Below are 41,747 nucleotides of genomic sequence, written 5' to 3' on the forward strand. Positions count from 1 at the left end.
ATCAGATCGATAAGGCTCCGGAAGAGAAGGAAAGAGGTATCACCATTTCCTCCGCTCACGTAGAGTATGAAACACCGAACAGACACTACGCACACGTAGACTGCCCGGGGCACGCTGACTACGTTAAGAACATGATCACCGGTGCTGCGCAGATGGACGGTGCAATCCTGGTTGTTGCTGCAACAGACGGACCGATGCCGCAGACGAGAGAGCACATCCTGCTGGCGAGACAGGTAGGCGTACCTTACATCATCGTTTTCCTGAACAAGTGCGACATGGTAGACGACGAAGAGCTGCTGGACCTGGTAGAGATGGAAGTCAGAGAGCTGCTGACAGAGTATGACTTCCCGGGTGATGACACACCGATTATCAGAGGTTCTGCACTGAAGGCGCTGGAAGATCCGGCATCTAAGTGGGGAGATGCAGTTGTTGAGCTGATGGAAGCAGTAGACAGCTACATTCCGGAACCGGAAAGAGACAACGACAAGCCGTTCCTGATGCCGATCGAGGACATCTTCTCCATCACAGGCCGTGGTACAGTAGCGACAGGCCGTGTAGAGAGAGGTATGCTGAAGGTTGGCGACGAGGTTGAGCTGGTCGGACTGACAGACGAGAAGAGAAAGGTAGTTGTAACCGGTCTGGAAATGTTCAGAAAGACACTGGACTTCGCAGAGACAGGAGACAACGTCGGTGCGCTGCTGAGAGGTGTGCAGAGAGATGAGATCGAGAGAGGTCAGGTACTGGCAGCTCCGGGAACAATTCACCCGCACACACATTTCAAGGGCCAGGTATACGTACTGAAGAAGGAAGAAGGCGGCCGTCACACACCGTTCTTCAACGGATACAGACCGCAGTTCTACTTCAGAACAACAGACGTAACAGGAGATCTGAAGCTGCCGGAAGGCACAGAGATGTGCATGCCGGGAGACAACGTCATCATGGAAGTATCTCTGATCACACCGATCGCGATCGAAGAAGGTCTGAGATTCGCTATTCGTGAAGGCGGCAGAACAGTAGGTTCCGGCGTTGTAACAGAGATCATCGAGTAATCGAAAGATCGAAACAGCACCGCATCACAGAAACGTATGCGAGCGGGAGCTGCTGCACGAGGCATGATTTCATGCGGAGGCAGCAGCCCCGCTTTTTCTGTTCTCCAGAGGAATGAATCGAGGAAAACGAAGAGAATGAACGAGAAGAATCTGAAAACCGAGAATCACAGGAAGCGCCGGGATCTGGATATGCTCCACGGGTCTCTGTGGGACAAGCTTCTGATGTTTGCCCTCCCGCTGGCGGCGGGGTCTATGCTGCAGCAGCTGTTCAATTCGGCGGATATCGCCGTCATCGGCCGCTTCGTGGGGAAACACGCCATGGCGGCCGTGGGCAGTAACGGGCCGATCATCAGCCTGCTGGTCAATTTTTTTGTGGGTCTGTCCATCGGCGCCAATGCGGTCATTGCCCAGAGTATCGGCCGGAATGACCGGAAGAGGGTCACCGAGGCGGTGCACACATCCATCGTTATTGCGGTGCTGGGCGGCGTGATCACCGGAAGCGTCGGCTTCATTTTCGTTCGCCCGATTCTGGAGCTCATGGCGGTTCCGGGTTCTGTGGCGCCTCTGGCGGCGGTTTATCTCCGGATCTATTTCGCCGGCATGCCGTTCATCATGCTGTATAATTTCGAGGCATCCATTTTCCGGAGCCGGGGAGACACCAGAACCCCTCTCATCGTTCTGATTCTGGCCGGTTCGATGAACGTGGCGCTGAACCTGGTCTTTGTCGTGGGACTTCACCGCAGCGTGGACGGTGTCGCCATCGCCACGGTGATCTCCAATATTTTCAGCTCCATGACGCTTCTGGTGCTGCTGGTGCGGGACAAAACCTGGATTCACGTGGACATCCGCCGCCTTCGGATCTACCGGTCTGTCATGGGACGGATCCTGAAGATCGGGATGCCGGCGGGGGTGCAGGGCATTGTGTTTTCCATCTCCAACACGATCGTGCAGGCGGCGGTCAACAGTCTGGGGGCAGACATTATGGCCGGTTCCTCTGCGGGGTACAATCTGGAGATTTTCGAGTATTTCATGCTGAATGCCTTCGGTCAGGCGGCGGTGACGTTCATTGGACAAAACTACGGAGCAGGCGATCTGGACCGGTGCCGGCGGGTCACCCGGGACGCCATGACGGAGATCATGATTCTGACCGTCATCGTGTCTTTCCTGATGGTTCACTTCAGCGCCGATCTGCTGGGGATTTTTTCGAAGGATCCGGCGGTCATCCGGTACGGACAGATCCGGGTGCGTGCCATTCTGACGATATATATTCTGGACGCCTTCATCGAAGTCATGAGCGGGATTATGCGCGGATACGGATATTCTGTCATCCCGGCAGCTATATCCGTCATCGGGATCTGCGGTGTCCGGATCAGCTGGGTGTTCCTGGTTTTCCCGCATTTCAGGACGCTGGGCAATCTGCTGTCGGTGTATCCGATCAGCTGGGCGGTGACCTCGGCTGTTCTGGTTATCGCGTACTTCCGGATGATGGTTCATCTCAGGAGGTCCCACTCACTTCGCCGGGAAACGTGCGCAACCTGTGAAGTTTCCGTGAAAGACGACTGATTCTGGGGATTATCCTGTTTCGTTATGTTATTATTGTCAAATAATATACGTAGCAGTCATTTGGGAATGGCCGGGCCGGGCCCGGCAGGCACATGGAGGATTGGGAATGAAAGAGGTCAGAAATCCGCGCAAGCCCATGCTTGTGTACTACATAATCATAATCGTAGCGCTGCTGCTGATCGATCTGTTTGCGGTACCGTATTTCAACGGAACGAAGCTGAAAGAGGTGGACTACAGCACCTTTATGAAATGGACGGAACAGAAGAAGATCAACCGGGTGGAGGTACAGTCCAACCGAATCCTGTTCACCCTGAAGAAGGATGCGGGCGGCAGCAGTGCGGCCACCACATCGGATCTCATGGGAAATGAGAAGCAGCAGGTTTACAAGACGGGGAAGATGGAGGACCAGAATCTCACAGACCGTCTGTATTCCTCCGGCGCCAGGTTCACCAACGACATTCAGGAGAACAGCGGAATCACCAATGTCATTGTGAATCTGCTGATGTTCTTCCTTCCGTTCCTGATCTTCGCCTGGCTGGGCCGGCGGATGTCCCAGAAAATGATGGACCGGGCCGGCGGCGGACCGGGATCCATGATGTTCGGCATGGGGAAATCCAATGCGAAGCTGTATGTGGCCTCCACGGAAGGCATTCACTTCAGTGATGTGGCCGGAGAGGATGAGGCGAAGGAAAATCTGGAGGAAATCGTGGAATACCTGCACGATCCCCAGCGGTATGCGGCCATCGGCGCTTCCATGCCGAAGGGCGTTCTGCTGGTGGGGCCTCCGGGAACCGGAAAGACGATGCTGGCGAAGGCGGTGGCCGGGGAGGCCAATGTGCCGTTCTTCTCCATTTCCGGATCCGAGTTCGTGGAAATGTTCGTGGGCATGGGTGCCTCTAAGGTCCGGGATCTGTTCAAACAGGCGAAGGAGAAGGCCCCTTGTATCGTGTTCATCGACGAAATCGACGCAGTGGGAAAGAAACGGGACAATCAGTTGTCTACGAACGACGAGCGGGAACAGACTCTGAACCAGCTTCTGACAGAGATGGACGGGTTCGAAAATAATAACGGCGTCATGATTCTGGCAGCCACCAACCGGCCGGAATCCCTGGATCCGGCGCTGCTTCGTCCGGGCCGGTTTGACCGCCGGGTACCGGTGGAGCTTCCGGATCTGAAGGGAAGAGAGGAAATTCTCAAGGTCCATGCCAGGAAGGTACGTATGGGCAACGATGTAAATTTCCACACGATCGCCCGGATGGCGGCCGGAGCGTCCGGCGCCGAACTGGCGAACATTGTCAATGAGGCGGCACTTCGGGCGGTGCGCAATAACCGCAGGGTGGTCACGGAAGAAGATATGGAAGAGAGCATCGAAGTGGTCATCGCCGGTTACCAGAGAAAGAACGCCATTCTTTCCACCCAGGAGAAACTGGTGGTGTCCTACCACGAAACCGGACATGCCCTGGTGGCGGCGCTCCAGAGTCACTCTGCTCCGGTGCAGAAGATCACCATCATCCCGCGCACTTCCGGTGCGCTGGGCTACACCATGCAGGTGGAGGAGGATCAGAAGAACCTCCTGACGAAGGAAGAACTGCTGGCGAAGATCGCCACATTTACCGGCGGCCGGGCAGCAGAAGAGGTGGAGTTCGGTTCCATCACCACCGGTGCGTCCAATGATATCGAGCAGGCCACCAAGCTGGCCCGGTCCATGATTACCCGTTTCGGCATGACCGATGAATTCGACATGGTGGCCATGGAGACGGCCACGAACCAGTACCTGGGAGGAGACACCCAGCTGACCTGTTCTGCCGAAACACAGAAAGCGATTGACGAAAAAGTGGTGGAGATCGTCCGTCAGCAGCATGAACTGGCGAAGAAGCTGCTTACCGAAAACAAGCGGAAACTGGATGGAATCTCCCAGTTCCTCTACGAGCATGAAACCATCACTGGTGACGAGTTCATGGATATTCTGAACCGTCCGTCGGCGTAACCGGCCGGATTCCGGCCGATCCCCCGTCCCCTTGGTTGCGGCGGCGGGGGTTTTTTAGTATAATGGAATCCGTGTATTATTCTGCCGGCGGGTCCGGCGGAACGGGGAGGAAAATCGTGAGTATCATCGACATCGAAAACCTGAGATACGACTATGTCCGCGCCGCAGAAGAAGGAAACGTAACCGTCAGCGCAATCCGGGGCATCGATCTGTCCGTGGAGCCGGGGAGCTTCACGGCTGTCATTGGCCGGAATGGTTCCGGAAAGTCCACACTGGCGAAGAACCTGAACGGACTCCTGCTGCCGACGGAGGGCGTGGTCCGGGTGGATGGATGGGATACGAAGGATGACGAACATATCTGGGACGTGCGGCAGGCCGCCGGCATGGTGTTCCAGAATCCGGACAACCAGCTGGTGGCCTCCATTGTGGAGGACGATGTGGCTTTCGGACCGGAGAATTTAGGGGTGGAGCCGGAGAAAATCCGGGAAATTGTGGATCAGTCCCTCACCGCAGTGAATATGTATGAATTCCGGGAGAAGAGCCCTCACTTTTTGTCCGGAGGACAGAAACAGCGGGTGGCCATCGCCAGTGTCATTGCCATGAAGCCGAAGTGCATCATCTTCGATGAACCCACGGCGATGCTGGACCCCCAGGGACGGAAGGAAATCATGAAGATCATCGAGCACCTCCACGAACAAGGCACCACCATCGTGCTGATCACCCATTTCATGGATGAAGCGGTCCGGGCGGACCGCATCGTGATTATGAACGACGGAGATGTGCTGATGGACGGAACGCCGGAAGAGGTCTTCTCGGAGCCGGCGAAAATCCGGTCGGTGGATCTGGATGTGCCCATGGCAGTGGAGCTGGCGGACCGGCTCCGGGACCAGGGCGTGAAGGTGCCGAAGAACGTTATCACCCAGGAGGATCTGGTGGATTTCATATGTCAATTCAAGTAAGGAATCTTACACATATATATAATCAGGGGATGCCGGATGAGGAAAGGGCGCTGTCGAATATTAATTTTGATATTTATGACGGGGAAGTCGCTTCCATCATCGGTCATACAGGCTCCGGAAAGTCCACGCTGGTGCAGCATCTGAACGGGCTGCTGAAGCCCACGGAAGGGAGCATCATCGTGGGGGGAACGGACATCACGAAGCCGGGGGTATCCATGCTGGACGTGCGGCGCCGGGTAGGGCTGGTGTTCCAGTATCCGGAGTATCAGCTGTTCGAGGAAACCGTGGCGAAGGATGTGGCCTTCGGCCCGAAGAATCTGGGACTTTCGGAGAAGGAAATCGAACGGCGGGTGGAGCAGGCCCTGCGCATGGTGGGGCTGGATTACGGCGATGTGAAGGACCGTTCCCCTTTCGATCTGTCCGGTGGCCAGCGCCGCCGGGTGGCCATCGCCGGCGTCATTGCCATGAAACCCCAGGTGCTGATCCTGGATGAGCCGACGGCGGGACTGGATCCCGGCGCCCACCGGGATATTATGAACATGATTCATGATGTCCATCAGGCAGAGAAGAACATTATTATTTTCGTGACACACAACATGGACGATGTCGTCCGGGTCAGTGACAAGGTGCTGGTCATGGACCGGGGAAAACTGGTCACCGTGGGAACACCGGCGGAGGTGTTCTCCCGGAAGCTGCATCTGGAACGGTTCGGACTGGATGTGCCGCCGGTGACGGCGTTCATCCGGGAGCTGTACCGGAAAGGGATTCCGGTGGATCCGGAAACGCTGACCATGCAGCAGGCCGCCGACGAGATCGTCGCATTCCTCAGAAAGAAGGCGTCCCAATGATCAGAGATATTACACTCGGGCAGTATTATCCGGGATCTTCCCTGATCCACAACGTGGATCCCCGGGTGAAGATCATCGCCACACTGCTCTTCATCATCGAACTGTTCATCGTGAATGCCTTCTTCGGTTTCGCCGTCTGTGCGGCGGCTCTGGCGCTGGTGGTGATCGTTTCCCGGGTTCCCCTCAGTTTCATTCTGCGGGGGCTGAAACCGATTCTGATCATCCTCCTGTTCACATTCCTGCTGAACATGTTCATGATCGACGGCCATACGCTGCTCCGGATCGGCGTGCTCCGGGTCACGGATCAGGGGGTCTACGTGGCCGTATTCATGGCCATCCGGCTGATCCTGCTGATCATCGGATCTTCCATGCTGACCCTGACCACCACGCCACTGAGTCTGACCGACGGCATGGAGAAACTTTTGTCCCCCCTGGCTAAGCTTCATGTGCCGACCCATGACATCGCCATGATGATGTCCATCGCCCTTCGCTTCATTCCGACGCTGCTGGACGAGACGGACAAGATCATGAAGGCGCAGCAGGCCCGGGGCGCCGACTTCGAAACCGGCAGTCTGATCCGCCGGGCCAAGGCGCTGATCCCGATTCTGGTGCCTCTGTTCGTCAGTGCATTTCGGATCGCCCAGGACCTGGCCATGGCCATGGAAGCCCGCTGCTACCGGGGCGGCGTGGGGCGCACCCGGCTGCACCAGATGAAATTTCGTAAATTCGACTATGTGGCGCTGCTTCTGGTCCTGGCATTCCTGGGTTGGATCATCGCAGAAAGGATTCTCCTGTGAGACAGCGGAAAATCAAGAATCTTGAAGAAAAACTGGAGGCCTACGCCGGTCTGGTGGAAAATGATCCGGTGTCCCGAAAGGGCCGGTGGCGGGAGCTCTTCCGGGAGACGGAGATTCCGGGGAAGACTGGGAAACCGGGGATACCGGGGGAACGCCGGGTTTTTTGTGCGGAAATCGGCTGCGGAAAGGGACAGTTCATCGCCGGCATGGGGAAGGCGCACCCGGAGGTCTGCTACCTGGCGGTGGAAGGGCACCGGAGCGTGGCTTACCACGCTCTTCAGAAAGCGGAGCGGGCAGGGGTCACCAATGTGCGGTTTATGCTGTCCTATATCGATGACGCCACTCTGGTGTTCGGTCCGGGGGAGCTGGACGGGATCTATCTGAATTTCAGTGATCCGTGGCCGAAATCCCGGCACGAGAAGCGCCGGCTCACTTCCGGAAATTACCTTTCGGAGTATGCCAGTGTGCTGCGCTCCGGGGGATTCATTGAGTTTCGGACCGACAACGACGGACTGTTTGATTTCTCCCTGGAGCAGATCGAACTGCAGCCGAAGATGGAGATTGAGGAAATGACCCGGGATCTGCACCGGGATCGGGATCCGGAAACTCTGATCACCACGGAATATGAGGACAAGTTTGCGGCGGCAGGGAAGAATATCAATTTCGTCCGGATCCGGGTACGATGAAGCGGAGCTTGACCTTTGAAATTGCTTATATATCGTCCAATAACGTTATGAAATAGAGGAGGAATAATTATGGCAGAGTATATTCTTGCATCCCAGAACGGCAGAACGATTCCGACGGAGGATGCCATCTTCGGTGTGAACACCAGAGCGAGTCAGTGCATCCGGGAATACGGCAAGGAAAATGTCATCGATGCGACGATCGGAAAACTGCTGGATGACCAGGGGAACCTGCTGGTTCTGGCCTCGGTGGACGAGGTGTACCGTTCACTGAAGCCGGAGGAGTATGCTAACTATGCACCGATCGCCGGCACGCCGGGATTCCGGAAGGCGGCGATTCAGGCGGCACTGAAGAATAATACTCTGAAGCGGATCCCCCGGGCCTGCGCCGCACCGGGAGGAACCGGCGCACTCCGCCTGGCAGTGGGCAACTACAGTTCCATCGGTGACACGATCCTGACCACGGACTGGCACTGGGGCCCGTACGGGAAGATCGCCGGTGAGATCGGCCGCTCTGTGGAGACGTTCCGGCTGTTTGACAACGACCGGAATTTCGATGTGGAGGAGTTCCGCAGTCATGTGAACGGGCTGGCAGAGAAGCAGGATACTCTGCTGATCATTCTGAACTCGCCGGGCCAGAACCCGACCGGATACCGGCTGACCGATGATGAGTGGAAGTCTGTGATCGCCGTTCTTTCGGCGCTGCCTTCTTCAAAGAAGATTGCCCTGGTGGCGGATACGGCCTATATTGACTTCGCCGGGGATGAAGATGACGTCCGCACATTCCTGCCGCTGTTCGACACACTGCCGGACAATGTCATGGCGCTGCTGGCGTACAGCTTCTCCAAGACCTTCACCCTCTACGGCATGCGCTGCGGGGCGCTGATCGGACTGGCACCGGACGAACGCACGGCAGAAGAGTTCTCCCGGGTCACCGAGTACTCCGGACGTGCTTCCTGGTCCAATTGTGCCAGAGCGGGACAGGCTATCATCGAGCACATCTACGAGGATCCGGCGCTGCTGGAGCGTGTGACGGCGGAACGGACGGAGATCCGCAACATGCTTTTGGCCCGGGGTGCTGCGTTCGGGGAGGAAGCATCGAAGTGCGGCCTGGATATGCTGCCGTACAACGGCGGATTCTTCGCAGTGGTACCGTGCGAAAATGCGAAAGAGGTCGGACTGAAGCTGGAGAAAGAAGCACACGCCTTCACGATTCCGTTCGGTGACGGGCTCCGGGTTTCCCTGGCGGCCATGCCGATGACCCAGTGCCGGATTCTGCCGCAGAAAATGAAGGATGTGCTCAGCAGCATGGAATAAGGCTTGAAGAGGCAAGCATTTTCCTGTATAATAATCAAGTAAGTTCATCGGGCCGGCGGAAACCGGCCCGGAATAAGCGGGTATATTTTAATGGTAGAAAGCGGGCTTCCCAAGCCTGTAGTGAGGGTTCGATTCCCTTTGCCCGCTCCACAGGAGACGCAGAATGCGTCTCTTTTTTTATATGTGCGGGCCTGGAATCCCCCGGATGACCGGGTACCGGCGGCGTGCACAATTAATAGTCTGAAAATTGTAATCTATTAATACTTGACATTTAATTATCAGAGGCTATACTAAAGATACGATATGTTGGCACTAAAGAGTTGCCACTATGAACGCGAAGTATGTTCGTTATTGTCCCAGAATCGTTGACGAAACTTGTCGCTACAGAGATTCCGTTACTCCCGGGCGCCGGAAGAATCGGCCGGACATATGAATCAGCACCTGTCCCGGGTGCTGGGGTGGGAGATCAGAGAACGGACACCAGGTTAGGAAGGTGAGATTATGAATTGGGAGCTTATAGTATTTTTCGCGTATTTCATAGCACTGATGGGCGTCGCCCTGATTTTCTATTTTAACGGATCGAACAAGAACGAGGAGGACTTCTTCCTGGGAGGCCGTTCCATGGGACCGTGGGTCACGGCGCTGTCCGCCCAGGCATCGGATATGTCGGCCTGGCTGCTGATGGGTCTTCCGGGTTCTATTCTGGCATTCGGTTTCGGACAGATGTGGATTGGCATCGGTCTGGCGCTGGGCACCGCACTGAACTGGATTCTCTGTGCGAAGCGGCTCAGAACCTTCTCGAAGGCAGCGAAGGATTCCATTACACTGCCGCAGTACCTGGCGAACCGGTTTGACTCCACATCGAAGGCGCTGCAGGTGATCTGTGCTCTGATTTTCCTGTTCGCCTACACAATCTACGTTGCTTCTGCATTCGTTGCCGGTACCTCTGTATTCCAGCAGCTGTTCCCGGGGGCTTCTGCCAGAAGCGTGATGATCATCTTCGCACTGATCATCATCGGGTACACTTTCCTGGGCGGATTCAAGGCTGTATGCTGGACCGACTTCTTCCAGGGACTTCTGATGATGGGCGCACTGATGGCGGTACCGATTGTCATCATTGCCACCAAGCAGACCCTGGACACGGGGCTTCTGGCGAAGATGTATCAGTACACCGACGCATCCGGCGCCGTGGTGAAGTGTTCCTTCGGATCCGGACTCTTCGATGCCAGCTGGCAGGACATTGTCACCGGCTTCGGCTGGGGACTCGGTTACTTCGGTATGCCGCACATCCTGGTCCGGTTCATGTCCATTGAGAAACCGTCTATGATCAAGAAATCATCCATCGTAGCGATCATCTGGGTCATCATCTCTCTGGGAGCTGCCTGCCTGATCGCATATATGGGCAGGATGCTGGTGGCAGACGAGCTGCTGCCGAGCGGCCTCCAGAAGATGGTGTTCATCGTCATGGCCCGGAAGTACTTCCCGCCGGCCATTGCGGGACTGCTTCTGGCAGCCATCATCGCAGCATCCGTATCCACAGCTGACTCCCAGCTGCTGGTGGCATCCAGTTCCTTTACGGCGGACCTGTATAAGCCGTTCTTCCGTAAGAACGCTTCAGACAAGGAGACACTGACGGTGGGACGGATCGTTGTCATCGTCATCGCCGTGATCGCCTTCCTGATTGCTTCCTCCAAAGGAGCCGGCGCACAGGCCATCATGGATCTGGTGGGTAATGCGTGGGGCGCATTCGGTGCGGCCTTCGGACCGACAATCCTGCTGTCCCTGTTCTGGAGAGGTTTCAACTACAAGGGTGCTGTTGCAGGCGTCATCACCGGATTCGCTGTGGATATCGCATGGTTCCTGACCCTGACCGCTTCCACCGGTGTGTATGAAATCGTTCCTGGATTCATCGCCAGCCTGATCGTTGCCGTCATCGTCACGAAGGCGACCGGCGGTGCGGAAGAGAAGGAATCCGCCGTCTACGACCTGGCCATGAAGGAAGCGGAAATGGATGAGTAGCATCCGGTACAATTCCAAGGCAAACGGAAGAGAATTACACAACACAGCATTTCAGTCGAAGCATGAAAGCATGCGTACTGAACAGAGCGAAGAACGAGCCGGCATAAGCAGTAAGCAGAATCCGATTTCGGATCTGTGATAAGTTCTTCAACGATAGGCGCCGCGGGTGCCGGAGAAATCCGGTGCCCGCGGTGCCTTGCTGCGGCGGAATCCGGATCATCCCGCCGCTGCGGGGCGGTTTCCTGCCGGAGCAGCAGGAAATTCCTGGAGCCGGAATATTCGGAAATACAGGGTAGCGTTATGAATTTCACAATTGGGTGTTGACGGGACAGGATTAAGTGCCTATACTGTTAATGCAAGCGAATGTCACTTTCGTGTTGGCACTTGTTAAGCTGGGTACACGCAGGCCGGTGGCCGCGGGGAGCGCAGCAGGACCGGGTGCCATTCTTTTTTTCTGATTTGTGACATTGCAGGAAGAGAAATTGTGTTAACAGAAAGGAATTATTATTTATGTCTATCATCCTCGAGGTGCTCACGATTGCTGTCTACATGCTCAGCATGATCGCAATCGGCGCACACGTATCGAAGAAGAACAAATCCACAGATGTATATTATCTGGGCGGCCGCCAGCTGGGACCGATGGTCACCGCCATGAGTGCGGAGGCCTCCGATATGAGCTCCTGGCTGCTGATGGGGCTGCCGGGGGTTGCGCTGTTCGGCATCATCGGCGGCAACGGCAGCTTCGCAGAAGCTTTCTGGACGGCGGCGGGCCTGGTGGCAGGTACTTACCTGAACTGGCTGATCGTTGCCAAGCCGCTCCGGATCTATTCCGAGCACATCGAAGCGAATACGATCCCGGATTTCTTCTCCAACCGGTTCGGTGAGAAGAAGGGGGTGCTGCTGTTCATCAGCGCAGTCATTATCGTCATTTTCTTTGTTCCGTACACGGCCTCCGGTTTCGCTTCCGTGGGCAAGCTGTTCAACACTCTGTTCGGCGTGAATTACCACACGGTCATGATTGTGGGCGCCCTGGTCATTGCCTGCTACACGATCATGGGCGGTTTCCTGGCTTCTTCCTTCACGGATTTCGTCCAGTCCATCATCATGTCCATCGCACTGATCGTGGTACTGTGGTTCTGTGTTCACACTGCCGGAAGCTGGGGCGCTGCAGTGAACGCTCCGGATTCTGTGGTTCCGGGATACTTCCGGTTGAATGCCCCGGACGGATCCTACACACCGCTTCGGATCGTATCGAACTTCGCCTGGGGTCTGGGGTACTTCGGAATGCCCCATATTCTGCTGCGTTTCATGGCAATTGCGGATGACAAGAAGATCAAGACGTCCCGCCGCATTGCCAGCAGCTGGGTGGTGATTTCCATGGGCATTGCCGTGATGATCGGCGTCCTGGGATATACCGTTGCCGCGAAGCAGGGCCTGCTGAACCGGTCCGACTTCGATGCAGAAAGGATCATTGTATACATTGCCGATACCATCAGCCGGATTAACCCGCTGGCAGCCATTGTGGGCGGACTGATCCTCTCCGGTATTCTGGCCTCCACCATGTCCACTGCCAGCGGACAGATGCTGGCGGCGGCCTCCAGTGTTTCGGAAAACATCATCCGCCGCTTCATTGTGAAGAACATGGAACACAAGAAGAGCATCACCATTGCCCGTCTGACGGTTCTGGGCATCACGATTCTGGGGCTGATCTTCGCATGGAATCCGAACAGCTCCATTTTCCGGATTGTTTCCTTCGCATGGGCGGGATTCGGTGCGTCCTTCGGACCGCTGATGCTGTGCGCCCTGTTCTGGAGACGGACGAATGTATACGGCGCAGTGGCCGGCGTGCTGTCCGGCGGCGCCATGATCTTCATCTGGAAGTTCGGCATTTCCACCCTGGGCGGTGTGTTCGGCATCTACGAGCTGCTGCCTTCCTTCCTGATCAGCCTTCTGTGCATCGTTGTGGTGAGCCTCCTGACGCCGGCGCCGGCGGAGCAGGTTCTCCGGGACTTCGATGAGGTGAAGGCAATGAAGAAAACCGGAAAGGACATCTCCGAACTGACAGATCAGAAGACGGCTTAATACAGACGGCCCGATCTGATCGGACTGTGACGGAAAATCAGAAATTGATCTCCCATTTTCAACAGGGCTCTGATCCCCGCATTTGCGGGGCGGGGCCCTGTTTTCATGCGGACAGGGCCGTACATGGACAAGACCGCTGGATGGTGCTATTCTGTTAGTCAGCGAAAGTGAAACTGCAGTGAAATGCTGCGGGAAGGGAGAAGAAGGTAAATGTTCCTGAAGCATTATCAATTGAAAAACCTCCGGTACGACATTCCGGCGGGCATCATCGTCGCACTGGTATCTATTCCGATTTCCATGGGATATGCCCAGGTCAGCGGACTGCCTGCGGTTTACGGACTGTACGGTTCCCTGCTGCCGATCCTGGTGTACGGACTGATCACCTCGTCCCCCCGCTTCGTTTTCGGCGTGGATGCCGCTCCGGCAGCCCTGACCGGCGGCATGCTGGCATCCATGGGAATCGCCGCAGAGTCCGATGAAGCCCTGCGCATCGTACCGGTGATCGCTCTGGTCACCGCCGGATGGCTGTTCCTGTTCTGGATCATGAAGGCGGGAAAACTGGCGAAGTATATTTCCAAGCCGGTGCTGGGCGGATTCGTCACAGGAATCTGCTGCGAAATCATCATCATGCAGATTCCGAAGCTGTTCGGCGGGAAACCGGGACACGGGGAACTCATCGAACTGATTCTCTGGATCCATCAGCAGGCCCGGGCACACTTCAGTCTTCTCAGCCTGATTCTGGGACTGGCCACTGTGGCCATCATCCTGATTTTCGGCAGAGTGGCGCCCCGGATCCCCATGTCCGTGATCATGATGGGGGCAGGGGCGCTTCTGACCCTGGTCTTTCATGTGGACGACCGGGGCGTTCTCCTTTTGCCGGCGGTGAAGCCCGGACTTCCGGTTTTCCTGATCCCCCAGGTGCATGTGCTCAGCGGCCACTTCCGGCAGGTGCTGGTGTCCGGCGTATCCATCGCCGCCGTTATCGTGGCGGAGACCCTGCTGTCCACCGGAAACTACGCTCAGCGCTACGGGGACCGGATCGACAACAGCCGGGAACTTCTGGCTTATGCTGCGGCGAATCTGGTTTCTGCCCTGTCCGGCTCCTGTCCGGTGAACGGCTCCGTGTCCCGCACCGGCATCGCCGATGGTCTGGGGGTGAAATCCCAGATGATGTCCGTGACAGCCGCACTGACCATGCTGGGAATTCTGCTGTTTGCCACCGGGTTCATCGGATATCTGCCGGTGCCGGTGCTCACCGCCATCGTCATTGCCGCCCTGATCCGGTCCACGGAGTTCCACATCGCCAGACAGCTGATGAAGGTGGACCGGACGGAGTTCGTTATCTTCTGGATCGTGTTTTTCACTGTCCTGTTTCTGGGAACGATCTACGGCGTGGTGATGGGCGTGATTCTGTCCTTCTTCACCGTGGTGGTCAGAGCCTCCCGGCCCCAGACCGCCTTCTTGGGCTGCATTCCGGGGAAAGACGAATTCCGGCCCCTTCAGCGCATGCGGGAAGCCCTGCCGATCCGGGGGGTGGTGCTGTACCAGTTCACCGGGCAGCTGTTTTTCGCCAACATCGATCTGTTCCAGCAGGAGCTGGAAGCGGCGGTGGACGGGGACACCCGGGGGGTGATCGTGGACGCCCGGGCGGTCAGCTCCATCGACATCACCGCCACGGAGCGGCTGGTGGGCATCGAAAAACGTCTGAAAAAGCAGGGAATCCGCTTCTTCCTCACCGGCCACGACGGCACCCTGAACGATCTGCTCCGGGCCTACCGTGCGGCACCTTTGTTCCGGGACGGGTGCCTGGTGCCGGCCATGAGCAATGCGCTGGATCTCCTGGGCATTCATGCTCCGTACGACCGGTACCTGGCGGTTCCGGAGATGGCAGCCGGTCCGGAGCGGGAGGACAAAGGGAAAAATCTGGTATTCGTTCGGGATAATGAGCCGGACCGGGATGCTGTCTCCGGGGAGGCGGGGGAGTTCGGGCGCCGGACCGTGCGGTCCGGCAGCCGGCCGCTGCTTCCGGAACAGATCACCTTCCGTCCGGTGGGCGTGACGAAACTGGTGTCAGAATACGAATGGCTTTTCGGCGAAGGGGCCGATGCGAAAATGCAGGAATTCACCCGGACATTTGCCCAGCATCTGCTGGAGGGCGGATCCTTTTCCAGAGAAGAACTGGCCCGGGTGGAAGAGGAAGTCTTCGGCACAGCCTGGAGCGGAGAAGATGAAGAGGGACTGCTGGATATACTGGAAATGCAGTTCGCATCGCTGATTGCCGATAAGCATCTCTCCGAGGATCAGGTATGCTGTATTCGTGAAGAAATCTCCCGCTACCATGCCTCTCTGGATGCGGAGATCGGGAATGTGGACCACGAACTGTTCCGGCGGATCGTCCAGCGGCGTATCCGGCGGGAAGAACGGTTCCGCCGCCGGGATCCGGAACTGTTCCGGATTTATATGAAGGAACGGGAACTGCATCAGCAGGAACTCATGCGGAAGCACCCGGAGGTGATGAAGTGGATCCGGGAGCTTCGCTCCGGGCAGGGCGGCGTCCCGGACGACCGGAAAGGGGGCAGGTCCTGAGGCCGGAGGGCCGGCTTCCGGGGCAGATTTTCTGCGGAAACCTATGACAATCGCAGCGAAACCAGTTATACTATAAAGTAGTATTTAGGGGAACGGCGGGGCGGCCGGCGGGAGCCGGAGCCCGGGCCTTCCCGATACCGGGCTCCGCGGCAGGGCGGACCAGTTACAGAAAGGCGGTAATACAATGGCATTAGTTACATCCACAGAAATGTTCCGTAAGGCGTATCACGGCGGATATGCAGTGGGCGCATTCAATGTAAATAATATGGAGATCGTCCAGGGTATTGTGGAAGCGGCGGATGAACTCCGTTCACCACTGATTCTGCAGGCCTCTGCCGGGGCACGGAAGTATGCCACCAGCGAGTATCTGATGCACCTGGTACAGGCGGCGGTGGAATCCACGGACATTCCGATCGTCATGCATCTGGATCACGGTGCGGACTTCGACATCTGCAAGGCCTGTGTGGACAGCGGCTTCACTTCTGTTATGATCGATGCTTCCGGTCTGCCGTTTGAAGAGAACATCGCCACATCGAAGAAGGTGGCGGAGTACGCTCATGACCACGGATGCGTTGTGGAAGCGGAGCTGGGAACCCTGGCCGGTATCGAGGATGATGTGAACGTGGCCCATGACAAGGCGATGTACACGGATCCGGATCAGGTTCAGGAATTTGTGGAGAAAACCGGGGTGGATTCCCTGGCCATCGCCATCGGCACCAGCCACGGCGCTTATAAGTTCAAGCTGGGCACGAACCCGAAGCTGCGTCTGGACATTCTGGACGAAGTGGCGAAGCGTCTGCCGGAATTCCCGATTGTCCTTCACGGATCCTCTTCGGTTCCGCAGGAATACGTGAAGATCATCAACGAAAACGGCGGTGCGCTGCAGGATGCCATAGGTATTCCGGAAGATCAGCTCCGGGAAGCGGCGAAGGGTGCTGTCTGCAAGATCAACATTGACACCGACCTGCGTCTGGGTATGACCGCCGGTGTCCGCAAGCACCTGAGGGAGCATCCGGACCACTTCGACCCGCGTCAGTATATCGGCGACGGCAGAGCGTTTGTGAAGGAAATTGTGAAACACAAGATCCTGGACGTTCTGGGTTCCGACGGAAAAGCAGACGCATAATTGTTCCCGCCTCCGAAGACAGACAGAAAGGATTTCATGAGCAGCCATTCCTCCATCGAAAATATCTACCGCCTGGACGGACGGGTACCGGTCGGGAAAGCCATTCCCTTCGGTCTGCAGCATGTGCTGGCCATGTTCGTGGCGAACCTGACCCCGATCACCATGATTGCCGCCTCCGCCCGGCCGGCCCTGTCTCCGGCAGAAATCGGCATGCTGCTGCAGAACGCCATGTTCGTGGCGGGCATTGCGACCCTGATCCAGCTCTACCCCCTGTGGAGAGTCGGTTCGGGACTGCCTATCGTCATGGGAATCAGTTTCACCTTCGTGGCCGTGCTGGGATCCGTGGCAGCGAATTACGGCTATCCTGCCGTGGTCGGAGCGGTGCTCGCGGGAGGCATCTTCGAAGGAACACTGGGACTGTTTGCGAAATACTGGCGCCGGCTGATCTCTCCCATTGTGGCGGCCACGGTGGTGACGTCCATCGGCTATTCCTTGTTCAGCGTGGGGGCCCGCTCCTTCGGCGGGGGCTACGGGAAGGACTTCGGTTCCCCGAAGAATCTGATCATCGCTACGGTCACCCTGCTGGTCTGCCTGCTGTGGACCAGCCTCATGAAGGGATACAAGAAGCAGCTGTCCATTCTGGCAGGGCTGATCGTGGGATACATCCTGGCGGTTATTCTGGGGAAGGTGGACCTGTCCCAGATTCTGTCCGGCGGAATCGTGGCTTTCCCTCATCTGATGCCGTACAAGCCGGAATTCCACGGCAGTGCGATCTTCTCCACCTGCATCATTTTCCTGGTGTCTGCGGCGGAGACCATCGGGGATACCACGGCGCTGGTGAATGCCGGACTGAAGCGGGATATTCGGACAAAGGAAATCGCCGGGTCGATCGCCTGTGACGGATACGCCTCGGCCATCTCTTCCCTGTTCGGCACCCCGCCGGTGACTTCCTTCTCCCAGAACGTGGGGCTGATCAATATGACCGGGGTAGTGAACCGGTTCACGCTGATGACGGGAGCCTGTGTGATGATCGTCGCCGGACTGCTGCCTCCGGTGGGCAATTTCTTCGCCTCTCTGCCCCAGGCAGTGCTGGGGGGATGCACCATCATGATGTTCGGAACGATTCTGACTTCCGGCATTCAGATGATCGCCAAGTGCGGATTCAGTCAGCGGAACATCACCATCGCATCCTTGTCCCTGGCGGTGGGCATCGGTTTCACCACTTCCGGAGAGACCGGGATCTGGCATGCGTTTCCGGAGCTGGCCCGATCCGTATTCGCCAATAATGTGGTGGCGGTGGTATTCCTGATTGCCATTTTCCTGAATCTGGTTCTGCCGAAGGACATGGATATCCGGCGGGAGGAAGTCTCCGGCAGCCGGGATGAGAAGCCGGAGCAGTAGGAGCCCCTGCCTGTGGACGAACGGGCGTGAGGAGCCGCGGGGAGACCCGCGGCTGTTTTTTTTGTCGAAATATGTTACAATAATAATTCAATTGACGATGTGCCGCAGTGCGGGAGAAAGGGGGCCGAATGGCAGGAAAAACAGAACGGCAGCTGGCGGATTCATTGAAGAAGCTGCTGACGAGGAAGACCCTCGACCGAATCACGGTGCGGGACATCACGGATGACTGCGGTGTGAACCGGCAGACGTTCTACTATCATTTCCACGATGTATACGATCTGGTGGAATGGATGTTCCGGCAGGCGGCGGAAATGTATATGACGGAGGGGCCGGAGGATATGAACTGGCAGGAACTGACTGAGCGGATCATACGGTCTTTCCTGGAGGAGAAGTCTTTCATAATGAATACCTATTACTCCCTGGACCGCAGGCAGCTGGACCGCTTCCTGGGGCAGTTTCTGACCCCGGCGGTCTCCACCATGGCGGTGAATCTGCGGGACAGTCTGGAGATCGACATCAGTGAAGAGGACCAGGATATGGTGGTGCGGGTCATCACATACTCCGTGATCGGCAATTTGGCGGAGTGGATCGGCTCCGGTATGCCGGAACTGTCCCAGGAGAAGCGGGGGAAGCTGTTCCGGATCATGGACGGCACGCTGGAATATTCTTTGATGAAATTCGACCGGAGTAAGGTATGGCTGCCGGAAAACGTGAAGGCGGAAGAGAGAAGCCGGCGTGAGGGAGCCGAACAGGGCGGGAAATCCGCCCCATGCGGAAGCAACGAAGAGAAAGAGCAGGAAGAGTAAGACATGAGCAGTGTGGGGAATGAAATCAAGAAACTGGGACTGATGTCCATGTACCATTTTCTGGAAACGGATCCGGAGAAGCATCTTCCGGAATTGCTGGACTGGCTGGATACTTATATGAGCCCGGACGTTCTGACGGAGCAGCGGAAAGTGTTCCGGAAGATTATTGAGGACAAGGATAACAACTGGTATCAGCTGCTGACCAGCCTGTGGACCGATATCGACGATGAAGTGCGGAAGACGCTGTTCGAGAATCTGATCATCAACGCCAATGCGCTGGCGGCCAGCAAGGCGAAGGAGAACCGGTTCCGGTTCGACTGTAATATTCCCTGGTCCATCGCCATTGATCTGGATAACGGGAAGGACAGTCTGGGATTCGACCTGTGGGATGATGTGATTGAACAGGCGAAGGAGCTGGGAACATTTGCCTTCCTGTTCCGGGGCGGTGAGCCGCTGGAGTCGAAGATGGAGATCATCGCACTCTGTAATAAGCATCAGGACTGCGAATTCACGGTCATCACAGACGGGGAAGGGATTGATGAGGACTTCTGCCGTCAGATTCTGCGGGTGAAGAATCTGTTCGTCACCCTGAAAGTGAAGGACACTGTGATGGGTGAACGGCTGTCCGGGAAGACGGATCTGATGCGCAGAATGAAGATTCCGTATGCGGTGTCCTGTCTCTATTCCGGAGAGAACCAGGACCGTTTCGATACGGATGAATTCTTCCGGGACCTGGTGCGGCACGGGGTCCGGCTTGCCTTCCTGATCTCCTGCCTGCCGGATGAGGCGGACCGGGTCTACCGCCGCTCGGTGGAGGTCCGTCAGACGATGCCGATTATGACGGTGCATTTCTGCAAGGACCGGAAACTGATCGGCGGCTGTGTGGCCGGCGGCCGGTACTTCTGCCAGATTGCGGCGAACGGCGACGTGGAGCCTTGTTTCTTTGTAAACAGCTCAGATCGGAATATCTGCACATCTTCTCTGCTGGAAGCCTACCGGGGCCCGTGCTTCATGAAGTATCACGGAGAAACTGCGCCTCCGTGCCCTGCGGTGAAATAGTTGTTTTTTTGCGAAACAATACCTTTGATCCGTTGCTTTTTTACGAGACAATACGCTTGATCCCATGGTAAAATAGGCGTGCCTGTGAGGGCGAAAGTGAAATCAATGACGGATGGGCATGGAGGGAAACACGTTAGATGGATATTTTTTCTTTTTTCACACTGTTCGGCGGACTGGCGTTCTTCCTGTACGGCATGACGATCATGTCGTCCAGTCTGGAGAAGGTTGCCGGCGGTAAGATGGAGGTTATTCTGAATAAGATGACCTCCAATAAATATATGGGGCTTCTGCTGGGAGCGGTTATCACCATTGCGATTCAGAGTTCTTCGGCGGTTACCGTCATGCTGGTGGGTCTGGTCAACTCGGGGATTATGGATATCTCCAATACCATCGGCGTGATTATGGGTTCGAACATCGGAACCACCGTCACGGCATGGATCATGAGTATGATCGGCATCTCCAGCAGCAACGTATTCGTCCGGATGCTGAAGCCGGAATCCTTCAGTCCGATCATGGCGCTGGTCGGCATCATCATGGTGATGACGGGGAAGACGAACAAGAAACGGGATATCGGAACAATTCTGATCGGTTTCGCAATCCTGATGTACGGAATGAAATTCATGAGTGATTCCGTGTCGCCGCTGGCAGATGACCCGCGGTTTGAGACGATGATGGCCCATTTCACGAACCCGCTTCTGGGCATTCTGGTGGGTCTGGGTGTCACGGCGGTGATTCAGAGTTCCGCCGCATCGGTGGGTATGCTGCAGGCTCTGGCCATGACGGGCCAGATCACCTGGGGGATGGCCATTCCGATCATCATGGGACAGAACATCGGTACCTGCGCCACTGCGCTGATTTCCAGTATCGGCGTCAACCGCAATGCGAAGCGGGTGACGGTGCTGCATATCCTGTTCAATGTCATCGGTACGGTGCTCTTCATGGCGGCATATTTCATCGGGTACGGATTCCTGAACCGGGTGCTGCTGGACAAGACCATCAATCCGGTGGAAATCGCATTGTTCCACAGTATCTTCAACATCACCACCACGGTGATCCTGCTGCCGTTCACCGGGAAACTGGTGGCGATTTCCAAGCGGGTGATCAAGACCGAGGACCGCAGTGTGGCCTTCCTGGACGAGAGACTGCTGAACACGCCGACCGTTGCGGTGGCGGAATGTAACCGCCAGACCGACGAAATGGGACGGATGGCGCTTCGTTCCCTTCATATGGCGCTGGAACTGCTGAGTGCCTGGGATGAACAGAAGGCTCAGACCGTCCGGGATCTGGAACGGGAAGTGGATGAATATGAAGACCATATCGGCACCTTCCTGGTGAAGGTTTCCGCACTGGACCTGACGGAAGCCGATTCGGCGGAAGTGTCGAAGATGCTGCATTCCATCACGGAATTCGAACGGATCAGCGACCACGCTCTGAATATTGTGGAAACTGCAGTGGAGATTCACGAGAAGGACGTCCGGTTCTCCGAAGAGGGGGACACAGAAGTTCGGGTCCTGGTCCGGGCGCTGATGGAAATCTCGAGTATTGCTTTCCAGGCTTACTTCGATTCTGATGTGGAGGGCGCCAAGGCGGTGGAACCGCTGGAGGAAGTCATCGACAAGCTGACCGAGAAGATTAAGGTGCATCACGTGGACCGTCTCCAGAAGGGCGTCTGCACCATCGCCAACGGGTTCGTGCTGACGGATCTGATGAACGATGTGGAGCGTGTGTCGGACCACTGTTCCAACCTGGCGCTGGGGGTCATCGAACTGGCGGACGATGCCTTCGATGTGCATGAGTACCAGGAAGAGAATCTGAACATGTCGAATCCGGAATTCCGGGCGAAGTACCAGGAATACAAGAAGAAATACGAACTTCCTCACCGGAATCGGAAGCAGCATTCCGGCAGAAGTGCGGAGGAGAAGGCGAAATAATGAAAGCGTACGGGGGCAGCTGCCCCCGTTTTTCTCGCCTGCGCTGGATCTGCATACCGCATCGCAGCGGTTCCCCGGAAGCGGTGCGATGCGGTTGTCAGAAATCGCCGGAACGCTTGAAAACCGCCCATAATATGTATATAATTATGTGGTATATTTTTTCGGACACGAAACACTAAGGAGATAGAAACATGGCGACTAAAGTTGGAATCGATCTTGGTACAGCCAATGTGCTGGTTTATATCAAGGGGAAGGGAATCGTACTGAATGAGCCTTCCGTAGTCGCGGTCAACCGTGATACGGATGAGATCCTGGCAATCGGGGAAGAGGCCCGTCAGATGCTGGGCAGAACGCCGGCGAATATCACGGCGGCGAAGCCGCTGAAGGACGGCGTGATCTCGGATTACGACATCACGGAGAGAATGCTGAAGTATTTCATCCGGAAGACCTGCGGTTCGTCCCGGTTCTTCAAACCGGTGATCATGGTTTGTGTGCCGAGCGGTGTCACAGAGGTAGAGAAGCGGGCCGTCCGGGAAGCCGCCATCATGGCCGGAGGCAAGGAAGTGTATCTGATGGAAGAGCCTCTGGCTGCTGCCATCGGTGCCGGCATGGATGTCACAGAGCCTTCCGGGAAGATGGTTATCGACATCGGCGGCGGCACGACAGATATCGCCGTCATTGCGCTGGGAGGCATCGTCACCAGCGCTTCCGTCAAGATGGCAGGGGACAAATTCGACGAGTACATCGTCCGCTACATGCGGAAGGTGCATAAGCTGTACATCGGTGAGCGTACCGGTGAGGATATCAAGAAAGCGATCGGCACGGCTTATCCGCGGGAAGAGGAAGTCTCCATGGAATGCCGGGGCCGTGACCTGGTGACCGGCCTGCCGAAAACTGTCACCATCACTTCGGAAGAAATGATGGAAGCAATCGAGGAGCCGGTGAATACCATCTGCGAATCAATCCACGGAGTTCTGGAACAGACGCCGCCGGAACTGGCTGCGGACATCAGCAACGAAGGAATCATGCTCACCGGCGGCGGTGCGCTGCTCTACGGCATGGACCAGAAAGTGAAGGAGCGCACGGGCATGGAAGTGAAAGTTGCGGAGGATCCGAAGTCCTGTGTGGCGATCGGCACCGGCAAGGCGCTGGACGAGCTGGACCGTCTCCAGGAGCTGAGCATGAATCAACGGGGGCCGCGTTATTCCAAGCGGGGCCGCCGGTAGTATTCGGCACGGCGGCGCTCGCCGCCGGGTGCGCCCGGTACCGACGAACGGAAGAGGACGATAGCGTATCACAGACAGGACAGACAGGATTAATATGGAATTTATGGAACGGCGCATCCTCGAAGAAGGGGAAGTGCGCGAGGGAAATGTATTGAAAGTCGGATCCTTCCTGAATCATCAGCTGGACATCGGTCTGCTGGAAGAGGTGGGAGAAGCGTTCTACGAGAAGTACCGGGGTGCCGGTATCACGAAGGTACTGACCATCGAGGCCTCCGGCATTGCGATTGCCTGCCTCACCGCCCAGAAGTTCGGCGTGCCGGTGGTTTTCGCGAAGAAATCAAAAAGCCGCAATCTGGATGACGATGTCTACACGGCGGAAGTCTACTCCTACACCCATCAGACGACGAACCGGGTGACCCTGTCGAAGCGTTTTCTGACTTCGGCAGATAACGTTCTGATTGTAGATGATTTCCTGGCCAACGGAAAGGCCATGGAGGGACTGCTGGATGTCTGCAGTCAGGCGGGTGCATCTGTGGCCGGCATCGGCATCTGCATCGAGAAGGGATTCCAGCCCGGCGGAGCGAGACTCCGGTCCAAGGGCTACAACGTCACCAGTCTGGCCATTGTGGAGTCCATGGAAAATGGAAATATTGTATTTCGCAAATAGGCGATGAGAAGCTTGATAAGCGGATTGGAGCAGCTGTACGAGGCGGAGCCTTCGTGCGGCTGCTTTTTTCGTGCGGCGGGGCGGTGCGGTGGATCAATGAGTATGCGGTCGACGTCAGGCAATGAGTATGCGGTCGACCAAGGCGGGGTCGGTCGACCAAGGCGAGGCGGTCGTCCGGGCGGGTGCGAGATGAACAAAAAACATGATTATCGCACCCGCTGGAGAGGCGTTCAGCCGGAAATCCCGGGCGACACGATTCGGAGGGGTGCGGAAATGGGAAAAACACTTATTTCGCATTCGGCTCTTGAAAGAAGTAGTTTGGAAACCGGAGAAATTATACTCATCCCATCAGTCTTGTAAGACGTTCGTCGTTTTATCTTCCGGTGATCTGAGAAATAAAAATGTGTCTGGGCTGATCGGCAAATTGTTGGGAGAATATTTGGATAACTCATGAACGGTGCATGCGATTTTTGCCGGAAGATGCCGGCGGCCAGGGTGCGAAAACTCCAGTTTCTGTGATATCGCACCATCGAGGCCGGCAGAAATAAATTAATCAAGTCAAAATTTAATTTTCGCACCCTGGAAATCCGGATTATGGTGCGAAAACAGCCCGAATGACCGATTCCGCACCTTTTCCATACAGTATACATTCCAGCCGTGAACAATCTCCTGTGTGAAGGCAGATCATCATGATGATTGTATACAATCACCCGGCGTATTACCCGACCGCTGTGCCTTTTCCGACCGCCCGACCGCCGCGCCTTTTCTGACCGTCCGGCGCATCGCCCGACCGCTGTGCCTTTTCCGACCGTCCGACCGCCCGGCGCATCGCCCGACCGCGAGCATCCCTACAGGGACATCAGGATGTTGTTGATCATCAGCATGACGATGACCATGATCAGAAGCGGCACCATCAGGAGCCAGTAGCCCAGCTGGACATTCACCATGGAATAGGACACGCAGCACAGGATGCCGATGAATGCGGAGCCGATGATCAGATGGGAGGTCTTGCTGGTCTGGCGGATGCGGAATCCGCCGATCTCGTAAAATTTCTGGACCACGGATGTTTCCAGCATGCCCCACCCGATGATAACCGGCAGGGAAATCATGGTCGGGGTGAATCCCTGGTGCAGTGCCAGCTGGGAGATGGCCAGTGCCATGATCAGGGAAAGGAGGCCGGCGGCCAGGATTTTCCGGTTGGACAGGGACGGTTCGTGATACTCGCTGAATTTCGTCCGGATGCCCACAAGGGAGGCATAGACGCTGTAGATTCCCAGCAGGATACCTGCCCCCAGGGCGACCGGGGCCACCTTCGGCCACACGCCGGTCATGGCAGGGTTGTGGTAATGGATCAGATTGTAGACGGTGTATCCCAGTACCGCGAAAGTCATCCAGGCGGTGCCGTTGATGAGGTTTTTCAGACCTCTTTCTTCTGTTGAAGACATAAGTGGTTACTCTCTTTCTCTTTATTGCTTCGGCAACGTTTCATTCTGTATTGCCGGCGGCGGACGCCGGTCATGATAAGGATTATATCACAAATCCCGGAATGTGAATATGAACATGGAAAAAAGCGGAAAAATGATTTCGAATGCCGAAATTGAACGGAATTTTGTGCAATGTGTAGAAAGTGTGATGAAAAGATGATCTGAACTTGAAATTCCTGACAAAAAGTAGTATGGTAACTTATGAGAATCGATATCCGAATATACTTCGGATATCCGGCTATTACAATCTGTTATTTTTATTATTCTTAAACAATTTAAGTTAGGAGTTGGTTTTTTGGCTACATTCTTAATCGGACTCGTGATCCTGATCGGTGGCGGCGCTCTCTACGGCACACTGTGTGAGCGCGTCTTCGGACCGGATGACCGCGAAACCCCTGCTTATTCCAAGCAGGACGGTGTTGACTTCGTACCGATGGCAACATGGAAAAACTGCCTGATCAACCTGCTGAACATCGCAGGTACAGGCCCGATCCTGGGACCTATCCAGGGTATTCTGTTCGGACCGATCGCACTGCTGACGATTCCAATCGGAAACGTTCTGGGCGGATCCTTCCACGACTATTTCTGCGGCATGATCTGCACCCGTGAGGGCGGACTGCAGATGCCGGACATGATCAGAAAGTTCACGAACAAGGGCGTTTACACTGTTTACAACGTATTCGTCTCCGTGCTGCTGCTACTGGTTGGCGCTGTATTCGTATACACACCGGGAGACATCGCCGCAACACAGTTGTTCGGATTCTCCGGTCTGGCGACAGACCCGAAGACATGGGTAATTTATGCGGTAATCTTCATTTACTACCTGATCGCTACCATATTCCCGATCGACAAGATCATCGGTCGTGTATACCCGATCTTCGGTATCATCCTGGTATTCTCCGCTATCGGCATTTTCGTTGCGATTATCTTCAAGGGTTTGCCGATCGTGAACATCTGGGATAACTGGACAACGTCCCAGTTCGACTACGCTGCTTACTTCAAGGCAGGTCACTTCGTACCTATCTTCTTCGTAACAGTTGCCTGCGGTATTCTGTCCGGATTCCATTCCACACAGACCGCACTGATCGGACGTACGATCAAGACGGAGCACGAAGGACACATGACCTTCTACAACATGATGATGTGCGAAGGTTTCATCGCTATGTGCTGGGCTGCCGGCACCATGGCAATGATCCAGGTCACAGCAGCCAAGGGCGGCATCGACTTCAAGATGAACCCGGCTACCGGCGTTATGAGCTACTTCCAGATGGTAGGCGGCAAGGAAGTCGCTATCACAGCGACATCCGTTGTCGGTGTTATCTGTAAGTACTGCCTGGGCCCTGTAGGCGGCATGATCGCTCTGATCGGTGTAATCATCCTGCCGATCACATCCGGCGACACTGCGCTGCGTGCGCTGCGTCTGTCCCTGGCGGATACCTTCAAGATGGACCAGTCCACGAACGGTAAGCGTTTCGCCCTGGCGATTCCAATCTACGCTCTGACACTGGGTATCCTGGTATGGGCGAAGTTCGATGCGAACGGATTCGCTATTCTGTGGAGATACTTCGCATGGTCCAACCAGACCATGGCTCTGTTCGCTCTGTGCTCCATCACTGTATGGATGATCGCCAACGGAAAGAAAGCATTCGTCTGGATGCCGATCATTCCGCTGGTTTGGTACACGATTGTTTGTGTATCCTACATCTGCAACGCACAGATCGGTTTCAACCTGCCGTGGAACGTTTCCTACATCATTTCCGGTGTAGCTGCAGTCCTGCTGGTTGTTCTGTCCATCCGTGGCGGCAACAAGCGTCTGGCTGCTTCCCACGAGCTGAATAAGTAATCCTGCTGAACGGGAGTGCATCGGGCCGCCGAATTTTCGGCGGCCCGTTTTCTACATATAGAAAGAAACAGGTGAATGATATGGAAAACAACACAATGCTGGATTTTCTCCGGGAAGAAGGGGTCAGCGACCGGATTCTCCGGGAGGTGGAATCCTTCCGGGATTTCTATCAGCTGGATCCGAAGCTGGAAGACCGGGTCCCGGTGCCCCAGTATAAGTACTACGGAAAGGAAGTCTGGGAGGAAGCCATCACGGCGATTCTGGCCGGGGAGAATATTCTGCTGGACGGCCCGAAGGCCACCGGAAAGAACGTGCTGGCCCAGGGCCTGTCCAACATTTTCCACCGGCCGGAGTGGGATATTTCTTTTTACATCAACACGGACTCCGCATCGCTGATCGGCACCGACACCTTCGAGGACGGGAAGGTGACGCTGCGGAAGGGGCCGATCTACAAGGTAGCGGAGAACGGGGGCTTCGGGGTTCTGGACGAGATCAACATGGCGAAGAACGAATCTCTGGCGGTGCTCCATGCGACCCTGGATTTCCGCCGCTTCATCGATGTGCCGGGATATGACAAAATCAGGCTGCAGGAATCCACCCGGTTCATCGGCACCATGAATTACGGGTACGCCGGTACCCGGGAAGTGAATGAGGCGCTGGCTTCCCGGTTCGTGGTCATCCATATGCCAGTGATCAGCAAGGAAGGACTGAAGAAGCTGATCCGGGACAAATTCCCGGCTCTGAAGGACAGCTATCTGGAGCAGTTCGCCGATCTGTTCATGGAAATCCGCCGGAAGTGTGAAAGCGGCGAGATCTCCACGAAGCCGCTGGACCTTCGTGGACTGCTGGCCTCCATCCACATGATGGACCGGGGGCTGATGCCGGTCCGTGCCCTGGAACTGGGCATGGTGAACAAGTGCTTCGACGATTACGAGCGGCAGCTGGTGGACGATATGGTGTCCGTCCGTCTGCCGGGGGACCTGACCAGAGACCAGATTTTTGCGGATTAATGAGGGGTGCCTATGCAGGTAAGTGATTTTGAAAAAAAACGGGCACTGAACCTCATCTGGAATGCCGCAGAGGATTATGAAGCGGATCCCGGTTTCCGGGTCTACGATGCGGAAGGAAAGGCGGATCTCTACTGGAACTGCATCATCGGGGCGATCTGGAAACACTATGACTGGCAGAAGATGCATGAGTTTTACATTACCTTCAACGGAACGGTGGATCAGGGATTGTACGAGAATCTTTTCTGGATCATGTTCGAGAACGGCGCTTATGAGAAGGAGAAGGACCAGCGCCCGGTATTCCCGTACCTCAGGAAGGAGTACGCCCGGAAAACCATCCCGACCCTGTACGCTCACATCACGGAAAGCCGGGCGGACTGGCTGTTGGAAGGGCATCTGAAACGGTCCCTGGGCCAGGACTGCGGTCTGCCGGACCTGGTGGACCGGAAGCTGCTGGATGCCATCGAGATTTCCGGGGACCTGGATACGGATCAGGCGATCGATCACCTGGCGGAGACTTTGTCGAAATTCTTCACCTACCGCCGGCCTAAGCCCGGGGAGAAGCCGAAAAAGTTCGAGATCAACCCGGTGTTTCACCCGATTCTGTTCCTGCGGGCCAGGAAGGCCCGGGAGGAAATGGGGCCGATGCGGAAAATGGCATTCGGTTTCGGGGAGCACCGTTCCGAATACAGCGGGGCGTATGTGGACCAGAGCCATGTGAAGGTTTCTTTTGCGAAATATACGGCCCAGACCGATGAGGGCCTCCGGGAGTACATCCGGAATTATTTCGGAAAGCCGGTTATGAATGAACAGGATCTTCGTCAGATGGAAAAGGATTACTGTGTGGGAAACCACAGGGATGTGCACCTGTATTTCACCAACGGAGATTACGACGAGGGCATGCTGAACGACAGTTTTGCCGGGAAGCAGCTGGCCCAGGCGGTGGCCCAGCGGGATGAGAATGTGAAGAAATACCGGGAGGAAGAAGCCCGGCACCGGGTCACCATCGACCGGCTTACTAGCCGCATCCGGAACTCGGTGCTGATGCACATGGAGACCCAGCGGGTTCATGCGCCGACGGGGCAGCTGCAGCCGAACCGGATCTGGCGGGGCCTCTATCTGAATGACGACACGATCTTCCGGAAGGAGATACGGGGGGACGAGGGCAATCTGTCGGTGGATATCCTGATGGACGCCTCCACCTCCCAGGTGCATCGGGCGGAGATGGTGGCCGGTCAGGCCTATATCATCGCAGAGAGCCTGACCCGCTGCGGGATACCGACCCGGGTGATGGGGTTCAGCGCCATGAACGGATACACGATCATGAATGTGTACCGCAAGTACAACGAGCCCCGGGAGGCGAACCGGCGGATTTTCCGTTTCAACACCGCCGGAGCGAACCGGGACGGCCTGGCGGTGCGGCTGGCCGCCGGCATGATTCTGGAAAACCATGCGGAGCACCGGATTCTGATTATTCTCTCCGATGCGAAACCGAACGATATGATCCGGATGCAGCAGGACGCAGGGGATCTTCGGGATTACGCAGGACAAAACGCGATTGAGGACACGGCCGCCGAAGTCCATGCGGCCCGGATGGCGGGCATACACGTACTGGGGATTTTCTACGGTGCGGACGATGACCTGCCGGGGGTCCGGCGGATCTACAACCGGGACTTCGTCCGGATTCGTTCCTACGACCGGTTTGCGGATGTGGTAGGGGGGCTGATTCAGACCCAGATCACCGCAGTATAATGAAACGAAGCCGCTGTCCGAACGATAATTCGTTCGGACAGCGGCTCCGTTTTTTTTGAGAGATGTGTGTATTGAATGGATGTAATACGATATGGTTTACAGGGATTCTCCGTGGCGGCTATTCCACGAAGTCGCCCTTCAGGATTTTCTTTCCCAGCTTCTTCTGAGCTTCCGGTACCCCTTCCAGACTCTGCTTCTGGATCGCACGGATCTTCAGCGGCAGAGCGAACAGGTGGATGAATCCTTCCGCATCGTGCTGGTCATAAACTTCGTCAGCACCGAAGGTGGCGAACTCTTCACTGTACAGGGAGTACGGGGACTTGCTGGCCACCGGGTAGGCGGTGCCCTTGTAGAGTTTCATCTTCACATCGCCGGTGACATACTTCTGGGTCTCGTCCACGAAAGCACTGATGGCCTGACGCAGCGGTGTGAACCACAGTCCGTCGTAGACCAGTTCGGAGAACTTCTGGGAGACGATCTTCTTGTACTGCATTGTGTCCCGGTCCAGAATCAGCTTCTCCAGATCCCTGTGGGCGTTATAGAGGATGGTGCCTCCCGGCGTTTCGTACACGCCCCTGGATTTCATACCCACCAGACGGTTTTCAATGATATCGATGGTGCCGACACCGTTTTCCGATCCCAGCTGATTCAGCTTTGTCAGCAGCGAAATCGGGTCCATCTTCTCCCCGTCCAGTGCAACCGGCACGCCCTGCTCGAAAGAGACGGTCACATAAGTAGCCTTGTCCGGGGCGTCCTCCGGTGTCTTGGACAGAACATGGATGGAAGGCAGATGTTCATTCCACGGGCTTTCCAGCTCGCCGCCCTCGTGGCTGATGTGCCAGATGTTCTCGTCCCGGGAATAGATTTTCTTCGTGGTCTGGCTGATCGGAATGTTATTCTCGTGGGCGTACTCGATCAGATCCTCACGGGACTGGAATGTCCACTTGTCCGTCATTCTCCAAGGTGCGATGACCTTGATGGCCGGATTCAGGGCGTTGATGGTGGTCTCGAACCGGACCTGGTCGTTGCCCTTGCCGGTGCAGCCGTGGGCGATGATGAAGGCGCCTTCCTGTTCGGCAACTTCCACCAGTTTCTTGGCCATCAGCGGACGGGCCATGGAGGTGCCCAGCAGGTAGTCGTCTTCGTAAATCGCACCGGCCTTCAGGGTCGGGTAGATATAATCGGTAATGAACTCTTCCTTGATGTCCAGCACAATTGCCTTGGAAGCGCCGGTGGCCAGGGCCTTCTCCTTCACTGCATCGAAATCTTCTTTCTGACCGGCATCGCAGCATACTGCGATCACCTCATAATCGAATTCGTTCTGCAGCCACTTCAGAATTGTGGATGTGTCCAGTCCGCCGGAATAGGCGAGAATAACTTTTTCCTTAGCCATGTTGTATTTCTCCTTCGTCGTATGCGGCGGGCTCTGCAGCGAAGCTGCGGCCGGCCGGCTAATATTTATAAGCAAAAGTGAATAATTAAAACGTTGTATTGAATATAGCATGGGAGTGCATAAAAATCAAGGGAAATTTGAAAATATACAAAAAATGCTTTTGCAGTTTGTAATGGTGAAGGGGCAGGGCACAGGGGACTATATATTGTAATAATCGGGATTCCGGCGATTTTTCGAAAAACAGGGGCCGAGAAATTTTTCTATTTCGTGTTGAATATAGTTGCACGCTATAGTATACTTTCTGCAGTGCGAGCGAAAGGAGAAGAGTCTATGAAAGGAACAGTATACTTCGAAGACGGCACGGTTTTCAGAGGTAAGGGCTTCGGTTATGAAGGCACGAAGGTGGGAGAGATCGTGTTCAATACTGCGATGACCGGCTATCAGAAGACGTTGACAGATCCTTCTTACAGCGGTCAGATCATTACCATGACATACCCGTTAATCGGAAACTACGGTATTAATGATACAGACTACGAGTCAGAGAAGATCCACGCATTCGGCCTGGTGGCGAAGGATGTGTGTTTCAAGCCTTCCAACTGGAGATGTGTGAAGACCATCGATCAGTGGCTGAAGGAGCAGGAAGTTCCGGGGGTCTATGACGTGGATACTCGGGAGATCACGATGAAGATCCGGGAGAAGGGATGCATGAAGGTCGTGATCACCACGGAGAACATTCCGCTGGCTAAACTGAAGGAAATGTGCGATGCCGCAGAACTTCCGACGGATCAGATGAAGTACGCCGGAACCCGGGAAGTCGTGAAGATGAAGGCGGAGAATCCGAAGTTCAACGTGGCAGTTCTGGATATGGGCGTGAAGCGGAGCATTCTGAAGGAACTCGTCAAGCGAGGCTGTAACCTGACTATCTTCCCTTATGGCACGAAAGCGAAGACCATACTCGCGATGAAGCCGGACGGCGTGTTCCTGACGAACGGGCCGGGAGATCCGGAATCCGCAGAGGAGAATATCATCGTGATCGAGAAGCTGGTGACCAACAGCAACTACGGACCGGACCAGATGCCGATCTTCGGGATCTGCATGGGCCATCAGCTGCTGGCCCTGGCCGCCGGCGGACATACCTATAAGTTGAAATACGGTCACAGAGGCGTGAACCACGGCGTGTTCGACAAGGTGACGGGCAGAAGCTACATCACTTCCCAGAACCACAGCTACTGTGTGGATGCCGGCAGCGTCATTCTGAAGGGTATGGACATTACCCATCTGAATCTGAATGACGGATCGGTGGAAGGCATGCAGAGCATCGACAAGCCGGTCTTCTCCGTTCAGTTCCATCCGGAATCCAACCCGGGACCGAACGATACCGGTTATCTGTTCGATAAGTTCATCGATCTGATGGAAGGAGGGAGACTGTAATGCCAAGAGATTTCAGACTGAAGAAGGTAATGATCATCGGATCCGGTCCGATCGTCATCGGCCAGGCTGCTGAGTTCGACTACGCCGGCACCCAGGCCTGCAAGGCCATCGCCGAAGAAGGGATCGAGACCATCCTGGTGAACAGTAATCCTGCCACCATCATGACAGACCACGGGATTGCGGACCGGGTTTACCTGGAGCCGATCACGGAAGAGGCGGTGACGCAGATCATCGAGAAGGAACGTCCGGACGGCGTTTTGGCAGGTTTCGGCGGACAGACGGGCCTGAATATCGGCATGTCCCTGGATGAGAAGGGCGTATTCGAGAAATACGGCGTGAAACTTCTGGGAGTGAACAAGGAAAGTATCTACAAGGCCGAGGACCGGGAAGCCTTCAAGACGCTGATGGAAGAGATCCATGAGCCGATCCCGGCCAGTGACATCGCCACCAGTGTGGAAGAATGTCTGAAGATCGTGGACAGAATCGGCTACCCGGTGATCATCCGCCCGGCATACACCCTGGGGGGCACCGGCGGCGGCATTGCCACCAATGAAGAGGAACTGGTGAAGCACTGCCAGATGGGCATCGAGAAGAGTGCCATCGGACAGGTTCTGGTGGAGAAGTCCATCGCAGGCTGGAAGGAAATCGAGCTGGAAGTCATCCGGGATCACAAGGATAACTGCATCATTATCTGTTCCATGGAGAATCTGGACCCGGTCGGCGTGCACACCGGAGATTCCATCGTCGTGGCACCGACCCAGACACTGAACGATACCCAGTATCAGATGATGCGGGACGCTTCCCTGAAGATTGTCCGCGCCCTCCAGATCGAAGGCGGCTGCAACGTGCAGCTGGCTTTGAATCCGGAGAAGGATGAATACTGCATCATCGAGGTTAACCCGAGAGTGAGCCGTTCTTCCGCCCTGGCTTCCAAGGCGGCTGGATACCCGATTGCGAAGATCGCAGCGAAGATCGCCATCGGATACACACTGGATGAACTGCAGAACTACGTTACGAAAGAATCCAGTGCCTGCTTCGAGCCGACCCTGGATTACTGCGTTGTGAAATTCCCGAAATGGCCGTTTGACAAGTTCCGCACGGCGTCCCGCCGTCTCGGGACCCAGATGAAGGCCACCGGCGAGATCATGGCCATCGACCGGAACTTCGAGTCGGCACTGATGAAGGGAATCGCTTCCCTGGAAATTGAAGGGAACGGCCTCCGGATTCCGTATGTCACCGGACTTTCGGATGACCGCCTGATTCAGAAGATGATGGCCCAGGATGACGAGCGTCTGTTCTGCATCGCAGAGATCCTCCGGAGGAGCCTGCTGACAGTGGACGAAATTCACGATATGACGAAGATCGACCTCTGGTTCCTGTACAAGATCGAAGGACTGATCACCATGGAGCGCCGCCTCCGCACGGAGGAGCCGACGGCGGAACTGATCCGGGAAGCGGAGAGCCGGGGCATGACCGACGAGGATATTCTGGACCTGACCGGCATGCCGCGGGAAGTGCTGCAGGACATCCGTCTGTACCATGACATCTATCCGGTTTACAAGATCGTGGATACCTGCGCCGGGGAATTCGAAGCGGCCACGCCGTATTACTATCAGAGCTACGGCGGCCAGAACGAGAGCGTCCGCTCCGACCGGGAGAAGATCCTGGTGGTGGGCTCCGGTCCGATCCGGATCGGCCAGGGAATCGAGTTCGACTACTGCTGTGTCCAGGGTGTCTGGGCGCTCAGAGACCTGGGATATGAATCCATCATTATCAACAATAACCCGGAGACGGTCAGCACCGACTTCGACACGTCGGACAAGCTGTACTTCGACCCGCTGCACACCGATGACGTGATGAATGTGATCAAGCAGGAGCGGCCGGTGGGTGTCATTCTGCAGTTCGGCGGACAGACTTCCCTGAATCTGGCGGCGAAGCTGGCTGCCCGGAGCATTAACATTCTGGGAACGAAGAACAAGTACATCGACCTGGCGGAGGACCGGGAGAAATTCTCCGACCTGCTCCACATGCTGGACATCGAAACCCCGAAGGGCTGCGCCGTCCGTACGGAAGAGGAAGCCTACGAGGCAGTGGGTCAGCTGGGCTACCCGGTGATGGTCCGTCCTTCCTTCGTCATCGGCGGCCGGGCGATGCAGGTTGTGTATAACGACGAGGAACTGGACAAGTACCTGAAGGAAGCCGTGAAGATGTCCCATGAACATCCGGTGCTGATCGATCAGTATGTGGAAGGCCGGGAAATGGATGTGGATGCCATCGCCGACGGTGAGGATGTGCTGATCCCGGGCATTATGGAACACTTCGAACGCACAGGCGTTCACTCCGGCGACAGCTGCACCAGCTATCCGCCGTACGACTTCCCGCAGGAAGTAATCGATGAACTGGTGGCCACCACGAAGAAGGTGGTGAAGGCTCTGCACATTGTGGGTCTGGTGAACATCCAGTACGCATGGGACGGAAAGAAGATTTATATCATCGAAGTCAACCCGAGAGCTTCCCGGACGGTGCCGATCCTGAGCAAGGTGACGAAGGTTCCGATGGTGAAGATTGCGGTGGCGGTCATGACTGGTCAGAAGCTGAAGGATATGGAGTGGGGCACCGGGCTGTACCCGGATCAGGGATACTACGCCGTGAAGGTGCCGGTCTTCTCCGATTCGAAGCTGACCGATGTGGACGTGGCCATCGGGCCGGAGATGAAGTCCACCGGCGAAGTGCTGGGCGTCGATCCGGATCTCCGGAAGGCGATTTACAAGGGCTTCATTGCCGCTGGCGGCGAAATCCCGACGGAGGGCAAGGTCTTCGTCAGTCTGCGTCCGTCGGACAAGCGTCCGGAAAGTGCGGAAATCGTGAAGAAGTACGCAGAACTGGGCTTCGAGATTTTCGCATCGAAGGGTACGAAGGCGTTCCTGGAAGAGAACGGTGTGGAAGCCGGATTCATGTCTTTCGAGGATGTGAAGAAAGAAATCGAAGAGAAGGAAGACCTCTTCCTGATCAACACCCCGAAGGCGATGAATATGGTCAACACCGACAGTTTCCCGCTGCGCCGTGCGGCCATCGAACGGAACCTGCCGGTCCTGACCTGTCTGGACACAGCGAAGATCTTCGCCATTGCCATCGAAGAGAAACAGAAGGGCACAGCGCTGGATTACAATCCGCTGTAAGCTGTGCAGTGTGAATAAGTAACGTTGCGGCGGTCCGTCCCGGCATCATGCCGGGGCGGGCTTTCCGCTTATGAAAGGGAGCAGAATGACCCATACAGAAACGACAAAAAATCACCGGGCAGCCGTTCGTCCGGTCCGCAGCCCGGAACTGCTGATGCCGGCGGGGGGAACCGCCCAGTTTATTGCGGCGGTGGAGAACGGGGCGGATGCCGTCTACGTGGGCGGAAGCGACTATAACGCCCGGGCGGGCGCCCATAATTTCGACCGGGAAGAACTCCGGGAGGCGGTGGACTATGCCCACAAGCGTGGGGTCCAGGTTCATGTGACCATGAATACTCTGCTCCGCCAGGAAGAGCTGGAGGGAGCGCTGGAATATGCAGCCTTCCTCTACGAACTGGGCATCGACGCTCTCATCGTTCAGGACTACGGCCTGGCGGCGGTGATCCGGGAAGCCATGCCGGATTTCCCCCTGCACATGTCCACCCAGGCTACAGCCCAGGACCTCAGGACAGTGGAGGCTGCGGCAGAACTGGGCTATCAGCGGGTGGTGCTTTCCCGGGAGCTGAGTCTGGAGGAGATCCGGTCCATCTGCGGTGCTTCGGACATGGAAATTGAGGTTTTCGTCCACGGCGCCATCTGTATCTGTTATTCCGGTCAATGTCAGCTCAGCCGCTTCATCGGCGGCCGGAGCGGGAACCGGGGAGCCTGTGCCCAGCCGTGCCGGCTCCCGTACCGGACCCTGGGGGAGGACGGGAAGCCTGAACGGCAGCCCCGGTGCCCTTTGTCCCCGAAGGATCTGGACTATCTGGATCACCTGGGGGAACTCATCGACGCAGGGGTCTGTTCCTTCAAGATCGAGGGCCGGATGAAATCCCCGGAATATGTGGCCGTGGTGACCCGGATCTACCGGAAGTATATCGACCGGTACATGGAGGAGGGCCGTTACACTGTGGAAGATTTGGACCGGGAGGCGCTGGAGCAGATTTTCAGCCGGGGCGGCTTCACAGATGCCTACCTCCGGGGGGAACCGGACCGGCGGATGATGTCGGGAGATATTCCGAAGCACCAGGGAATTCGCATCGGGAAAGTGGTAAAGCGTGTGGGAAACAGCACACTGGTGGATGTGAAGCTTTATGATCATCTGGCCATCGGCGACGGGGTGGAAATCCAGGGGAAGAAGCTGGTGGGAAACGTGGTGACCTATTACAAGGAACTGAAGGGGGGACTGACCCGGATCGGGGACCTGAAGGGGCCGGTTTCCCACGGGGATCCCCTGTTCCGGATTTCTTCCGGCGATCAGCTGGAGGAGGCCCGGCGTTCGTTCCGGGGGCTGACCTACCGGGAGGGGAAGTATCAGAGAAAGCGGGGGATCGTGATTTCCCTGCGCCTCTCCCCGGAGGGAACGCTTCAGGCGGAGGCAGAGCCGGCCCGAGAGGAACGGAGCGCCCACCCGCTGCCGGTGGTCCGTGTTTCGGTCACTGCCGGCCCGTTTGATCCGGTTTCGGAGGAGGTTCGGGGAACCTCGAAAGAACGGATCCGGGAGGCGATGGGAAAAACCGGCGGGACGCCGTTCCGGTGCGAGGAGGTTCGGTTCGGCACCGGATTCGAGGGCGAGCATGCGCCGGTTTCTATTCGCACTGCTTCTCTGAATGAGGTGAGGCGCAGGCTGCTGGCGTCACTGGAGGAGGCGCTGATCATCCGGCGTTCTCCTGCGGCTGCGCCGGGGGGTCCGGCAGGAATGAATTCCGGGTGCGCCGGGAGCGAAGCCGGATCGTTTTCACGGCTGATTTCCCGAACGATATCCGGGGCAGCAGCCGGGGGAAATTCACTGCACCGGGTGGAATTCTGGTTCTATGACCTGGAAACGGCCCTGACATTCCGGATTCCCCGGGAAGTCCGGAATGCGGGATTGATGGTCCGGGGGCTGGTGCCGGCAGCCGGACTGGAGCGTCTCCGGCAGGAAAGCGGCGTGCGGGACTACTGCGAACTGGCGGCACGTACAGAATTCGACGAACTGGTTCCGTATGTGACGAATGTGACCCGGGGGCGGGAGAGTGCATTCCTGGAAACCCATTTCGAAGACATATGCGAAGCGGCCGGGGAAACCGGCATCAGCTGCGGCCAGCTGGGATGGCTCCGGTCCTTTGCCCGGGCCGGCGTACGGGTGTACGGGGATTTCGGGCTGAATGTATACAACCGGAAAAGTGCGGAAGTGATCCGGTCTATGGGAGCGGAGTGGTCCGCCCCTAGTCTGGAGGCCATGGACCGGGTCAACGGCGCCTGGCCGCTCATGACCACGGCGTACCGGCCGGCCGGCACGTATCTGATCAGCCCGAAGAAGGATCGGCTCCGTATCCGGCGGGCGAAGGATCGCAGTGAAACGATCCTGCTGCCGGCGGAGGGGAATATGAACCTGGACTTTTCGGCGGCTGTCCGCCGGGCGAAGGCGGAAACAGCGGCGTACAGTCCGGTGGTACGATTTTATTATGTATAATCTTTCAATTTCCTTGACAGATATACATTATCGTGGTATCTTTATTAGAGTTGATGAATAATTATTGAATGTGATGTATATGAAACAGCTTAACTGGAGGAGAGACAAGATGAAAAAATCATTGATGAAAGTACTTACCGTCGGACTTTGTCTGACGATTGCCGTGGCATTCACAGCCTGCGGTTCCAAGAAGAGTGCGGATAAGTCCGGGGCGAAGAAGGATTCCGGAAAGACCTACACCGTGGCCATGGAGCCGACCTTCCCGCCGTTCAACACGACGAACAAGGACGGGGATCTGGACGGATTCGACGTGGATATGCTGAAGGCGATTGCGAAGGATCAGGGCTTCAAGGTGGAATTCAAGAACATGGCGTTCGCCTCTCTGGTTCCGGCCCTGAAGGCAGGCAGTGCAGATATCGTCGCTTCCGGAATGTCCATTACGGACGACCGGAAGAAGAGCGTCGATTTCTCGGATCCGTACTATGAATCCGGACTGATCGTCATGGTGAAGAAGTCCAACAACACCGTGAAGGGAGAATCCTCTCTGACGAAGGACATGAAGGTCGCCAGCCAGACGGGAACCACCGGTGCGGATGAAGCGACGAAGCTGGAGAAGGCCGGAAAGATTAAGAAGGCAGTCATTCTGGACGGTTTCGACACCTGCGTGCAGCAGCTGAAGAACGAAGACGTGGCAGCGGTCATCATTGACAAGCCGGTGGGTGAGAACTACATGGCGAAGCAGAAGGGTCAGTTCAAGGCAGTGGGCAAGACCATGAGTGCCGAAAATTTCGGCATCGCCGTGAAGAAGGGAAACAAGGAACTGCTGAAGCAGCTGAATGATGGTCTGAAGGACATCGTGAAGAGCGGTGAGTTCAAGAAGATCTGCGATAAGTGGAACGTGGCGTCCATTTACTAGTAGAGTATCGGAGATGAAGACTGCCGCAGAAGCGGCGGATGGAGCAGCGCAGCCGTCAGGCGGTGCTGCTTCCTTCTGTTTTCATAAGGTTTCATGGAGGAGATATGCTGACTTTTCTAAGTGACACATGGACCGGTGTGCTGACGGCCTTTCGCGGTGCGCCGACCACTTTATATGTAAGTTTCGTGGCGGTGATCGGCGGGCTGATTCTCGGGTTCGTCCTGGCTTTCATGCGGCGTTCCCGGGCGAAGGTACTGCGGGGTGTTTCTACATTATATATCGATATTGTCCGGGGCACGCCCCTGCTGGTGCAGGTGCTGATCGTCGCTTACGGCATTCCGGCACTGGTGAATAACAACGGCGGTGATTTCAAGTGGGCCCAGGACGTGATTCCGGCCATGCTCTGCTGCGGCCTGAACTCCGCCGCCTACATGGGGGAGATCGTGCGTTCCGGTCTGAATGCAGTGGAGAAGGGTCAGCTGGAAGCAGCGGCTTCCCTGGGAATGACCCATGGCCAGGCCATGCGGCTGATCGTGATTCCCCAGGCCCTGCGCATTATTCTGCCGCCGCTGGGCAATGAATTCGTCACCATGATCAAGGAAACCGCCATTCTGTCCTATGTGGGCGTCGTGGAAATCACCAGAGAAGGCACACTCCTCTCCTCCCGGACTTATAAGATGTTCGAGGCGTACATCGGCGTGGCCATTGTCTACATTATATTCACGATTCCTCTGTCGAAGCTGATACTGCACTTCGAGAAGAAAATGAAGATGGATTAGGAGGAAACCGGGATGATAGAAATCAAAGGCTTGAAAAAATCCTACGGGACCAACGAAGTTCTGAAGGGAATTGATCAGAAAATCAACGACGGTGAGGTGCTGTGCATCATCGGGCCGTCCGGCGGCGGGAAATCCACCATGCTGCGCTGTCTGAACCGGCTGGAGGAGCCGACAGAAGGAGAAATCCGTATCGACGGCGAGCTGATCACAGCGGAGAATATCACGAAGATCCGGGAGCGGATGGGAATGGTGTTCCAGAGCTTCAATCTGTTTCCTCACCTTTCTGTGCTTGGAAACATCACCGTCGGCCCGGTGAACGTGAAGGGCATTTCGAAGGAGGATGCGGAGCAGAAGGGCATGGCGCTGCTGGACATGGTGGGACTGGCGGACAAGGCTCACGCCAAACCCCGTTCGTTGTCCGGCGGCCAGCAGCAGCGGGTGGCGATTGCCCGGGCCCTGGCCATGGAACCGGAGATCATGCTGTTCGATGAACCGACCTCCGCACTGGATCCGGAAATGGTGGGCGAAGTACTGGACGTTATGAAGAAGCTGGCGGCTGAGGGCATGACCATGGTGATCGTGACCCATGAGATGGGATTCGCCCGGGAAGTGGCAGACAAGGTCATCTTCATTGACGGCGGCGTCATCGGCGCCCAGGGGACGCCGGAGGAGGTATTCGAGAATCCGGACAACCCGAGAATGCGGGAGTTCCTGCGGAAGCTGTAGGCTCCGGGGAGGCCCGAGGAAGGACAAAAAACAGCAGGGAAGCCGTTCGGAAGAACCTGTAAAATTTATACTCCGAAAACGCATTTTTCCCTTGCAAAGCAGGATTATGTTGTGGTATTATACAGAGGACTCATCACGAGTCTTCTGTTTTTTTCTGTGAAAAAGACAGAAACAGAATATCCGGGAGGGACTGGAAACAACATCGATTCTTCTCTTCTTCTTGAAAATAATCGAAAATAGTTGTTGACAGAGGCCTCCGAAAGTGATATTCTATTATAGTCGCTTGAAGAGAGCGGCATGAACTTAGAAAACTCCATAGACGAGAAATTTAGTCAAATAAGCATACTAAGTATGCACGAACCTGAAAAGTACAAGGTTCACGACAATTTCCGAAAACAGTAATTCAGAAATGGATACTTACAGAACGTTAGCGTTCTGGTCAGGAAAAGATATGAACGGATGAAAGTCCGTTGATATACGATTTTTATCAAGAGTTTGATCCTGGCTCAGGATGAACGCTGGCGGCGTGCCTAACACATGCAAGTCGAGCGGGAAGCTCACAAATGATTCTTCGGATGAATGCGTGAGTGGACAGCGGCGGACGGGTGAGTAACGCGTGGGCAACCTGCCCCTTACT

Annotated in this window: 29 protein-coding genes, 1 tRNA gene and 1 rRNA gene; 29 read left to right on the top strand and 2 right to left on the bottom strand. The window is 56.1% G+C overall.

Translation table 11 applies throughout. The features are described 5' to 3' along the window. The 19 genes from tuf to BLQ24_RS07185 form a co-directional block, all read left to right on the top strand. On the top strand, positions 1-1,049 hold a 1,049-nt coding region (gene tuf / locus BLQ24_RS07095; protein ID WP_143004274.1), incomplete at its 5' end, for an elongation factor Tu. Positions 1,050-1,184: 135 nt separating this feature from the next. After that, the gene (locus BLQ24_RS07100) at positions 1,185-2,612 is read left to right on the top strand and encodes an MATE family efflux transporter (protein ID WP_090164114.1); all 1,428 of its coding nucleotides are present in this window, start codon (positions 1,185-1,187) and stop codon (positions 2,610-2,612) included. A gap of 106 nt (positions 2,613-2,718) precedes the next feature. After that, entirely contained in the window at positions 2,719-4,599 is a 1,881-nt protein-coding gene (gene ftsH, locus BLQ24_RS07105; protein ID WP_090164116.1) for an ATP-dependent zinc metalloprotease FtsH, read from the top strand. Positions 4,600-4,661: 62 nt separating this feature from the next. After that, positions 4,662-5,558 (top strand): energy-coupling factor transporter ATPase, encoded by an 897-nt coding sequence (locus BLQ24_RS07110; protein ID WP_090164118.1) that lies wholly within the window; start codon positions 4,662-4,664, stop codon positions 5,556-5,558. Then, the gene (locus BLQ24_RS07115; protein WP_090164120.1) at positions 5,543-6,406 is read left to right on the top strand and encodes an energy-coupling factor transporter ATPase; all 864 of its coding nucleotides are present in this window, start codon (positions 5,543-5,545) and stop codon (positions 6,404-6,406) included. The genes BLQ24_RS07110 and BLQ24_RS07115 overlap by 16 nt, the downstream gene beginning before the upstream one ends. Beyond that, the gene (locus BLQ24_RS07120) at positions 6,403-7,203 is read left to right on the top strand and encodes an energy-coupling factor transporter transmembrane component T family protein (RefSeq protein WP_090164122.1); all 801 of its coding nucleotides are present in this window, start codon (positions 6,403-6,405) and stop codon (positions 7,201-7,203) included. Before BLQ24_RS07115 ends, BLQ24_RS07120 begins: the two co-directional genes overlap by 4 nt. Next, complete coding sequence (trmB, locus tag BLQ24_RS07125; RefSeq protein WP_173452727.1) at positions 7,200-7,889, top strand: tRNA (guanosine(46)-N7)-methyltransferase TrmB; 690 nt, start codon at positions 7,200-7,202, stop codon at positions 7,887-7,889. Before BLQ24_RS07120 ends, trmB begins: the two co-directional genes overlap by 4 nt. Positions 7,890-7,958: 69 nt before the next feature. Beyond that, on the top strand, positions 7,959-9,203 hold the full coding sequence (locus BLQ24_RS07130; RefSeq protein ID WP_090164126.1) for a pyridoxal phosphate-dependent aminotransferase: 1,245 nt from the start codon (positions 7,959-7,961) through the stop codon (positions 9,201-9,203). A 76-nt stretch (positions 9,204-9,279) separates the two neighbouring features. Beyond that, positions 9,280-9,353 (top strand) — tRNA-Gly (locus BLQ24_RS07135). Positions 9,354-9,704: 351 nt separating this feature from the next. Then, the gene (locus BLQ24_RS07140) at positions 9,705-11,222 is read left to right on the top strand and encodes a sodium/proline symporter (protein WP_090164128.1); all 1,518 of its coding nucleotides are present in this window, start codon (positions 9,705-9,707) and stop codon (positions 11,220-11,222) included. A 510-nt stretch (positions 11,223-11,732) separates the two neighbouring features. Beyond that, positions 11,733-13,304 carry a sodium/proline symporter gene (locus BLQ24_RS07145; protein ID WP_090164129.1) on the top strand — a complete coding sequence of 524 codons (1,572 nt, stop codon included), beginning with the start codon at positions 11,733-11,735 and terminating at the stop codon, positions 13,302-13,304. 210 nt (positions 13,305-13,514) lie between these two features. Next, positions 13,515-15,890, top strand: coding sequence for a SulP family inorganic anion transporter (locus tag BLQ24_RS07150; protein ID WP_090164131.1), 2,376 nt, complete (start codon positions 13,515-13,517; stop codon positions 15,888-15,890). 184 nt (positions 15,891-16,074) lie between these two features. After that, positions 16,075-17,016 carry a class II fructose-1,6-bisphosphate aldolase gene (fba, locus tag BLQ24_RS07155; RefSeq protein WP_090164133.1) on the top strand — a complete coding sequence of 314 codons (942 nt, stop codon included), beginning with the start codon at positions 16,075-16,077 and terminating at the stop codon, positions 17,014-17,016. Between the two features lie 36 nt (positions 17,017-17,052). Next, complete coding sequence (locus BLQ24_RS07160) at positions 17,053-18,417, top strand: uracil-xanthine permease family protein (protein ID WP_090164169.1); 1,365 nt, start codon at positions 17,053-17,055, stop codon at positions 18,415-18,417. Between the two features lie 128 nt (positions 18,418-18,545). Beyond that, entirely contained in the window at positions 18,546-19,223 is a 678-nt protein-coding gene (locus BLQ24_RS07165) for a TetR/AcrR family transcriptional regulator C-terminal domain-containing protein (RefSeq protein WP_090164135.1), read from the top strand. A 3-nt stretch (positions 19,224-19,226) separates the two neighbouring features. Next, the gene (locus BLQ24_RS07170; protein ID WP_090164139.1) at positions 19,227-20,282 is read left to right on the top strand and encodes a radical SAM protein; all 1,056 of its coding nucleotides are present in this window, start codon (positions 19,227-19,229) and stop codon (positions 20,280-20,282) included. A gap of 137 nt (positions 20,283-20,419) precedes the next feature. Beyond that, complete coding sequence (locus BLQ24_RS07175) at positions 20,420-22,213, top strand: Na/Pi cotransporter family protein (protein WP_090164141.1); 1,794 nt, start codon at positions 20,420-20,422, stop codon at positions 22,211-22,213. A gap of 191 nt (positions 22,214-22,404) precedes the next feature. Further along, on the top strand, positions 22,405-23,439 hold the full coding sequence (gene mreB / locus BLQ24_RS07180; protein WP_090164143.1) for a rod shape-determining protein: 1,035 nt from the start codon (positions 22,405-22,407) through the stop codon (positions 23,437-23,439). 94 nt (positions 23,440-23,533) lie between these two features. Next, complete coding sequence (locus BLQ24_RS07185; RefSeq protein ID WP_090164145.1) at positions 23,534-24,106, top strand: xanthine phosphoribosyltransferase; 573 nt, start codon at positions 23,534-23,536, stop codon at positions 24,104-24,106. A gap of 848 nt (positions 24,107-24,954) precedes the next feature. Here BLQ24_RS07185 and BLQ24_RS07190 read toward each other — a convergent pair. After that, positions 24,955-25,551: a hypothetical protein gene (locus BLQ24_RS07190; protein ID WP_090164147.1), complete on the bottom strand. Its 597-nt coding sequence runs from the start codon at positions 25,549-25,551 to the stop codon at positions 24,955-24,957. 334 nt (positions 25,552-25,885) lie between these two features. Here BLQ24_RS07190 and BLQ24_RS07195 point away from each other — a divergent pair, with 334 nt between their 5' ends. The 3 genes from BLQ24_RS07195 (at position 25,886) to BLQ24_RS07205 (ending at position 30,192) form a co-directional block, all read left to right on the top strand. Next, positions 25,886-27,433 (top strand): carbon starvation CstA family protein, encoded by a 1,548-nt coding sequence (locus BLQ24_RS07195; protein WP_090164149.1) that lies wholly within the window; start codon positions 25,886-25,888, stop codon positions 27,431-27,433. Positions 27,434-27,513: 80 nt separating this feature from the next. Further along, positions 27,514-28,443: an AAA family ATPase gene (locus BLQ24_RS07200; RefSeq protein ID WP_242869612.1), complete on the top strand. Its 930-nt coding sequence runs from the start codon at positions 27,514-27,516 to the stop codon at positions 28,441-28,443. Between the two features lie 12 nt (positions 28,444-28,455). After that, complete coding sequence (locus BLQ24_RS07205; RefSeq protein WP_090164151.1) at positions 28,456-30,192, top strand: vWA domain-containing protein; 1,737 nt, start codon at positions 28,456-28,458, stop codon at positions 30,190-30,192. 118 nt (positions 30,193-30,310) lie between these two features. Here the strand turns inward: BLQ24_RS07205 and BLQ24_RS07210 are convergent, their stop codons facing one another. Beyond that, positions 30,311-31,585, bottom strand: coding sequence for an argininosuccinate synthase (locus BLQ24_RS07210; RefSeq protein ID WP_090164152.1), 1,275 nt, complete (start codon positions 31,583-31,585; stop codon positions 30,311-30,313). A 330-nt stretch (positions 31,586-31,915) separates the two neighbouring features. Between BLQ24_RS07210 and carA the strand changes: the two genes are divergently transcribed. From carA to BLQ24_RS07245, 7 genes are all read left to right on the top strand, one after another. Next, a complete protein-coding gene (gene carA, locus BLQ24_RS07215; RefSeq protein ID WP_090164154.1) occupies positions 31,916-33,016 on the top strand; it encodes a glutamine-hydrolyzing carbamoyl-phosphate synthase small subunit in 1,101 nt (366 codons plus the stop codon). Beyond that, complete coding sequence (gene carB, locus BLQ24_RS07220) at positions 33,016-36,195, top strand: carbamoyl-phosphate synthase large subunit (protein WP_090164156.1); 3,180 nt, start codon at positions 33,016-33,018, stop codon at positions 36,193-36,195. Before carA ends, carB begins: the two co-directional genes overlap by 1 nt. Before the next feature lie 85 nt (positions 36,196-36,280). Beyond that, the gene (locus tag BLQ24_RS07225) at positions 36,281-38,689 is read left to right on the top strand and encodes a peptidase U32 family protein (RefSeq protein ID WP_143004275.1); all 2,409 of its coding nucleotides are present in this window, start codon (positions 36,281-36,283) and stop codon (positions 38,687-38,689) included. 109 nt (positions 38,690-38,798) lie between these two features. Beyond that, a complete protein-coding gene (locus BLQ24_RS07230) occupies positions 38,799-39,605 on the top strand; it encodes a basic amino acid ABC transporter substrate-binding protein (protein ID WP_090164160.1) in 807 nt (268 codons plus the stop codon). A gap of 104 nt (positions 39,606-39,709) precedes the next feature. Next, positions 39,710-40,384 (top strand): amino acid ABC transporter permease, encoded by a 675-nt coding sequence (locus BLQ24_RS07235; protein ID WP_090164162.1) that lies wholly within the window; start codon positions 39,710-39,712, stop codon positions 40,382-40,384. Between the two features lie 12 nt (positions 40,385-40,396). After that, positions 40,397-41,110: an amino acid ABC transporter ATP-binding protein gene (locus BLQ24_RS07240; RefSeq protein WP_090164164.1), complete on the top strand. Its 714-nt coding sequence runs from the start codon at positions 40,397-40,399 to the stop codon at positions 41,108-41,110. A gap of 483 nt (positions 41,111-41,593) precedes the next feature. Further along, positions 41,594-41,747: ribosomal RNA gene (locus BLQ24_RS07245) — 16S ribosomal RNA — on the top strand; the annotation flags it as partial.

Source organism: Eubacterium pyruvativorans, from assembly GCF_900102225.1.
Lineage (GTDB): Bacteria > Bacillota > Clostridia > Peptostreptococcales > Anaerovoracaceae > Aminicella > Aminicella pyruvativorans.

Excerpts from the sequence above, each read along its gene's own strand:
- BLQ24_RS07225 (WP_143004275.1), top strand. The coding sequence starts at position 36,281 with ATGACCCATACAGAAACGACAAAAAATCACCGGGCAGCCGTTCGTCCG.
- BLQ24_RS07115 (WP_090164120.1), top strand. The coding sequence starts at position 5,543 with ATGTCAATTCAAGTAAGGAATCTTACACATATATATAATCAGGGGATG.
- BLQ24_RS07100 (WP_090164114.1), top strand. The coding sequence starts at position 1,185 with ATGAACGAGAAGAATCTGAAAACCGAGAATCACAGGAAGCGCCGGGAT.
- BLQ24_RS07165 (WP_090164135.1), top strand. The coding sequence starts at position 18,546 with ATGGCAGGAAAAACAGAACGGCAGCTGGCGGATTCATTGAAGAAGCTG.
- fba (WP_090164133.1), top strand. The coding sequence starts at position 16,075 with ATGGCATTAGTTACATCCACAGAAATGTTCCGTAAGGCGTATCACGGC.
- BLQ24_RS07235 (WP_090164162.1), top strand. The coding sequence starts at position 39,710 with ATGCTGACTTTTCTAAGTGACACATGGACCGGTGTGCTGACGGCCTTT.
- BLQ24_RS07175 (WP_090164141.1), top strand. The coding sequence starts at position 20,420 with ATGGATATTTTTTCTTTTTTCACACTGTTCGGCGGACTGGCGTTCTTC.
- BLQ24_RS07130 (WP_090164126.1), top strand. The coding sequence starts at position 7,959 with ATGGCAGAGTATATTCTTGCATCCCAGAACGGCAGAACGATTCCGACG.
- BLQ24_RS07200 (WP_242869612.1), top strand. The coding sequence starts at position 27,514 with ATGGAAAACAACACAATGCTGGATTTTCTCCGGGAAGAAGGGGTCAGC.
- BLQ24_RS07140 (WP_090164128.1), top strand. The coding sequence starts at position 9,705 with ATGAATTGGGAGCTTATAGTATTTTTCGCGTATTTCATAGCACTGATG.
- BLQ24_RS07145 (WP_090164129.1), top strand. The coding sequence starts at position 11,733 with ATGTCTATCATCCTCGAGGTGCTCACGATTGCTGTCTACATGCTCAGC.
- BLQ24_RS07190 (WP_090164147.1), bottom strand. The coding sequence starts at position 25,551 with ATGTCTTCAACAGAAGAAAGAGGTCTGAAAAACCTCATCAACGGCACC.
- BLQ24_RS07210 (WP_090164152.1), bottom strand. The coding sequence starts at position 31,585 with ATGGCTAAGGAAAAAGTTATTCTCGCCTATTCCGGCGGACTGGACACA.
- BLQ24_RS07230 (WP_090164160.1), top strand. The coding sequence starts at position 38,799 with ATGAAAAAATCATTGATGAAAGTACTTACCGTCGGACTTTGTCTGACG.
- BLQ24_RS07160 (WP_090164169.1), top strand. The coding sequence starts at position 17,053 with ATGAGCAGCCATTCCTCCATCGAAAATATCTACCGCCTGGACGGACGG.
- ftsH (WP_090164116.1), top strand. The coding sequence starts at position 2,719 with ATGAAAGAGGTCAGAAATCCGCGCAAGCCCATGCTTGTGTACTACATA.
- BLQ24_RS07150 (WP_090164131.1), top strand. The coding sequence starts at position 13,515 with ATGTTCCTGAAGCATTATCAATTGAAAAACCTCCGGTACGACATTCCG.
- BLQ24_RS07110 (WP_090164118.1), top strand. The coding sequence starts at position 4,662 with ATGGAATCCGTGTATTATTCTGCCGGCGGGTCCGGCGGAACGGGGAGG.
- BLQ24_RS07205 (WP_090164151.1), top strand. The coding sequence starts at position 28,456 with ATGCAGGTAAGTGATTTTGAAAAAAAACGGGCACTGAACCTCATCTGG.
- carB (WP_090164156.1), top strand. The coding sequence starts at position 33,016 with ATGCCAAGAGATTTCAGACTGAAGAAGGTAATGATCATCGGATCCGGT.
- carA (WP_090164154.1), top strand. The coding sequence starts at position 31,916 with ATGAAAGGAACAGTATACTTCGAAGACGGCACGGTTTTCAGAGGTAAG.
- BLQ24_RS07120 (WP_090164122.1), top strand. The coding sequence starts at position 6,403 with ATGATCAGAGATATTACACTCGGGCAGTATTATCCGGGATCTTCCCTG.
- BLQ24_RS07185 (WP_090164145.1), top strand. The coding sequence starts at position 23,534 with ATGGAATTTATGGAACGGCGCATCCTCGAAGAAGGGGAAGTGCGCGAG.
- BLQ24_RS07240 (WP_090164164.1), top strand. The coding sequence starts at position 40,397 with ATGATAGAAATCAAAGGCTTGAAAAAATCCTACGGGACCAACGAAGTT.
- BLQ24_RS07170 (WP_090164139.1), top strand. The coding sequence starts at position 19,227 with ATGAGCAGTGTGGGGAATGAAATCAAGAAACTGGGACTGATGTCCATG.
- mreB (WP_090164143.1), top strand. The coding sequence starts at position 22,405 with ATGGCGACTAAAGTTGGAATCGATCTTGGTACAGCCAATGTGCTGGTT.